Annotated in this window: 49 protein-coding genes and 1 pseudogene; 29 read left to right on the top strand and 21 right to left on the bottom strand. The window is 62.2% G+C overall.

Translation table 11 applies throughout. From position 1 onward, the window contains the following. The first annotated feature begins 672 nt into the window (after positions 1-672). Both AC0L18_RS28835 and AC0L18_RS28830 read left to right on the top strand, forming a co-directional pair. Positions 673-852: a hypothetical protein gene (locus tag AC0L18_RS28835; protein WP_473495208.1), complete on the top strand. Its 180-nt coding sequence runs from the start codon at positions 673-675 to the stop codon at positions 850-852. A 452-nt stretch (positions 853-1,304) separates the two neighbouring features. After that, positions 1,305-3,074, top strand: a complete 1,770-nt coding sequence (locus AC0L18_RS28830; protein WP_473495207.1) for a caspase family protein — start codon at positions 1,305-1,307, stop codon at positions 3,072-3,074. A 368-nt stretch (positions 3,075-3,442) separates the two neighbouring features. Here the strand turns inward: AC0L18_RS28830 and AC0L18_RS28825 are convergent, their stop codons facing one another. Beyond that, positions 3,443-3,736 (bottom strand): hypothetical protein, encoded by a 294-nt coding sequence (locus AC0L18_RS28825; protein ID WP_473495206.1) that lies wholly within the window; start codon positions 3,734-3,736, stop codon positions 3,443-3,445. Between the two features lie 176 nt (positions 3,737-3,912). Between AC0L18_RS28825 and ade the strand changes: the two genes are divergently transcribed. Next, complete coding sequence (gene ade, locus AC0L18_RS28820; protein WP_473495205.1) at positions 3,913-5,724, top strand: adenine deaminase; 1,812 nt, start codon at positions 3,913-3,915, stop codon at positions 5,722-5,724. A 24-nt stretch (positions 5,725-5,748) separates the two neighbouring features. Here ade and AC0L18_RS28815 read toward each other — a convergent pair whose 3' ends face one another. After that, positions 5,749-6,909, bottom strand: a complete 1,161-nt coding sequence (locus AC0L18_RS28815) for an alpha/beta hydrolase (RefSeq protein WP_473495204.1) — start codon at positions 6,907-6,909, stop codon at positions 5,749-5,751. 1 nt (position 6,910) lies between these two features. Next, positions 6,911-7,978, bottom strand: coding sequence for an alpha/beta hydrolase (locus AC0L18_RS28810; RefSeq protein ID WP_473495203.1), 1,068 nt, complete (start codon positions 7,976-7,978; stop codon positions 6,911-6,913). A gap of 222 nt (positions 7,979-8,200) precedes the next feature. On the opposite strand from AC0L18_RS28810, the gene ilvA reads away from it, so the two are divergent. After that, complete coding sequence (ilvA, locus tag AC0L18_RS28805; protein WP_473495201.1) at positions 8,201-9,457, top strand: threonine ammonia-lyase IlvA; 1,257 nt, start codon at positions 8,201-8,203, stop codon at positions 9,455-9,457. Beyond that, entirely contained in the window at positions 9,454-10,011 is a 558-nt protein-coding gene (locus AC0L18_RS28800) for a DUF1697 domain-containing protein (RefSeq protein WP_473495199.1), read from the top strand. Before ilvA ends, AC0L18_RS28800 begins: the two co-directional genes overlap by 4 nt. Before the next feature lie 216 nt (positions 10,012-10,227). Here AC0L18_RS28800 and AC0L18_RS28795 read toward each other — a convergent pair whose 3' ends face one another. Together AC0L18_RS28795 and gloA are read right to left on the bottom strand one after the other, a co-directional pair. Next, positions 10,228-10,521, bottom strand: coding sequence for a DUF2218 domain-containing protein (locus AC0L18_RS28795; RefSeq protein ID WP_473495198.1), 294 nt, complete (start codon positions 10,519-10,521; stop codon positions 10,228-10,230). A gap of 27 nt (positions 10,522-10,548) precedes the next feature. After that, complete coding sequence (gene gloA / locus AC0L18_RS28790) at positions 10,549-10,989, bottom strand: lactoylglutathione lyase (protein WP_473495197.1); 441 nt, start codon at positions 10,987-10,989, stop codon at positions 10,549-10,551. Positions 10,990-11,228: 239 nt separating this feature from the next. Here gloA and AC0L18_RS28785 point away from each other — a divergent pair, with 239 nt between their 5' ends. The 3 genes from AC0L18_RS28785 to AC0L18_RS28775 all read left to right on the top strand — a co-directional run bounded on the left by AC0L18_RS28785 (position 11,229) and on the right by AC0L18_RS28775 (position 13,267). After that, positions 11,229-11,804 carry a cold-shock protein gene (locus tag AC0L18_RS28785; protein WP_473495196.1) on the top strand — a complete coding sequence of 192 codons (576 nt, stop codon included), beginning with the start codon at positions 11,229-11,231 and terminating at the stop codon, positions 11,802-11,804. A gap of 163 nt (positions 11,805-11,967) precedes the next feature. Further along, the gene (locus AC0L18_RS28780) at positions 11,968-12,480 is read left to right on the top strand and encodes a DUF192 domain-containing protein (protein WP_473495195.1); all 513 of its coding nucleotides are present in this window, start codon (positions 11,968-11,970) and stop codon (positions 12,478-12,480) included. Positions 12,481-12,499: 19 nt separating this feature from the next. Then, positions 12,500-13,267, top strand: coding sequence for an alpha/beta fold hydrolase (locus AC0L18_RS28775; RefSeq protein WP_473495193.1), 768 nt, complete (start codon positions 12,500-12,502; stop codon positions 13,265-13,267). 118 nt (positions 13,268-13,385) lie between these two features. Here the strand turns inward: AC0L18_RS28775 and AC0L18_RS28770 are convergent, their stop codons facing one another. Beyond that, positions 13,386-13,985, bottom strand: a complete 600-nt coding sequence (locus AC0L18_RS28770; RefSeq protein ID WP_473495192.1) for an HD domain-containing protein — start codon at positions 13,983-13,985, stop codon at positions 13,386-13,388. Between the two features lie 152 nt (positions 13,986-14,137). On the opposite strand from AC0L18_RS28770, the gene cysE reads away from it, so the two are divergent. Together cysE and AC0L18_RS28760 are read left to right on the top strand one after the other, a co-directional pair. Further along, positions 14,138-14,986 carry a serine O-acetyltransferase gene (gene cysE / locus AC0L18_RS28765; RefSeq protein ID WP_473495190.1) on the top strand — a complete coding sequence of 283 codons (849 nt, stop codon included), beginning with the start codon at positions 14,138-14,140 and terminating at the stop codon, positions 14,984-14,986. A gap of 196 nt (positions 14,987-15,182) precedes the next feature. Further along, positions 15,183-15,386 carry a DUF3126 family protein gene (locus tag AC0L18_RS28760; protein ID WP_013531334.1) on the top strand — a complete coding sequence of 68 codons (204 nt, stop codon included), beginning with the start codon at positions 15,183-15,185 and terminating at the stop codon, positions 15,384-15,386. A 230-nt stretch (positions 15,387-15,616) separates the two neighbouring features. Here AC0L18_RS28760 and AC0L18_RS28755 read toward each other — a convergent pair whose 3' ends face one another. Further along, positions 15,617-16,348, bottom strand: coding sequence for a hypothetical protein (locus AC0L18_RS28755; protein WP_473495189.1), 732 nt, complete (start codon positions 16,346-16,348; stop codon positions 15,617-15,619). A 320-nt stretch (positions 16,349-16,668) separates the two neighbouring features. On the opposite strand from AC0L18_RS28755, the gene AC0L18_RS28750 reads away from it, so the two are divergent. Then, the gene (locus tag AC0L18_RS28750; RefSeq protein ID WP_128246578.1) at positions 16,669-17,196 is read left to right on the top strand and encodes a gamma carbonic anhydrase family protein; all 528 of its coding nucleotides are present in this window, start codon (positions 16,669-16,671) and stop codon (positions 17,194-17,196) included. Between the two features lie 54 nt (positions 17,197-17,250). On the opposite strand, the gene AC0L18_RS28745 is transcribed toward AC0L18_RS28750, so the two are convergent. After that, positions 17,251-17,811, bottom strand: a complete 561-nt coding sequence (locus AC0L18_RS28745; RefSeq protein WP_473495188.1) for an ankyrin repeat domain-containing protein — start codon at positions 17,809-17,811, stop codon at positions 17,251-17,253. Between the two features lie 909 nt (positions 17,812-18,720). Here AC0L18_RS28745 and AC0L18_RS28740 point away from each other — a divergent pair. Next, entirely contained in the window at positions 18,721-19,671 is a 951-nt protein-coding gene (locus tag AC0L18_RS28740) for an ABC transporter substrate-binding protein (RefSeq protein WP_473495187.1), read from the top strand. A 7-nt stretch (positions 19,672-19,678) separates the two neighbouring features. Continuing rightward, positions 19,679-21,466, top strand: a complete 1,788-nt coding sequence (locus tag AC0L18_RS28735; RefSeq protein WP_473495185.1) for an adenylate/guanylate cyclase domain-containing protein — start codon at positions 19,679-19,681, stop codon at positions 21,464-21,466. 542 nt (positions 21,467-22,008) lie between these two features. On the opposite strand, the gene AC0L18_RS28730 is transcribed toward AC0L18_RS28735, so the two are convergent. The 3 genes from AC0L18_RS28730 to AC0L18_RS28720 all read right to left on the bottom strand — a co-directional run bounded on the left by AC0L18_RS28730 (position 22,009) and on the right by AC0L18_RS28720 (position 24,258). Then, the gene (locus tag AC0L18_RS28730; RefSeq protein ID WP_473495183.1) at positions 22,009-22,617 is read right to left on the bottom strand and encodes a transglutaminase-like cysteine peptidase; all 609 of its coding nucleotides are present in this window, start codon (positions 22,615-22,617) and stop codon (positions 22,009-22,011) included. 267 nt (positions 22,618-22,884) lie between these two features. After that, positions 22,885-23,502 (bottom strand): PilZ domain-containing protein, encoded by a 618-nt coding sequence (locus AC0L18_RS28725; RefSeq protein ID WP_027154470.1) that lies wholly within the window; start codon positions 23,500-23,502, stop codon positions 22,885-22,887. Positions 23,503-23,619: 117 nt separating this feature from the next. Continuing rightward, entirely contained in the window at positions 23,620-24,258 is a 639-nt protein-coding gene (locus AC0L18_RS28720; RefSeq protein ID WP_473495181.1) for a PAS domain-containing protein, read from the bottom strand. Between the two features lie 420 nt (positions 24,259-24,678). Between AC0L18_RS28720 and AC0L18_RS28715 the strand changes: the two genes are divergently transcribed. The 5 genes from AC0L18_RS28715 (at position 24,679) to AC0L18_RS28695 (ending at position 28,973) form a co-directional block, all read left to right on the top strand. Next, complete coding sequence (locus AC0L18_RS28715) at positions 24,679-25,437, top strand: rhomboid family intramembrane serine protease (RefSeq protein WP_473495180.1); 759 nt, start codon at positions 24,679-24,681, stop codon at positions 25,435-25,437. Between the two features lie 102 nt (positions 25,438-25,539). Then, on the top strand, positions 25,540-25,971 hold the full coding sequence (locus tag AC0L18_RS28710; RefSeq protein WP_023798170.1) for a CBS domain-containing protein: 432 nt from the start codon (positions 25,540-25,542) through the stop codon (positions 25,969-25,971). Positions 25,972-26,272: 301 nt separating this feature from the next. Next, positions 26,273-27,772 carry an Asp-tRNA(Asn)/Glu-tRNA(Gln) amidotransferase subunit GatB gene (gene gatB / locus AC0L18_RS28705; protein WP_254025183.1) on the top strand — a complete coding sequence of 500 codons (1,500 nt, stop codon included), beginning with the start codon at positions 26,273-26,275 and terminating at the stop codon, positions 27,770-27,772. Between the two features lie 4 nt (positions 27,773-27,776). Next, positions 27,777-28,265 carry a GNAT family N-acetyltransferase gene (locus tag AC0L18_RS28700; RefSeq protein WP_128168559.1) on the top strand — a complete coding sequence of 163 codons (489 nt, stop codon included), beginning with the start codon at positions 27,777-27,779 and terminating at the stop codon, positions 28,263-28,265. A gap of 255 nt (positions 28,266-28,520) precedes the next feature. Continuing rightward, complete coding sequence (locus AC0L18_RS28695; protein WP_473495178.1) at positions 28,521-28,973, top strand: phasin; 453 nt, start codon at positions 28,521-28,523, stop codon at positions 28,971-28,973. Between the two features lie 152 nt (positions 28,974-29,125). Here AC0L18_RS28695 and panC read toward each other — a convergent pair whose 3' ends face one another. Together panC and panB are read right to left on the bottom strand one after the other, a co-directional pair. Beyond that, entirely contained in the window at positions 29,126-29,977 is an 852-nt protein-coding gene (gene panC, locus AC0L18_RS28690) for a pantoate--beta-alanine ligase (protein WP_473495177.1), read from the bottom strand. 30 nt (positions 29,978-30,007) lie between these two features. Further along, a complete protein-coding gene (panB, locus tag AC0L18_RS28685; protein ID WP_473495176.1) occupies positions 30,008-30,850 on the bottom strand; it encodes a 3-methyl-2-oxobutanoate hydroxymethyltransferase in 843 nt (280 codons plus the stop codon). Positions 30,851-31,098: 248 nt separating this feature from the next. Here panB and AC0L18_RS28680 point away from each other — a divergent pair, with 248 nt between their 5' ends. The 3 genes from AC0L18_RS28680 to AC0L18_RS28670 all read left to right on the top strand — a co-directional run bounded on the left by AC0L18_RS28680 (position 31,099) and on the right by AC0L18_RS28670 (position 32,871). Further along, positions 31,099-31,497 carry an NADH:ubiquinone oxidoreductase subunit NDUFA12 gene (locus AC0L18_RS28680; RefSeq protein WP_419696923.1) on the top strand — a complete coding sequence of 133 codons (399 nt, stop codon included), beginning with the start codon at positions 31,099-31,101 and terminating at the stop codon, positions 31,495-31,497. A gap of 293 nt (positions 31,498-31,790) precedes the next feature. Continuing rightward, positions 31,791-32,384 carry a DUF2155 domain-containing protein gene (locus tag AC0L18_RS28675; RefSeq protein ID WP_473495175.1) on the top strand — a complete coding sequence of 198 codons (594 nt, stop codon included), beginning with the start codon at positions 31,791-31,793 and terminating at the stop codon, positions 32,382-32,384. A gap of 118 nt (positions 32,385-32,502) precedes the next feature. Beyond that, the gene (locus tag AC0L18_RS28670; RefSeq protein WP_473495174.1) at positions 32,503-32,871 is read left to right on the top strand and encodes a hypothetical protein; all 369 of its coding nucleotides are present in this window, start codon (positions 32,503-32,505) and stop codon (positions 32,869-32,871) included. A gap of 25 nt (positions 32,872-32,896) precedes the next feature. On the opposite strand, the gene aat is transcribed toward AC0L18_RS28670, so the two are convergent. From aat to AC0L18_RS28640, 6 genes are all read right to left on the bottom strand, one after another. Then, positions 32,897-33,514: a leucyl/phenylalanyl-tRNA--protein transferase gene (gene aat / locus AC0L18_RS28665; protein WP_287329844.1), complete on the bottom strand. Its 618-nt coding sequence runs from the start codon at positions 33,512-33,514 to the stop codon at positions 32,897-32,899. Positions 33,515-33,543: 29 nt separating this feature from the next. Continuing rightward, a complete protein-coding gene (accC, locus tag AC0L18_RS28660; protein WP_027154457.1) occupies positions 33,544-34,887 on the bottom strand; it encodes an acetyl-CoA carboxylase biotin carboxylase subunit in 1,344 nt (447 codons plus the stop codon). A 19-nt stretch (positions 34,888-34,906) separates the two neighbouring features. Continuing rightward, entirely contained in the window at positions 34,907-35,365 is a 459-nt protein-coding gene (gene accB, locus AC0L18_RS28655) for an acetyl-CoA carboxylase biotin carboxyl carrier protein (protein ID WP_473495173.1), read from the bottom strand. Positions 35,366-35,391: 26 nt separating this feature from the next. After that, positions 35,392-35,826, bottom strand: a complete 435-nt coding sequence (aroQ, locus tag AC0L18_RS28650) for a type II 3-dehydroquinate dehydratase (protein WP_031254564.1) — start codon at positions 35,824-35,826, stop codon at positions 35,392-35,394. Positions 35,827-36,133: 307 nt separating this feature from the next. After that, a complete protein-coding gene (locus AC0L18_RS28645) occupies positions 36,134-36,937 on the bottom strand; it encodes a DsbA family protein (protein ID WP_128168521.1) in 804 nt (267 codons plus the stop codon). A gap of 119 nt (positions 36,938-37,056) precedes the next feature. Beyond that, positions 37,057-38,451 (bottom strand): M48 family metalloprotease, encoded by a 1,395-nt coding sequence (locus AC0L18_RS28640; RefSeq protein ID WP_473495172.1) that lies wholly within the window; start codon positions 38,449-38,451, stop codon positions 37,057-37,059. Positions 38,452-38,658: 207 nt separating this feature from the next. Between AC0L18_RS28640 and AC0L18_RS28635 the strand changes: the two genes are divergently transcribed. Both AC0L18_RS28635 and AC0L18_RS28630 read left to right on the top strand, forming a co-directional pair. After that, positions 38,659-39,807, top strand: coding sequence for a pyridoxal phosphate-dependent aminotransferase (locus tag AC0L18_RS28635; protein WP_473495170.1), 1,149 nt, complete (start codon positions 38,659-38,661; stop codon positions 39,805-39,807). Positions 39,808-39,811: 4 nt separating this feature from the next. Next, on the top strand, positions 39,812-40,741 hold the full coding sequence (locus AC0L18_RS28630; RefSeq protein WP_473495169.1) for a glutaminase: 930 nt from the start codon (positions 39,812-39,814) through the stop codon (positions 40,739-40,741). Between the two features lie 94 nt (positions 40,742-40,835). On the opposite strand, the gene AC0L18_RS28625 is transcribed toward AC0L18_RS28630, so the two are convergent. Beyond that, entirely contained in the window at positions 40,836-43,892 is a 3,057-nt protein-coding gene (locus tag AC0L18_RS28625; protein WP_473495168.1) for an Rne/Rng family ribonuclease, read from the bottom strand. Positions 43,893-44,579: 687 nt separating this feature from the next. Between AC0L18_RS28625 and AC0L18_RS28620 the strand changes: the two genes are divergently transcribed. The 6 genes from AC0L18_RS28620 to AC0L18_RS28595 all read left to right on the top strand — a co-directional run bounded on the left by AC0L18_RS28620 (position 44,580) and on the right by AC0L18_RS28595 (position 52,055). Further along, the gene (locus AC0L18_RS28620) at positions 44,580-45,857 is read left to right on the top strand and encodes an N-acetylmuramoyl-L-alanine amidase (RefSeq protein WP_473495166.1); all 1,278 of its coding nucleotides are present in this window, start codon (positions 44,580-44,582) and stop codon (positions 45,855-45,857) included. A gap of 212 nt (positions 45,858-46,069) precedes the next feature. Continuing rightward, the gene (locus AC0L18_RS28615) at positions 46,070-48,526 is read left to right on the top strand and encodes a penicillin-binding protein 1A (protein WP_473495165.1); all 2,457 of its coding nucleotides are present in this window, start codon (positions 46,070-46,072) and stop codon (positions 48,524-48,526) included. Between the two features lie 142 nt (positions 48,527-48,668). Then, a protein-coding gene (gene prfB, locus AC0L18_RS28610) for a peptide chain release factor 2 (RefSeq protein ID WP_128173254.1) occupies positions 48,669-49,800 on the top strand; the annotation gives its coding sequence in 2 pieces (ribosomal slippage) (positions 48,669-48,734 and positions 48,736-49,800; 1,131 coding nt in all). Positions 49,801-50,244: 444 nt separating this feature from the next. Beyond that, positions 50,245-50,631 carry a hypothetical protein gene (locus AC0L18_RS28605; protein WP_473495164.1) on the top strand — a complete coding sequence of 129 codons (387 nt, stop codon included), beginning with the start codon at positions 50,245-50,247 and terminating at the stop codon, positions 50,629-50,631. A gap of 204 nt (positions 50,632-50,835) precedes the next feature. Beyond that, positions 50,836-51,204, top strand: a complete 369-nt coding sequence (locus AC0L18_RS28600; RefSeq protein ID WP_128182295.1) for a GFA family protein — start codon at positions 50,836-50,838, stop codon at positions 51,202-51,204. Positions 51,205-51,404: 200 nt separating this feature from the next. Next, positions 51,405-52,055 carry a YiaD family glycine zipper/OmpA-like lipoprotein gene (locus AC0L18_RS28595; protein ID WP_031254560.1) on the top strand — a complete coding sequence of 217 codons (651 nt, stop codon included), beginning with the start codon at positions 51,405-51,407 and terminating at the stop codon, positions 52,053-52,055. Between the two features lie 101 nt (positions 52,056-52,156). Here AC0L18_RS28595 and AC0L18_RS28590 read toward each other — a convergent pair. Further along, positions 52,157-52,573: pseudogene (locus AC0L18_RS28590) on the bottom strand (DEAD/DEAH box helicase); the annotation flags it as partial. Positions 52,574-52,671: the final 98 nt, after the last annotated feature.

Raw genomic sequence — 52,671 nt, 5'->3', positions numbered from 1 at the left:
GATCAACTCTTCACCACCGAGAAGCTCAATCGTCTCGGCCCAGCCGTCATCTACAAGCGATTCGTGAGTCATCGCAGGGTAGAATCACAACCGATTCCCCGCTGCAACTCCTATCTTAGCGCATATGCCCTCGTGGGGGAGATGTCCGGCAGGACAGAGGGGGGGCGCGAAGGATCGCTACGGAGCGCGTTTATTCTGAGCCGTTGCATTCTTCGGCGGATGTCACGGAATGGATCCCTGGGTCTGCGCCGCGTCGCTAGGATGACGAAGGCGCGGCGGCTTTCGGCCAATCGCAGACGTTGGAGAATTGGCGGCTGCAGGCTGGTCAGCAGCGACGGGCCATCCACTGATTCAAACTTGATCAAAATCATCCCGGAACCATTTCGCAACGCCTGAGTTTCGGGCTAAAGCTACTGGAACCCCTGACATGGCAGAGTTTGACACAGGACAAGGGAAGTCTGTTGCCAACGCCGTACGGCAATTGCTGTCTTCCGAAGACTATCGCCGGCACTTGCACGGCGTGCTGAAACTTGCTGTCGACCCACTGCCCAGCACCTTTGTCCCATTGCTTGAGGCGCTTGATCAGGCCGGGCGAGAGCCGTTTCGGCGGAGCCCAAACGAGCGATAACCGAGAAAACGCGCTAATCTTCTCCTGCACTTCTCCTGCATCCCATGACTCAACGCTACGACATTGAGAAGACACCTGAAGGCACGTGGGACATCATCGATGTGTTCACGGGGCAGCCGGTTGTCGAGGTCGGCGTGCCGTTGATCGACATGCCGATCGAAGAGGCCGACGATCTGGTCGACCTTCTCAACTGCCGCGATAGGGAACAGCGGGAGGATACTTGACGGCAGCTTCCCTGATCGAAACTCCCGAACGTCATTTCAAGGAATGATCCGCTAGCGGAATCGCCTTCCGGTTGAGGCATTTTGTCGTGGATGGCGCCTGAATCAGAAACCCGCCTCGGCGGCGGGTCTTTGGGCCCAGTGGGAAGAATCGCCGCGATCAGCCATTCCTAACCGGGAATCAGCGTGAGAATGTGGCTGTAACTGGTTGACAGGTCGGCGGGACAGCATACCCCTGTGCCTTGCTAGGTATCTCCCCTGCAAGGGGATCCGACAGGAGAGAGGGGGCGACGTGGAGAGCCAGAATAATCCGGCCAAGGCAACTCGCGGTTTCTGTCTGACATAAGAGTTCGCTTCAGATTCCCTTCTTCTCGATGCCGCTCACCCGGACGCCCGATTGACCTCACGTCCTTCCGGGCACTAGATCGCGGAGTTAGGAGTATTTGGGGGATATCATGCTGCCGGTAGTGCCTCGCATCCTCGCCGTGACGCTGTTTTGCCTTTCGGTCGCTGCGGGATCCGCCTCTGCCGCCGGCGGAAAGCGGGTCGCACTGGTCATCGGCAATTCGTCCTATCTGTCCGTGACCCCACTGTCCAATGCCGAGAACGACGCAAGGGAGTTCGCCAAATTTCTGGCCGAAAACGGGTTCGAGGTCGACAATCTGGTGAATGTCGGCCGCGCGGAATTCGCCAAGGGGTTGTCCAACTTTTCAAAAAAGCTCAGCCCCGAGGACACGGCGCTCTTCTATTTTGCCGGACACGGCATGCAGTTGAAGGGCGAGAACTTCCTGCTCGGCCTGGATGCCGAGTTGGAGTCCGAATTCGACGTCGATGCCGAAACGGTCTCTCTCAATTCCATCATCGAGACGATGGAGAGAAAGGCGTCGCTGTCGTTGATCTTCATCGATGCCTGCCGAAACAATCCGATCGCGGATCGGCTGAACATCGCGGTGGAGGGCGCGACCCGCGGCGGAACCGTGAAAGGCCTGGCGCCGGTCAGTTCGACGGGATCAGGCACCATGATCGCCTTCGCGGCCTCGCCCGGTCAGGTTGCCTATGACGGCGGCGGCTCGAACTCGCCTTTCACCATGGCCCTGATCGAGCATCTGGCAAGTCCTTCGCTGGAGGTCGGAACGGCCTTCAAGCGGGTCATTCGGGATGTGCGCGTCAAGACCGGCAACGATCAGTCGCCGCAGATCGTCTCCAATCTGGCGGCCGAATTCTATTTCAACGAAAGCGCGCCCAGCGACGAAGCGGCTTCGCTCATGCTTGCCCAGATCGATTTCGAGAAGGCGGAGCGGATTTCGACCGCTCGCGGGTGGCAGCTATACCTGGCGAAATACCAGAGCGGCGCATTCGCCGACAGCGCGCGCGACGCCCTGCGGTTGCTTCAGGGAGGATCGGAGGAGCTGGTGTCGCCGAAGGAAGCGGAAGCGAAGCTGAAGCTCACTCAGGCACAACGCAAGGAAATCCAACTCGCGCTTGCCGACCTTGGCTACGACATCGGATCGGCCGACGGAACGATTGGCCTCAAGACACGGCGTGAGATCGCCCGGTACCAGAAGGCGATGGGTCTGTCGGAGACCGGCTACATCAACCGTGTGATGGCAAATCGCCTCGAACTCGTCGGCATTTCCTCCTCCGATTCCGTCATCTCGGCCGATGAAGCCAGATCATTCGATCCCAACGATCTGAAGGGTCTCGAAACGGATGAGCGGGTCATTCGCGCGGCGCAATGCCTGGCCGGAAAGGAAATCATCTATGGGGAATTCGAAGGACACCTCTACGTCGCAGCCTACACCCGCAGCATACGGATCGATGCCGCCAAGCAACTGGCAAAGGGGTGCGAGGCTTACCTCGTCGCGATCGGGTCCAAGGCTGAGAACGACTTCGTTTATGATCTGTTCGCCGCGGATGACCGGATGTTCATATCAGGCTTCGACACCAGGAGCGGCTACAGCTGGAAGATCGGCCCGTGGATAGGACTTGAGCAGGCTGAGGGAGCGCGCGAGCCCCGTGGCGGCTGGGGCTGGCAGAACGGCGAGAAACTGAAATTCACCAACTGGGGGGAGGGACAACCAGGCGAGTATACCCCACATAGACAGTGGGGTACGTACCTCGGGGATAAGCTGGGAAGGGTCGACATGTCGAAGGTGGACGCAAGGGAGTGGCATGACGTGACCGAGTTCGACGCCCCCCCCAGCATGGTGCTTGAGTTTGAGTAAGGATGCCTTCCTGAAAGGGCCTGCAACCTGTCGGGTTCATGCTCTGGGGATGTATAGGCACCATTCGCTTTTGCGAGCAAGACTCCAGGCCTCCTCAGTCCGCGTGCAGATTGCGGCTCGACGACCAGATCCTTGAACACCGCGCGAAAACCGGCGCGTTCCGGGGAACAGGCAATGACCTCGGCATCGTGGCCGGAAACGGGCGCAGCCGGGCGATCTGCCCGGCGCTTCCCCAACCGCAAACTGGACGTGGACCTCGTCGCCGTGGCGGGTAGGCGCACGGAAACCTCGCCGCTGGGTTTCGCATCGGGCAGCGGGATCACCGACCAGGTCCGACACGGCGCACGTGACGACCAAGCTGAAACGCATCAGGCCGTCGGTAAATTCCATCCCCGCCTTGCGACTTTCTGCCTTGTCCGCGCGAGCCGGGTTGTCTTTCCCCGCTCCTCGGACAGGACATGCTCGAATGCGTGTACCGTCTGCCAGCAATCATGTTTCACGGTGCCCGGCTTCTCTTTCGGTAGGACCGAAACCAGCTTGCGGAAAGCGGCGTCAGCAATTCGCGGCTCGCCTTTTTCTCTAGCATGCCTGATCCACGATCTCAGCCTTTCGGGATCCTTGCAGTTCTCAATCAGCCCCAGAGTCTTCGCCACGTCGCTCATGCTGCCCCCTTCAGTCTCTCCCCCCAAGCAAGGGGGGAGATTGGCAGCTTCGTCTGATGGCGCCTACTCCGGAGAGCCCGGCAACGAGACTGAGACCGAGTAGCCGCACATGACCCAGTTCCCCGCTGGTCAAAATCCGCGCGGCTTGGCACAGTCAGGAAAACAGGAGTCTCCTCATGGCGAAGACCGCACGTGCGACAAAACCAAAACCCTGGGTCGAGTCGGCCACGCATCTGGTCGACGTCGCCATGGGCAGGAGGCCCGCCGATCTCGTCATCCGCAACGGGCGCTGGGTCAACGTACATTCCGGCGAGATCATCGCCGGCACCGACATTGCCATTGCCGGCGGCCGTTTCGCCTATTGCGGGCCGAATGCCGGCCATGCCATCGGCCAGGGCACCAAGGTGGTCGATGCCGGCGGGCGCTATCTGGTGCCGGGCCTTTGCGACGCGCACATGCATGTCGAGAGCGGCATGGTGACGGTGACGGAGTTTTGCCGCGCCGTCATCCCGCATGGCACCACCTCGATGTTCATCGACCCGCACGAGATCGCCAATGTGCTCGGCCTGCCGGGTGTGCGGCTGATGCATGACGAGGCCGTCGCCATGCCGATCAACGTCCTTGTGCAGATGCCGTCCTGCGTGCCTTCCGCACCTGGGCTGGAGCATGCCGGAGCCGAGCTGACGGTTGCCGATGTGACCGAGGCGATGGGCTGGGAGAACATCGTCGGACTTGGCGAGGTGATGAACTTTCCAGGTGTCGCGGCCAACGATCCGGTGATGGCCGGCGAGATCGCCGCGACGGTGAAGGCGGGCAAGACCGTCGGCGGCCATTATGCCTCGCGCGATCTCGGCCTGCCGTTCCACGGCTATGTCGCCGGCGGCCCCGAGGACGACCACGAAGGCACGCGCGCCGAGGACGCCATCGCCCGCGTCCGCCAGGGCATGAAGGCAATGCTGAGGCTGGGCTCGGCATGGTACGACGTTGCCTCGCAGATCAAGGCGGTGACGGAGAGCGGGCTCGACCCGCGCAACTTCATCCTGTGCACCGACGACAGCCATTCCGGCACGCTCGTCCATGAAGGCCATATGGACAGGGTGGTCCGCCACGCCATCAGCCAGGGGTTGAAGCCGGTGACCGCGATCCAGATGGCGACGCTCAACACCGCCCAGCATTTCAGGCTGGAGCGCGAGCTGGGATCGATCGCGCCGGGGCGGCTCGCCGATCTGCTGATCGTCTCCGATCTGGCCGCGATGACCATCGACGAGGTCTATGGCCGCGGCGTCAGGCTGGCCAAGGGCGGCAAGCTCGACATCGACATCCCGGCCCATGACTATCCGAAGACGGCAAAGAACACCGTCAAGCTCGGCAAGAAGCTCAAACCGGGGGATTTCGACATCGTGGCGCCTGTCGGCGCCAACGAAATTCGGGTGCGGGTCATCGGCGTGATCGAGAACCAGGCGCCGACGCGGGCGCTCGAGGCCGACCTTCCGGTGGAGGACGGGCTGGTCGCCATGGACCGTCGCAACGACGTCTGCCAGATCGCGCTGGTCGAGCGCCACCGCGGCACGGGCGGCGTCACCAATGCCTTCGTCTCCGGCTTCGGCTATATGAGCGACTGCGCCATGGCCTCCAGCGTGGCGCATGATGCGCACCACATCATCGTCGTCGGCACCTCCAAGCAGGACATGGCATTGGCGGTCAACCGGCTGGGCGAGGTCGGCGGCGGCGTCGTGCTGTTCTCCAGGGGCAAGGAACTGGCGCTGGTCGAAATGCCGATCGCCGGCCTGATGTCGGACCAGCGCGCCGAAATCGTCGCCGCCAAGGCCGACAAGCTGACCGAGGCGATGCGCCAGATGGGCTGTTCGCTGAACAACGCCTACATGCAGCACTCGCTGCTGGCGCTGGTCGTCATCCCGGAACTGAGGATTTCCGATGTCGGCCTGATCGATGTGACGACGTTCCAGCAAGTCGAACTGTTCGTCTGACAACGACCAAGGGCGTGTCCGCTCTCATCCGCCGGTGGCGATGGTCAGCACCTTGAAGGGCGTGGTGATGACGATCTCGGCGACGGAGCCGACGGCCTTGCCGATGCCCTGGCCGAGATTGTTGATCGGCTGCGCCGGATCGACCTCGTCCGATGCCAGGCCGGCCGGCGCGCGCAGCCGGTCGCCGAGCAGTTGCACCAGGAATGGGTTGTCAGCGAATTTGGCGTGGTTCAGGCGGTCGCCGCCTTTCGTCTTGCTCAAGTCGACCACCGACACGCCATAGCTGGCGAGGTCGGCCGCGTCGCCATAGTCGCCGACGCGCGGCTTGTCGCCCGAGATCAGCGAGGACAGTCTGAGGGCGCGATCGTCGCCCGAAAGCAGGATGGCGAAAGGCTTGTCGGGCTTGCCGTAACGGATCATCTGCTTCTTGAATACATCGACATCGATGTCGGGCGAGGCCAGGATGACATAGCCGAGCTTGTCGCCAAGATCACGGTCGCCGGTGATGGCAAGCTGGCGCAGCGCCTCCATCGTCACCCAGGTGCCCATCGAATGAGCGATGATGTCGATGCTCTTGGCCTTGGTCTTGGCCAGCATCCGCAACGTCTCTTCGAGATCGTCGCGCGCCGCGTTGGCGCTTTCCTTGTCGTAGATATAGCCCGTGGTCTTGCCGCTCGACGCCCATGAGAACAGCACCGGCGTGCCGGAGTATTTGGTGTCGTGCGCGATCTGCGTCAGCCGGTAGATGCCGTCGTCGAAACCGTTGTTGAAGCCGTGCACGAAAACCAGAGCGCGGTCGCCGCGCATGGCGATGTCGGCGCCGACCGCCTTGGCGAATTGCGGGGCGCCTTCGTAGAATTCGACCTCGGTTGCCGTGAAGTCCTTCGCCGGGTTGCTGTTGGCGGAACCCCTGACCCGCTCGATGGCGCCGACCTGATGGGTTTTAGGCACGGTGACTTCGACACTGGCAAAACTGGTGGTCGGTGAACGGTCACCGTCGAACACCTGCCGCGGGTCCTTCGTCGCCTTTTTTCGGGTGGTGGCGACGAAGATCTCATGCGTGGCGGCGATGTCGGAGGCAGGCACCGTCACGGTCGTCGTGTTGAGAAGGTCGTGGGTCTTGCGGCCGGCGCAGCCGGTCACCGCGAGCGCAAACGCTACGACGAGAAAAGTCTTCGAACGCACCTCACTGCCCAAGCAGGCTGATGCGGTCGGTCACCTCGCGGTCGCTGGCAAATCCGTCATCCTCGCGCAGCCGCTGGCCGAGCATCTTCACCAGCTCGGGATTGTTGGCGAATTTGGTGTGGTTGAGGCGATCCGATCCCTCGACGCTTGAAAGATCGACGACGTTCACGCCATAGTCGGCTAGGTCGGCGGCGTCCTTGTAATCGCCGACGCGCGGCCGCGAGCCGGCGAGCAGACCGGAGAGCCGCAGCGCCCGGTCGTCGTCGGACAGCAGCAGGATGAAGGGATTGGTCGGTTTGCCGTAGCGGCGCATCTGGCTCTTGAACACGTCGACATCGATGTCGGGCGAGGCCAGCACCACGTCGCCGAGCTTGCCGCCGAGATCGCGGTCGCCATTGATGGCGAGCTGGCGCAGCGCTTCCATGGTGACCCAGGTCCCAAGCGAATGGGCGACGATGTCGATGCGCCGCGCGCCGGTCTGCGCGAGCATTCTCAGCGTCACTTCCAGCTGGTCGCGGGCAGCACTGGCGCTTTCCCTGTCGTAGACATAGTCCCGGGTCTTGGCGCCCGACGCCCAGGAAAACAGCACCGGCGTGCCCGGGTAGCCGGAATCATGGGCGATCTGGGTGACGCGGTAGACGGCGTCGTCGAAGCCGGTGTTGTAGCCATGGACGAAAAGCATGACGCGGCCGCCGCGCGCGGCGATGTCGGCGCTGAGCGCGCTGGAGAATTTCGGCCCGGTGTCATAGCCGACGACGTCGGAGGCCATGAAATATTTGGTCGGGTCGTTCGACCTGCCGCGCGAGCGCCGCTCGATCCGACCGGTTTCGTGGGTCCCCGGCACGGTGACGTTGACGCGGGCATAGTTCAGCGTGGCCGAGCGCTCGCGGTTGAAAACCTTGCTGGGATCGTCGGCGCGCTTGCGCGTCGTGGCGATGAAGATCGAGTGGTTGCCGGCGATTTCCGTCACCGGCGCCGACACCATGGCGCTGCCGAGCAGTTCCTCGGTCTGCCGGCCGCCACAGCCGGCAACGAGCAAGGCAAGGGCAAGGATACAAATCTTCTTCAACTCTAGAATTCCACTCCGGCCGAAAGGCTTGATCCAACCTCCGCGACCCCTCCCGGACAGCCGAAGTGCGGCAGAAGTAAGTCGTTTCCTGCCGAAATGCGCTCAGCGGCTTGCGACAGTCATCGCACTGTTGCGCGAAAGCCAGAACGATTGCCCTGATCAAACACGTACGGCGTGTGCTAGCTTCGCGAACACCACAGACGATCCGGGGTAATTTTTTCGATGACCAGTTTCTCTTCCCGCGTCGCGGTCGCCGCTGCCGCGATCCGCCAGATCTTCCCGGAAACACCGCTGCAGGAAAACGATTATCTGTCGAAGAAGACCGGCGCGCGCGTGCTGCTGAAGCGCGAGGATCTGTCGCCGGTGCGCTCCTACAAGATCAGGGGCGCCTTCAATTTCTTCCGCAAGTCGCTCGCCGCCGGCAACGATGCCGAGCTGTTCGTCTGCGCTTCCGCCGGCAACCATGCCCAGGGCTTTGCCTTCGTCTGCCGTCATTTCGGCAAGCGAGGCGTGGTGTTCATGCCGGTGACGACGCCGCAGCAGAAGATCGACAAGACGCGGCTGTTCGGCGGCGAATTTGTCGAGATCAGGCTGGTCGGCGACTTTTTCGACGACTGCTACCGCGCCGCCTCCGAATTCACCGAAAGCGCCGGCGCGCACATGGTGCCGCCGTTCGACCACAAGGACATCATCGAGGGGCAGGCGACGGTCGCCTACGAGATATCAGGCCAGATGCCGGGCGCGCGCATGCCCGACATCATCATGCTGCCGGTCGGCGGCGGTGGCCTGGCTGCGGGTGTGACGCATTATTTCGCCGACCAGCGCCGCGACACGCGCTTCGTCTTCTGCGAGCCGGCCGGCGCGCCAAGCCTGCGCGAGAGCCTCGCCACCGGCAAGCGCATCAAGCTTGCCAAGGTCGACAATTTCGTCGATGGCGCGGCGGTGGCCGAGATCGGCCGCGAGCCGTTGCGGCATCTCAGGGCGTTTGCCACCGAGGCGGTGCGGCTGATCCCGGAAAACCGGCTCTGCGCGACAATGATCGAGATGCTGAACGTCGAAGGCGTGGTGCTGGAGCCGGCCGGCGCACTGGCGATTGACGCGCTGAAGGATTTTTCGAAGAAGGAAATCAGGGGCAAGGCCATCGTCGCGGTGGTTTCGGGCGGCAATTTCGATTTTGAGCGGCTGCCGGACGTGAAGGAAAGGGCGCTGCGTTTCGAGGGGCTAAAAAAGTATTTCATCATCCGCTTTCCGCAGCGGCCGGGCGCGCTGCGCGACTTCCTCGAATTGCTCGGTCCCGACGACGACATTGCCCGCTTCGAATATCTGAAGAAATCGGCGCGCAATTTCGGCTCGGTGCTGATCGGCATCGAAACCAAGGACCGCCGCAATTTCGAGCTGCTCAACGCCAATTTCGAGGCCGAGGGCGTTCAGTATCAGGACATCACCGACAACGAGACGCTGGCCGGGTTCATCATATGAGCGCCCAGGCGAAGATTTTCGTTGCGTTGTTTTCCGGCATCAATGTCGGCGGCAACCGCATCGTCAAGATGGCCGAACTCCGGTCGTTCTTCGAGCAGCTCGGCTTTGGCGACGTCGCCAGCTATGTGCAGAGCGGCAACATCGTGTTCCGTTCGGCAAAGGGCGATGCGGCCACGCTGACCAAACAGATGGAAACGGCCTTCGAGAAGAAATGGGGATTTCACTCGCGCATCATGGTGCGCGATCTCGGCTGGTTCGAGCGGCTGGTGGCGGAAAATCCCTATCCGGAAGTCGCCGGGGAGCCGACGAAGCTTCACGCCTATGTGCTGGAGCGCCCGCCGACCGCCGACGAGGTCGCGCGGCTGGCCGAAAAATGCACCGGTCCCGAACGGTTCGAGGTCAGGGGCGACGTGCTTTACCTGCACGCACCGGAAGGCCTCGGCAAATCGGTATTTGCCAACCTCATCCCGCGCACGCTGAAAGTGCCCTGCACCGCGCGCAACTGGCGCACGGTGCTGATGCTGCTGGCGATGACCGGCCACGGGGGTGGCTGACTCAGGGCCGCTGCACTCCTCGGTCACTGTAACGGTATGGATCCTGGGGTCGACGAAGGCATGGTAGCGTAAGGCCAATCGCGAATGTTGGAGATTGGCTGAACCTCTTTCCGTTCGTCATCTTAGGGCGGAGCAGGAGCGAAGCGACGTCGCGGAGACCCTAGGATGCATGCCGTTACCTCTTAGCATCGCAGCGCCGACCGGCAGGGCAGCACCTCATGACGATGGAGCGTGCTTCCAGTCGAAGGTCAGCTCTTCGCGAAAAGCGAAGCGTTCGACGTGGTCGGCGACGACCGTCTCCAGGCGCTCCAGCGAGCCGGCTTCGTCGGCGGTCACCGCGATATTCAGCGCTGCCGGGTCGGCATCGAGAACCGTGCGGCCCAGTGAGAGATCGATCGTGCCGTGGCTCGGATCGAACGCGACGGGAAACTTGTGCGCCCAGTGCTTGCAGAGCTGCTGCAGATAGCGGCTCGCATGTTCAGTGACGGCAGTGGCATGGCTGGTCGGCATGAATGGATTCTTCCCTAATGTCGCTGGTTACCAGCTTCCAGTGTTCGGCATCGACGCCCAGGGCTCGGCCTTGGCCTTGGCCGGGCCTTTCTGCAAAAGCTCGATCGAGATGCCGTCCGGCGATTTGACGAAGGCCATGTTGCCGTCGCGCGGCGGCCGGTTGATGGTGACGCCCTTGTCCATCAGCTGCTGGCAGGTGGCGTAGATGTCGTCGACCTCGTAGGCGAGGTGGCCGAAATTGCGGCCGCCCTTGTAGTCTTCCGGATCCCAATTGTAGGTGAGCTCGATCAGCGGCGCCTTGTCGGTGATGCCGCTTTCCTCGTCTTCGTCCGCTGCGAGGAAGATCAGCGTGTAGCGCCCCTGTTCGTTTTCGTGGCGGCGCACTTCCTTGAGGCCAAGCTTGTTGCAGTAGAAATCGAGCGAGGCATCGATGTCGGCGACACGGACCATGGTGTGGAGGTAGCGCATGTGATTTTCCTCGAAATGTTGCTTTGCGGCGGAACATAGGGGCCACCCGGCCAAAGGGCAATTCCCGATAGCCGCTCCTGCCGGCAAACAACAAATCCGGTATTCCCGCAATGAACCGTGAAAAAACGCAGCTCAGGTCTTGCACACACCGGAAACGGAAGTGTTAATCTAACGTCAAGAATCAGTTGCGGTATTCTTGGAAAAAGGGGGGCGTTGTTATGGGGGAAAAAGCCTCTTTCATGGGGCGGGACGGAACCGGTCACGACGCCTTGCAAAGAGACGAGAGCGGCGACACGGCCGGTCTTGTCGAGATTGCTGGCGCTATCAAATGGTTCGACGTGGCCAAGGGTTACGGTTTCATTCTTCCTGATGACGGCTCTTCCGGCGATATTCTCCTCCATGTGACATGCCTTCGAAAAGACGGTTTCCAGACCGCCTTGGAAGGTGCGCGCGTTGTCTGCCTGGTCAAGCAAGGTGAGCGCGGATTGCAGGCGTTCCGCGTGCTCTCCATGGATCTCACCACGGCGACCCATCCGGCGGAGATGCAGGAGCAGCGCACACACGTCTCGGTGACGCCGGAAAGCGGCCTCGAACGGGCGCTGGTGAAATGGTTCAACCGCACCAAGGGCTTCGGTTTCCTGACCCGGGGCGAGGGCACCGAGGACATTTTCGTCCACATGGAGACGCTGCGCCGTTACGGTATTACCGAGCTCAGGCCGGGGCAGGTCGTGCTGGTCCGCTTCGGGCGCGGCGACAAAGGCCTTATGGCTGCCGAAATTGACCCGGATATGGGTACCTTGCCCGTCTCGCACTAAAGTCCCACCTCGATCGAATCGGGACGCGACCTGGTGCTTTCCGCTTGACCGTGATGTTTTTCGAACCGTAGGTTCGGGATCATGGTCCAGGTGGTTTGAGATTCAGGTCAGGCCGACCTTACCTGAATTTCAACATACCTAGGACGACGGCCGAGGATTCTGAATGACTTACAGGAACTGGCTGACAACGGGCGTAGTCTGCGCCGCGATCGCCTTCGTCATCGCCGCAGGCGCTTACTTCCATTCGCAGCGACCGGCTTCGGCAGACAGCCGGGCGATGATCCTTGCCGTCGACCCGCAGCCGCTGGTCGCGGTGACGAAAGGCGGCGAACGCTCATTCTCCGTCGAAATCGCCGACACCTCGGCCGAGCGCGAGGCTGGCCTGATGTTTCGCCAGGAGATGGCCGACGATCATGGCATGCTGTTCGCGTTCGAGGAGGCTCGGGATGTCAGCTTCTGGATGAAGAACACGCCGATGCCGCTCGACCTGATCTTTGTCGGTCAGGACGGCAGGATCCGGGCGATCAAGCAAGGCGAGCCGCAATCCGAGGCGATGATCTCGCCCGGCGAGCCGGTTCGCTTCGTGCTCGAGCTCAAGGCAGGCACGGCCGCCAGGAGCGGCATCGAGGACGGCGACCTGTTGCGTCACCCGGCAATCGGCACTGCGCGCAACTGAACGCGCAGGACCATCGCAGATGCAGTTTTTCTCCCATGACGGTTTTGACCTTGCCTTCCTCGACCGCCAGCCGGCATCGGGGCAGGGCGATCCGGTGCTCATGATCCATGGCTTTGCCTCGACCCATTACGTCAACTGGGTGTCGCCCGGCTGGTTCAAGGCGCTGAACGATGCCGGCTACCGCGCCATCGCCTTCGACAATCGCGGCCACGGCGCCTCGTCGAAGAGCTATCAGGAGGCCGATTATACGCCGGCAAGAATGGCTTCCGACGGGGCAGCGTTGCTGAACCATCTCGGCATCGAACGCGCCCATGTCATGGGCTATTCGATGGGCGCGCGGATTTCCGCGTTCCTGGCGCTTTCCGACCCGGATAAGGTGGCGACGCTGGTCTTCGGCGGTCTCGGCGTCGGCATGATCGACGGCGTCGGCGACTGGGATCCGATCGCCGCCGCCCTTCTGGCCGACGATCCAGATAGCACCAGCCATCCACGCGGCCGCTCGTTTCGCGCCTTCGCCGACCAGACCCGCAGCGACCGCCGGGCGCTGGCCGCCTGCATTGCCACCTCACGGGAATTGCTGGCCGAGGCCGACATTGCGCGCATTGCCCAGCCGACGTTGATTGCCGTCGGCACCAGGGACGATATCGGCGGTTCGCCCGACGAACTGGCCGCCTTGATGCCGAACGCCAGGGCTTTCCACATCGAGGGCCGCGACCACATGCTGGCCGTCGGCGACAAGACCTTCAAGCAGCGGGTGCTGGAGTTTTATGCCGATAATCCGCTGTGAGTACATCGGTGGTTGAGTTGGGGTGACCCAAGGCCTGAAGAATGCAGCGGCTCAGGATAAAGCCGATCCGTAGCGATCCTTCCCGCCGGCATCAAAGGTGCTGCACCCGCAGCAGCGCTCACGCCTCAAGCGCTTTGAGCGAGCGCGCCATGTTTTGCCGGGCCTGAGCCTCGAACCGCTGCCGGAATTCCTCGGTGTGGAAGATGTGCGGGCGGGCGAGGAAGCCCTTCAGGACAGCACTGCGGCCGGCACGCCACATCGGCTCTTCCACCCAGCCATATTCGCGGCGAACCGCCTGTTCATAGGCGTCGAACGCATCAGGCGGCGCCCCCAGGATCGCCAGGTCCATGTCGAGGAACAGCGCTGCATCGCGGGCGGCATTTTCGTCGTCAAACTGCGGTAACTCATGCGTGGCGGTGGCTGATATCATCGCGGTGATGCGGCCAAGGCGCTGCGCATCGGTGCGGCCGGCGAGCTTTTTCTCGGCAAGGACGGCGCTCCTCGCCTCGTTGTCCTTGGCCCGGCTGTCATAGATGGCGTCGTGGAACCAGATCGCCGCCTCGACCGCCTCGGGGTCGTGCAACGATGCCCGATAGTGGCCGGCCAGCGCCAGCATCGCCTCGATATGGCCGAGGTTGTGATAGTGACGACCCTCCGCCTCACAGAGCGCGTAAAGTTCGCGCTTCAGCGGCTCGTCGATCAAGGCTTGGTTTTCCATGGCCGCTTGGATTTCCGTGAACCAAATCCATTTGACAAAGCACTAAGGAAAATTGAGTTCAACCGTGCTATGATCTGGCTTATAGAGCATGTCGCGCAAAAGTGCGCAGCGGTTTTGGTGCCAAGCCGAAGACATTAGGCCGGAGACCATTGATGAACAGCGTTACGATTGCCCGCCCGACCATGGTGAAGCCGATCGACCCGATCTGGCGCTCGATCCGCGACGAAGCGATGGACGCGGTCAACCGCGATCCGCTGCTGGCGGCGTTCCTCTATTCGACCATCCTCAACCAGGAAAGCCTGGAGGAAGCGGTCATCCATCGGCTGGCCGAGCGGCTCGCCCATCAGGATATTGGTTCCGATCTCATCCGCCAGACATTCAAGGCGATGGCAGCCGACGACAACGACTGGTCGTCGACGGTGCGTGTCGACATCCAGGCCTATTACGACCGCGATCCGGCCTGCGACCGCTTCATCATGCCGGTACTTTATTTCAAGGGTTTTCATGCCATCCAGACGCACCGGCTGGCGCATTGGCTGTGGAACCAGGGCCGCCAGGATTTCGCGCTCTACCTGCAGAGCCGGTCGTCCTCGGTGTTCCAGACCGACATCAACCCGGCCGCCCGCATCGGCAAGGGCATCTTCCTCGACCACGCCACCGGCCTCGTCGTCGGCCAGACGGCGGTGATCGAGGACGACGTGTCGATCCTGCACGGCGTGACGCTGGGCGGCACCGGCAAGGCCGGCGGCGACCGCCATCCAAAAATCCGCTACGGCGTGCTGATCGGCGCCGGCGCCAAGATCCTCGGCAACATCGAAGTCGGCCATTGCTCCAAGATCGCGGCAGGGTCGGTAGTGCTGTCGCCAGTGCCGCACAACAAGACGGTTGCCGGCGTGCCGGCCCGCGTCGTCGGTGAGACCGGCTGCGACCGGCCCTCGCGGCAGATGGACCAGCTTTTGCCGTCGCAATCGATGGACCACGTCGTCAGCTTCGACATCTGAACGCTCGGGCAGGGCCCGTTGCAAAGGCGTCTTTCTCCCCGTCACTATACGGGCAGAAATGCCCGGCAGGGCAATGAGGGGCAGCGCAAACCTCTAGCGATTGCCCCGGTTCTCTCGCCGGCTTGCCTTTACATCGCCATTGTCGACGTGCCAGAAGCGCGCTCAAACGAGCAAGACCGACGATCGGAGAAGACTTTTGAAGCCGGACGAAATCAGAAAGCTGGACGCCTATTTCAAGCGCGTCTTCCAGAACCCCAAGCTTGAAGTGAAGGCGCGGCCGCGCAAGGATGATTCGGCCGAGGTCTACGTCGGCGACGAATTCCTCGGCATCGTCTTCAAGGACGAGGACGACGGCGACTATAATTTCTCGATGGCGATCCTCGACATCGACCTCGCCTGAGCCGGGAGGCGATCGGTGCCGGCCGACCTTGAGCCAGCTTGCTCGCCGCACCCTCTTCTTCAACGTTGGCGATTGGCGAAAGAAGAACGAATAGCCAATCTCCCCCCTTGAGGGGAGATGCCCGGTAGGGCAGAGGGGGGTGCTGTCCCGCCGACGTCGCGCAAATTTCTGCACTGCTGCGCGATCAAAGTCACTGAGCAGATTCTCGCGCGGTTCGCTTCATCATCATCCTAATGCCCGGCCTTCAGCATACGCGCAGCCTTGGTGGCGATGGCTGCGTCGAGCGCCTGCCAGTCGCCCAGAAATTCCATGGGAAAGCGGTAGGTGAGGCTGAGATTGTCGCCGACCAGAATGTCGCGTTCGCAGGGCGCCAGCGATTGCGCAGCACTTGGGCCGCTCAGGCAGCGGGCCACGAACGGGTCCTTGCCCCGGCGATTGCCGACCGCCAGCACCTCGTTGAAATAGCCCGATTTTTCATTGAAGCCGTAAAGCGTCGTGCCGCCCGGACCGGGCGTGCCGGGCTCGACGATCAGGGCGCTGTAGATCGGCGCGAAGCGGCCGCTCATGTCACGCGACATGACCTGTCGTTCGAACGACAGAAAAATGATGCTCTTGGCTGATCCAGTGTGGTTGAAATCGTCGCGGGCGGCCTCACTGTAGCCGTCCATTTCGGGATAACGCAGATAGAGGTCGAGGCGCGAGGCGATGCCGTCGCGCCGCGCCTGGTCGAAGCGGATGACATTGGCCGGCACGGCGATGACGTTGTTGCCGATCACCACCTCGTGGACTGTCGTGTCGTCGGTATATCCGGCCATGGCGATCGAGCGGCCCAACCATTTGCCGCCAAGGCTGATCGTCATCGAAAGCACTGCCAGCGCAGCGAACACGTAGAACACCCGCTTCATCAGCTTGGAATCGACGATGGTGAGTTGCGGCCCGTTGGCGGCGGCTGCCTGCTTCATCGCGATCCCCGATTATCGGCAGCCTGTCTCAATGTGTCTGTTCCCTTGGGCTGTCCTTGAGCGACCCATGTGCGTGGCACGGCTCTTGCGGCACGCCTGTCGAAACACGACTGTGCGATTTCATGGTAAATGGAAGGTGAAGATGGGTCCGGTTGGACACACACTCGTTGCTTTTAGTGTTGCCTGACGGCACTGATCTCTTGCGGTTGCACGGCGACGATCTTTGGCGTTGGGCGTTGTGCTGATCGACATTGCATCCCAGGCAGGCACTCTCCTAGGGTCGACCGATCTTTCAGCCTGAGACGATTCGGAGGAGAAAAATGCCGCTCTATGCGATCGATGGAAAAGCCCCCGGTTTCGAGGACGCCGACAGCAACTGGATCGCGCCCGACGCTACCCTGATCGGCGACATACAGATCGGCCGCAACGCGGGCTTCTGGTTCGGTGTCGTCATCCGCGGCGACGACGAGCCGATCATCATCGGCGCCGATACCAATGTGCAGGAACACACGGTCATGCATACCGATGTCGGTTTTCCCTTGACCATCGGGCAAGGCTGCACGATCGGCCATCGCGCCTTGCTGCATGGCTGCACGATCGGCGACAACAGCCTGATCGGCATGGGCGCCATCGTGCTGAACGGCGCGAAGATCGGCAGGAATTCGCTGGTCGGCGCCGGCGCCCTGGTCACCGAAGGCAAGGAATTCCCCGACAATTCGCTGATCATCGGCTCGCCCGCCCGTTTGGTGCGAACACTGGACGATGCCGCGGTGGCAAGCCTGCGCGCTTCGGCTGCCCACTACGTCGCCAACGGCAAGCGCTTCAAGGCGGGGCTGACGAAGACCTGAGGCCAGCCTTGGTCAAATCTTCTGCTATATGGTTCACCGGCATCGTCGCCCAACTCACCGTCCATTGGAGCCGCGCCTGGTCATTGCATCGCGCAGCAACGAAGCACCGGCTTCAAAGCCGGCATTGTCGGCGTCCTCGAGGGCTGTCGTATAGTCGTCGATGCGGGTTTCGAGCGATGGGTCGGCGCCCGCCGCCAACAGCAGGCGGATGGCATCGACGCTACGGATGGCGACCGCATAGTGAAGCGGCGTCCAGTCGTTTACGCCCCGCATGTTCAGGTCTGCGCTCCCATCGATCAGGGTTCGGACTATTTCCAGTCTGTCAGCCCGGTCGGCGGAGAGTGCCGCAATGATTGCCGGAAAACCGCCGTGGTGGTGATAGTTCGGGTCCGAGCCCGCATCCAGTAAGTTCGAGATGAAAGCGGCGGGGCTCCAATAGATCGCATACTCCAGTGGATGCCCAAGGCCGAGTTCAAAGGGCATCTGCTCGTCGAACCAGCCGGGTGAGCCGCCGAGAGCCACACCGAGGCCCTCGAAGTCGCCCGCCTTGAACGCGTCGTCGATGGCCTCGAACAGGCGGTGGCGCTCGCATCGATCTTTCGGGATTTCCAACATCGCAGCGATCCGGAGGTTGAATTGGCCGCCATATTGCTCCCATCCGCCGCTGCCTGAAAGCCTCATGGCGGGCTGCGATTGGAGAGCAGGTCGATAGCTTTGCGCAGCCGTACGCCGGACCTATCGCATCGACATCAAGTTCGTGATCAGACCTGCCTTGATGTCGAGTGCGGGTCGATGGGCCTCCGGATGACCGATGTCGTTCAGCGTGTTGCAGCCGCAGGTCATGCGCTGGCGGGGCGGGTTTTGGAAACGCGGCAAACAAGGCCCGGCTATGCGCGTTCGATCCCTTGTTGCGGCTTTCGAATCTCGCTGAGGTGCTGCCGCCGTTTTAGCGACCGGACGATCGCAGCAGATATATCGAAGGCCTTCGCAAAGCGGGCCTGCCGGCCTAACGCCGTGTCAGCGCCAAGAGGAGGCTGGCGTACGTCGGCTTCGGCACTAAATCCCGTCGCTCGGTGTCGCTTAACGCCAAAGTCGGGAAATGGCGCTGCCGAGCCGGCCGGCGCATCGGCTTGGACTACACCGCGATGCAGTGTTCGACGTTTCAATCGGGTGGATTCTTGCCGCCTGAGCTGAGTACCGGAATGTGAAGCTAGCGCCAACAGCAGCTGTTCGAGACGACAACAGCGAATGGTATAGATCAAAGTGGTCGTTCCCCGGGAACGCGCTACAAGGCAAACTGGTCCCAAGCCGCCTGAGAGGGCGCAGAACGTCCTTACCCATACCAATCCGCGGCAGTATCGGTTATGTTTGCCGGACCTGAAAAGTCCGGCTCATTTGTGCGCCGCTTCTTCGGGTTGCGCTTAGCCATCTCACGGTCCCACCCACTATGTGCCGGGGGTCTGCGAGGGTGCCCGGATGAAACCGAAACGACGACACTACCTCAATCTCGCCGGCGCGCTGGCGATGAGCTTTCCCGCTGTTGCGGCTGCGCAGCAGTCGCCAGCTCAGATGCCACGGATCGGGCTTATCGCTTGGTGGCCTTGCGACATGCCGTATACGGGCGAGTCTAGTGAATTCGGATCGTTTATGCGAGGGCTTCGCGAACTCGGCCACACGCTGAGCGAACTCAGCTTCGAGTGCCGAAGCGCGAGCAAGCACGACAGTGGCTTGGCTGCAGCGGCGGCAGACCTGGTGCAACTCCCGGTCGACGTGATCGTCACGACATCGCAGCCGGCGGCGCATGCTGCCCACGAAGCGACCGATGTGATTCCGATCGTGACCATCATAAGCGGTAATCCGGTCGCGGCGGGTCTGGCGAGCAGCCTCGCAAAGCCGGGTGGCAATCTCACCGGTGTCAGCTACTACGCCACCGAACTCGCCGCCAAACGGCTGGAGCTTTTGGTGGAGGCAATACCAGAGCTGACCACGGTCGGCGTGCTGGCGAACCCGGTGGTCAACTATCTGCCCTTCGAGGAGGACGCAAAGAGTGCGGCCCACCAGCTCGGAGTTGCCTTGAATATCCAGCAGGTCAGCGTTCCGTACGAACTCGATGCTGCATTCTCGCGCATGGAGGCCGCGGGCGCGCAGGCGGTCTTCGTGCTGCCCGACCTCATGCTGTCCTCGCTGTCGCCGCAAATTGCCGCCCTAGCGATCGAGCATCGCCTGCCGACCATGAGCTGGGGGCCATGGTTCACCGAAGCCGGCTGCCTGATGGCCTATTCCGCGGACTATAGCGGAATGGGACATCGGCTCGCCTTCTATGTCGACCACATTTTGAAGGGCTCCGCGGCAGGCGACCTGCCGATCGAGCAGCCAACGAAGTTCGAACTGTCAATCAATCTGAAAATGGCCAATGCCCTGGGCATCGATCTGCCGCAGACCGTATTGGTCATGGCTGACGAAGTCATCGAATGAGGATGATGTGCGGGATTCGATCCATCTCGAAGCCGCTCCCGTGCGCCGATCACTGTTTCGGAAATACTTCATCGCGTTGTTCGCCGCCGTCATTGTCCCGATAGCTGCCAGCGGCATCAGCGACGCCTGGTTCGGCTATCGCGACCAGCGTGCCATGCTCAGTGCTCTCTTGCGGGTCGAGACCAGATCGGCAGCCGGCAGGATGCAGAGCTTTCTCGACGGCATCAGGGATCAGCTCCGCTGGATGGTCCAAAGGACCTTGACCGCCGACAACCTGGGACAGCATCGGCTCGAGGCCCTGCGGGCGATGCGCCGCGCCCCTGCAATCGTCAGCGTAAGTCTTATCGACCGTACCGGCGTGGAGCGGCTGCACGTCTCCCGCATTGGCCTGAACAGGGTTGAAGGAGGATTGGATCGCTCAGGTGATCCTGCCGTAGTGGGAGCCCTGTCGACGGGCATATGGTATGGCCCGGTCACCTATCGCGATGGCTCCGAACCGTTCATGACCATGGCACTGTGGGGACTGAGTTCCGTCGTCGTCGTCGTCGAGATCAACCTGAAGCTCATTTGGGTAGTCATTTCGGAAATTCGTGTGGGGCGCAGCGGCCACGCATTTGTTCTCGACCAGACCGGCCGGATCATCGCTCACCCAGACATCAGCAAGGTGTTGCGGGGCACCGACGAGAACACGGCGGCGGCCCTGCTCAGATTGCGGGACGAGATCGCCACGGCAGGTGGCGAGGCGACGAGAGCCCGCAACGCCGAGGATGAACGCGTCGTGACTGCGATGGCACTGATCCCCAGTGTTGACTGGACTGTGTTCGTCGAGCAGCCGCAGGCAGAGGCGTTTGCACCGCTCTATGCTTCTTTGTGGCGGACTGGCGGCCTGTTGCTTGCGGCAATCGCCTTAGCGGCGGCACTCGCCTACTGGCTTGCCAAGCGCATGACCGGCCCGATCCGCCTGCTGGAGGAGGGCACCGAAAAAATCGGGGCCGGACAGTTCGATCACCGGATCGACATCGCCACCGGAGATGAACTTGAACGGCTGGCGGTCCGGTTCAATCAGATGGCGCAGGAACTCGCCATATCGCGGGATCGTTCGGAGCGGATTGCACGGCTGAAACGCTTTCTCGCACCGCAGGTCGCGGAACTTGTGGAAAAGTCCGGTGACGAGAGCGTGCTCGCAGGCCAGCGGGCGGAAGTGGTCGCTGTTTTCTGCGATTTACGCGGCTTTACCGCGTTCTCGGTCCACGCCGAACCCGATGACGTCATGCAGGTGTTGCGCGACTACTACGAGGGTCTCGGCGCGATCATCACACGCTACGAGGCGACGCTGACCAACTTCTCGGCGGACGGGTTGATGGTGCTTGTCAACGCCCCTGTGCCGTGCGCGGAGCCGGCGCTTCGCGCAGTCGAGATGGCAATCGACATGCAGGACGCCGTTCAGCGCCTGATCGCCGCGTGGCGTCTGCGGGGCCATGCAGTCGGTTTCGGCATAGGGCTCGCGATGGGATGGGCAACGGTCGGTCGGATTGGCTATGAAGCCCGCGTTGACTACACCGCGATCGGCAATGTCGTAAACTTGGCGTCTAGACTGTGTTCGTCGGCTGATGATCGGCAAATCCTTATCGATCATTCCGTGGCGCGGGCGGTGGGTGGGAAGATTCCGGTAGCCGCGCTTGGCATGCGCCCGCTCAAGGGCTTCGACGAGCAAGTAGCCGTATATGATGTCGCAACGCGAAGCATGACGCCAGATTTCGCTCCTGATGCGAATGAAAACAGCGCGAAAAGCTAGGTCGGCTGAAAACCGAACTTGGGCATGCGGCTGGACCGAATGGAAGCTCGTCACGTCGAGACCGGACCATCGAGATGGTGCAATTGGACAGCAGCGACGGGGTCAAATTTTCCGGTACTCGAACAGAAAGGGGTGCGCCAATTCCGGACCGTGGCGACTAACGTCACGAGGTCTTGTTTGAATCGTCCGCTTCGTCCTCACGTGGTCTACCAAAAGAACCTGAAGTTGTGAAATGCCGACGCACGGGCGGGCGCTAAGAGGAGAGCGCGTTGAACGGCGGCATCCCCAGCCGTAAGGCGACCATTGTAGCGTCTTGTATAATGGTCAGCACCGGGTCATGGGCGTGAATTCGGCCGAGCGCGAAACGAGCTTCCGCTTCGGGGCTCGACTCCCGCCATTCTCAACGCGCAAGTAGGATTTGTCACCACCAGGATGCCAGTACCGCTTGAAAAAGTGGAGCCGGCCCGGGGACGGGGCCGGCTCCTAAACCCGGTCGTTGGGGACGGGGAGGTGGGGCTCGACCGGGCTTTTGCGTCGCGTCCTTAGCGGACGCTGGCAACCGCGCCGGAGCGGCCGTCGTTGATCGTTACCCAGGCGCCCGAATTCTGGCTCGATTGGCGCTTCAGATAGGTGTAGTCGGTGTTGGTCCAGGACAGCACCCTGGTTTCGAGATTGTCGAGGATGAACTCTCCGAGGCTGGTGCGCACGGTCAGCACCGCGTGGCCGTCTCCGTTCGGCTGGCGCGCAACCGTCATCAGTAGGTCGCCGGCCGGAACGCCGATGTTCATCAACGCGCGGCGCTTTTCCAGCGCATAATCCTCGCAGTCGCCGAATTCGCTGTTGGAATAGGACCAGACCTCTTCCTTGCCCCACAGTTCCATATCGGTGCGCGGCGCGATCCTGCCGTTGACCGAATTGTTGATGCTGACGATCTTCGCCCACAGCTTGCGGGTCAGCTCGATCGGCGCCTGCTTCGGCGTCCGTTGAGTGCATTCCTGCGGGATCTTCTGGCAGAACTCGTAATGGCCGACCGGCTGTGTGGTGCGGCTGCCGGTGTGCATGAAGGCAGGTCCCGCTGCATTCGCTGTCCCCCAGGCGGTAAGCTGCGTCGCCATTGCCAAGAGCAACAGCTTGCCCCTCGTCTTCTTCATCGTCCAGTCTCCCCGTTTGAGGAGACAATGACACGATTGGATTTATTCGACGCAAAGGCTCGAAGTAGACATTAAGTAAAACGCCCATAGAATAAACATAAAATTTGAATCATTTCAGTATAAAATTGTTGAGGTGGTTTTCGCCGGGATCACATCGGCGCGGCGCGGCGCCTTGGCGCGGCATCGGTGGCAGGCTGCGTTGACCGGCGTTCTAACAAAAAAACCGGCCGAAATGGGCCGGTCGATTGCGGGAATGTGCGCTGTTTGTCAGGTGCCGGATGCGTTGAATTCGGAATCGAGCGTTTCCGGCCGCTGGATGACCGCGAACTCGATGGCGATGCCGTCCTCGAAATGGCGCACCACCTGGCCGCGCATGGTGCCCAGCATGACCTGGATGCCGATTGCCGGCTTGACGTCGATCTCGACCGCGGCGCCCGAAAGCGACAGGTCGATGATGCGGCACTGGTACTGGCGCCCGTCGCCGAGCTGAAGCACGCTGGTCGGATTGCGCGGCGCCACGCGTTCGTGGCGGCGGTCTTCCGGCAGATCGAGCTCGTGCTTGTTGGCAAGCCAGGTCAATTGCGCTGCAAGCTTGTCCTTCTTGCGTTCCGACGCGATGACCGTCATCGCGAAGCCGTCCTGCAGGATGCGGGTGACGACGCCTTCGATGCGGCCGATGTGATCGATATAGGCGATGACTTTCTCGCCCGGCATGCCGATGCGCTCGGTGCGAAGCGCTACATTGCCCGGCGACATGTCGACCACCTGGCACGGATGTTCGGTGCGATCCTCCAGCATGAAGCGTCCATAGATCTTCACGCGGACGCGCTGAAAGTTGCGCCTTTCAGCTTGGGACGGCGCGGTGTCGACCGCCGCTGACCTCATGACTGCCTACACCCCGTTTGGCATTCCGCGCGTTGATGCGAGGAACTTCGCCGGAAAGCTACAGCGAAGCGGGTTAACAAAGGGGAAAGCCTGACGCCGCTACTTTAGGATTTTGGATTATTCCCCGCGCCCGCCGTCGAATACGACCAGATGACGGATGCGGCGCGCCTGGCCGAGCGCCGAAATCGTCTGGGACGGATCGAGTTCCGACGGGACAAGCGAAGGAACGTCGATGGCCGGCCGGTTCTTGAGGAATAACGGTTCCTTCTCCGGATCGACGAGACGGATCGAATCGATCAGGGCGTCGGCGATCGGATCCGCGCCCAGCCAGAAGGGTTTTTCAGCGGCGCTTATCACGCCGAGGCAGCGCGGATTGTCGACGCCGCCGTCGAGCGGCAGGGCGAGCAGCTCGAACTTGCTGGAACGGTCGGTGCGGCTGAAACCTTCATAGCTGATGAGCACGACGGATTTCCGATCGAAGACGCCCTGGATAAGTTTCGAGATAAGCCGCTGGTCCTTCTCGCGCCACAGCGAGGGAAAGGAAAACCCCTTGAGTTCACGGCCGTAGACCGCGCAAAGCCTGGTGCCGGCGAGCCGGAATACCGCTTCGCCGCGCGTATCTTTTTCCAGGATGAATGTGTCGGCCAGCAGCGACTTGATATCGGCCGGCTCGACTTCCGAACGCTTCGGGGCAGGGCGCCCGTCACGCAGCCGGTTCCAATAATGGAACAGCGTGATCGATCCGTTCTGGTTCATGTTATGCTGCTCCGCGCAATCTGTCGTCTGATGTCCCATCGGTGAACAGAAGGGCGCCCTCCGAGGACCTACATGCGTTGCGGAGCAGGATGCGTGCCAGCATCGTTAACACTTGTTCACGGGTCGGGGCCGTTAAGGTTAACAAGTGGTTTACGTTGCGCTCCGCCCAGGCCCGTGGCACGTTAAAACCACTCCAGAAGCGGTCGTTTCGCAGCGATCGGCAGCATTTCAGTCAAGAGTTTGGGGGAGCATGGGGGCTCGACCAGCCGTTCAAGGGCAACCTTGGACGGCTTCTTTTTGATTCGCGCCAATTTTGATTCGCGCCGTTTTGATTTGCGTGGGGCGATTCGCCCTTTGTGAATCGGGTGACCGTGATCTACATGCTCGCGAAGTCGAAACCAGCGACTGAGTGCGAGCCATATGAGCGAACCAGCAAGCCCCTCGGAAATCGAACAGGGCGAGGGCGGACCTGTCGGCCATGAGCCGGAGCCGCGCCGCGAGCCGGTGTTCAACATGCCGCCCGTTGTGCTGGCGGTGATCGGCATCTGCGTCGTCCTCTATCTCATGCAGGAGTACGTGCTTAGCCAAAGCCAGCTGCTGACATTGTTGTACGATGCGGCCTTCATTCCAGTTCTTTATACTGGCCAATATGGCTTCGACTGGTTCCTGTTATCCCGGCCCTTCACCTATGCCTTCCTGCATGGTGGCTTTGCTCATCTGGCCGTCAACATGGTGTGGCTGGCGGCTTTCGGCTCACCACTGGCGAACCGCTTCGGCGCGCTTCGTTTCAGCCTGTTCTTCGCTGCGACGGGGCTGGCGGCGGTGGTGCTGTTCTGGGCCGTGCATCCGCTCGGCGAGGCGCCGCTGGTCGGCGCATCGGGGGCGATTTCCGGCATGATGGGGGCCGCCGCGCGCTTCGGCTTCCGCACCGACCGCTCGTCCGGCAAAGCCGCCTTCGCCGGCGCGCCGCTGCCGATGGCGGCGGTGTTCCGCTCGCGCGGCGTTGTGACTTTTCTTGCCATCTGGATGGTGATCAATCTCGCCACCGGCCTCGTTGCCTTCGCGCCCGGCATCGACAGCCAGATCGCCTGGGAGGCTCATATTGGCGGTTTCGTCGCCGGCTTCTTCGGCCTGCGGGCTTTCGATCGGCGCCAGCAAACGGACGAGTTCAGCGCCTGAGCCTCGCCGCACTTGAAAACCAATCGATCGCGGCGCACGATGCCTGGCACTAGGGAAAGCCGGTCAGGGCAGGAACCGGCAAGGTAAACTGAGGAGGACGCCATGACTGTTAAGGCAATTCTCGAGCAGAAGGGCCACGACGTGTTGACGCTCGGACCGAACGAAAAACTGAGCGAGGCCATTCGCATCCTGGCCGAGCACAGGATCGGTGCGCTGGTCATAACCAATGGTGATCACAAGATCGTCGGCATCCTTTCCGAGCGCGACGTCGTGCGGGTCCTCGCCCGGGAAGGGGCCGCCGCATTGGATATCGCGGTGCGTTCGGCGATGACTCCCAAGGTGAAGATCTGCAATGAGAACCACACCGTCAACGAGGTCATGGAGATCATGACCAGTGGCCGTTTCCGCCATCTGCCGGTGGAAAAGGACGGCCTGCTCGACGGCATCGTGTCGATCGGCGACGTGGTCAAGCGGCGCATCGAGGATGTCGAGCGCGAGGCCGCGGAGATCAGGGCCTATATCGCGACGGCGTGAGATCGCCAGCAAGTTTTGTCGAAGTCGGCGCCGCCCCTCATCGCCCTGCCGCAGCCTTGGCGGCTTTTCTTGCTACAATGGAGATTGGCGAAATCGTTGATGCGGGCGCCCCTCTCCCCGTCACTATACGGGGAGAGGATGCCGGCAGGCAGGTGAGGGGCAGCGCAAACGTTTCCAATAACGGTTGCCCCACCAGCCTGCGGCTTCACGCTTGTCTCCTTCTGCGGTTTGCATTAGCGGATGACTTCACTTTAAACGTCGAATTCACGTGAATTCCGTCACCGATAACGCGCAGGCCGCCATGACCCTCATCGACACCCGCACACCCGACGCCAAGCGCCTGATATCAGGCGCCACCGGCGACTGGGAGATCATCATCGGCCTCGAGGTCCATGCGCAGGTGACCTCGCAGGCAAAACTGTTCTCCGGCGCCTCGACGGCGTTCGGTGCGCCGCCAAACGCCAATGTCAGCCTCGTCGATGCGGCGATGCCGGGCATGCTGCCGGTCATCAACGAGGAATGCGTCAAGCAGGCGATCCGCACCGGCCTCGGGCTGAAGGCCGAGATCAATCACAAATCGGTCTTCGACCGGAAAAACTATTTTTATCCCGATCTGCCGCAGGGCTATCAGATCTCGCAGTTCAAGCAGCCGATCGTCGGCGAGGGCAAGGTGATCGTCTCCGTCGGTCCCGACCGGCAGGGCGAGTTCGAGGACATCGAGGTCGGCATCGAGCGCCTGCATCTGGAGCAGGATGCCGGCAAGTCGATGCACGACCAGCATGCGACGATGTCCTATGTCGACCTCAACCGCTCCGGCGTGGCGCTGATGGAGATCGTCTCCAAGCCCGACATGCGATCCGCCGACGAGGCCAAGGCCTATGTCACCAAGCTGCGCACCATCGTGCGATACCTCGGCACTTGCGACGGCAATATGGACGAAGGCTCGCTGCGCGCCGATGTCAACGTCTCGGTGCGCCGGCCCGGCGGCGAATTCGGCACGCGCTGCGAGATCAAGAACGTCAACTCGATCCGCTTCATCGGCCAGGCCATCGACTACGAGGCGCGCCGCCAGATCGCCATCCTCGAGGACGGTGGCAAGATCGACCAGGAAACGCGGCTGTTCGATCCCAACAAGGGCGAGACGCGCTCGATGCGTTCCAAGGAAGAAGCGCACGACTACCGCTATTTCCCGGATCCAGACCTTCTGCCGCTGGAATTCGACCAGGCCTATGTCGATGCGCTGGCAAAGGATCTGCCTGAACTGCCCGACGCCAAGAAGGCGCGGCTGATCTCCTCGCTCGGCCTGTCGACCTACGACGCTTCGATCCTGGTGTCGGAAAAGGCGGTCGCCGACTATTTCGAGAAGGTGGCCGCCGGTCGCGACGGCAAGCTTGCCGCCAACTGGGTCATCAACGATCTGCTCGGTGCGTTGAACAGAGCCGGCAAGGGTATTGAAAATGCTCCGGTTTCGCCCGATCAGCTCGGCGCGGTCATTGACCTGATAAAAGAGGGCATCATCTCCGGCAAGATCGCCAAGGATCTGTTCGAGATCGTCTGGAACGAAGGCGGCGATCCGCGCCAGCTGGTCGAAAGCCGCGGCATGAAACAGGTCACCGACACCGGTGCCATCGAAAAGGCGGTCGACGAGGTGATTTCAGCCAATCCGGACAAGGTCGAGCAGGCGCGCGCCAAGCCGAGCATGGCCGGCTGGTTCGTCGGCCAGGTGATGAAGGCGACTGGCGGCAAGGCCAACCCGCAGGCCGTCAACGACCTCGTCAAGGCCAAGCTCGGGATCGAATAGGATGATGTTCGTTCGCACCGCCGGCGAGCGCGATCTTGCCGCGGTCCGGGCGCTGCTGGTCGAAACGTGGCACGCCACCTACGACGCCATCTACGGTGCTGCCAAAGTCGCTGAGATAACAGATGAATGGCATTCGATCGCCTCGCTCAAGGCGCGGCTGACGCGGCCGAACTCCGAATTCCTGGTCGCAGACGATGGCAACCGCATTGGCGGGATGGCGTTCGCCGCAGCCACCACGGATGCGAGGATCGTCATGCTGAACCAGCTCTACGTGCATCCGGCCTGCCAGAGGCAAGGGATCGGCCAGGCGCTGCTGGAAGAGGTCGAGGCCAGCTTTCCCGAGGCGCGGACGCTGCGTGTCGAAGTGGAAGAGGCAAATGCTCCCGCCGTCGCCTTCTATCGCTCGAAAGGGTTTTTGCCGGCCGGGAACACTGCTGACTGTGGCGGTGGCTCAGGCCTGCCGGCGCTGATTTTGGAAAAGGCGATCGAATAGATTTGCCTGGCCTGACAGGTCGCAGTCAGTTGCGTTTTTACGGGGCTGCGCCGTCGGTTGCGGGCTGAATTGCGGAATCGCGGTCCGCAAAAAACACGCCCGCAGGTCGAAATTCACCAGTGGCTAACGCTGAGGCAAAAAAGCATGGTGCGACGCACAAAAATATTGCAATGCACTGCAGATGCCGTAACGTCAGGTTCTAGATGAACGAGACGGCCATTCTACAAAGGCCGCCCACCGCAAAGGATGGAAACCATGACCAAGACCGCTGATAAAACTGCTGAAAACGTTGAGAATGCAGAAGTCCAGACCGAGGTAACCGATCAGTTCGGCGCTGTCGCCGAAAAAGGCGTCGAGCAATCGAAAGAAGCCTTATCGAAATTGGCGACCGGCGCCGAGGCGACCCAGAAGGCTCTTGAGTCATCCTTCGAAACAGCCAAGACCGCCAGCAATGAGCTGTCGCTGAAGACGATCGCCGCTTTGCGCGCAAATGTTGAGGCCAGCTTTTCTCACCTCGAAGCCCTGGTTACCGTGAAATCGCCCTCCGAGTTCGTCGAGCTGCAGACAGACTTCTTGCGCAAGCAGGTGGAAAAGACGGTCGAGCAGAGCAAGGAGCTTCAGGCGGCGGCGACGAAAGCCGCTGAAGACGTATCCAAGCCAATCAAGGATGTCTACGAGAAGGCGATGAAGGATCTCAAGGTCGCCTGATTGGCCCTGATGCCTGATTGGCCCTAAGGCATGTCGCGCAAAAGCACGCCCTCGGGCTTGAACCGAGGGTGCGAAGCGGTTTTGCAATAACGACATGCATCAAAGCAACAACTTGAAGCGCGTCGCATGAATCCATCCAAACGGCACGCGCTTCAGGCGGAGGGAACTTCCACATTGTCGATCAGCCGGGTCTTGCCCAGCCAGGCGGCTGCGAGCAGGCGTCCGTCGCGGTTTGGCCGCCACGGGGCGAGCGTCAGGCTCTCGCGCGCCGCGACATAATCGACTTTTTCGAAGCCGGCCTCGACCAGCGCGCGGCTGGCCTCGGCGGTCGCGCTGCCTTCATCCGCGCCTGCCGCGAGTGCCGCCGCCGTTCGGCGCAAAATGGCGTTGAGCTGGCGCGCCACCGCGAGTTCGGTTTCGCCGAGATAGGCGTTGCGTGACGACATGGCGAGGCCATGCGCGTCGCGTATTGTTGGCGCGCCGATGATGTCCACCGGCAGATCAAGATCGCTGCAGAGCTGCCTGACGACGCAAAGCTGCTGATAATCCTTTTCGCCAAAGACCGCGCAGTCGGGCGACGCCTGCAGGAAGAGCTTTGCCACGACGGTTGCGACGCCGTCGAAGAAGCTCGGCCGGAAATCCGATTCCAGCCCGGCGGCTGGCCCGCCGACCGAGATTCTGGTGGCGAAGCCGGCCGGGTACATGTGCGCCCCACCAGGGGTGAAGGCAAGTTGTGCGCCGGCCTCGGCCAGCCGATCGAGGTCGCGGCCGAGCTGGCGCGGATATTTGTCGAGGTCTTCGCTCGGCGCGAACTGGGTCGGGTTGACGAAGATCGAGACGACGCAGCGATCGGCCCTCTCCAGCGCGATCCTGATCAGCGAGATATGGCCGTCATGCAGCGCACCCATTGTCGGCACCATGGCAAGGCTAAGGCCATCGCGACGCCAGTCGCGGATTTGCGCGCGAAGGGCGGCGACGCTGTCGACGACGAGAGGCCGGCTCATGCTTCGCCCCGGCTCATGCTTCGCCCCGGTTCATGCTTCGCCCTTGTCGGCTGCGGCCGAAAAAACGTGGCTCGAGCCGGGGAATGTCCGGCTGCGCACCTCCGCTGCATAGCTGGCTGCCGCTTGCGATATGACGCTGCGCAGGTCGGCATATTGCTTGACGAATTTCGGCACCCGGTCGACGGTCAGGCCGACCATGTCGTCGATGACCAGGATCTGGCCGTCACAGTCGCCGCTGGCGCCAATGCCGATGGTTGGAATGGAAATGTGCCGGGTGAGGTCGGCGGCGACGGTCTCGACGGTGCCTTCGATGACCACCGAAAACGCGCCGGCTTTTTCGACCGCTTCGGCGTCGCGATAAAGCGCAGCCACATTCTCGTCGGTCCGGCCCTTGATCCTGTAGCCGCCGTCGCTTTCCACCGATTGCGGCTGCAAGCCGATATGTCCCATGACCGGAATGCCGGCAGCGACAATCGCCGCAATCTGTCGGGCAACTGTGACGCCACCCTCCAGCTTGACGGCCTGGCAACCGGTTTCGCCGACAATCCGCCGCGCCGAGGCGACGGCTTGGCGCGCCGTTGCCTCATAGCTTCCGGCCGGCATGTCGACCACCACGCAGGCCCTGGCTGCCCCTCGCATCACCGCTTGTCCGTGGGCGATCATCATCTCCAGCGAGGCGCCCAGCGTGGTCTTGTGGCCATGGAGAACCATGGCCACGCTGTCGCCGACCAGAAGCAGGTCGACATGATCGTCGAGCAGGCGAGCGATGGGATAGGTATAGGCGGTGAGGCAGACGATCGGCTCGCCGCCCTTGCGCAGGCGAATGGAGCTGGCACTGATCCGCGGATCGGCGCCGGATGCGTCTGGGGCCATCATTCCCTCCCTCAACCGTCAATCAGGCTGGGTACCTGAATGCAGCGCGCTGAGCTTTAGAAAGACCAGGCAGCCTTGGCAAGGCATGCCTCGACAGGACGCGAAAGGCTTGCCACGGTGCGTCGGTTTTCCGACGGCCATTTGCACGGCTCATTCGGCAAAACCCTTGCCTTGGCGATGGCCTGACGCCATAAGCAGGAAACAGGCGCCACCGCTGCCGCCACGAGGACTTGCCGCGAGGATTTTGGATGAAGACTTTCCTTCTGCAGTTTTTCACCTGGTGGAACAGCCAGACGCTGGGCACGCGCTTCCACACCTGGCGGCATGGCAAGAAAGTCGGGCAGGACGAGGCCGGCAACGTCTACTACGAGGGTGGTGTCGATTCGGAAGGCCGCACCCGCCGCTGGGTCATCTATCGCGACTATTCGGAAGCCTCGATGATTCCGCCCGGCTGGCATGGCTGGATGCATCACCGCGTCGATGTCCCGCCGACGAGCGACAACTACAAGCCACGCGACTGGCAGAAGCCGCATCAGCCGAACCTCACCGGAAGTGCCGCGGCCTATCGCCCCAAGGGCTCCATACTCAGCAATCAGCACCGCCCGCAGGTGACCGGCGATTACGACGCCTGGACGCCGGGGTCGTGAGAGACTGTTTCGAAATTCGCTCTGGCGAGTCATATGGTGGTGGTTTCGAGAACCGGCGCGGAGCGGACATTAGAGCGCCGCGCATCCAAAGGACGCGCGGCGCTGTAGGGAAGCGCAGAAAGCGCCGTCAGATGGCCGCCAGAGTAGAGTTTCCAAACGGTCTCTAACCGCTCGCCATGGGCGGATCGATCCTTTATCGCCACAATTGGCGTTTAGCAGCTTGTCGATCTGACAGCAGCGACTAGCCTTGGGCGCGACAGAATCACCCCGGGCGCAAACCACCGGATCCCTGCATGAGCATTTTCAGCCGAATTTCGATGGGCGGACTGACGACGGCCGCCGCTTTTGTCGCTTGCGCCATGGCCGCCGCTCAGACGCTGGAGGCGCCAGTGGACCCGGGGGCGCCGACGGAATTTGAGGCGCCAGTGGACCCGGGGGCGCCGACGGAATTTGAGGCGCCAGTGGACCCGGATGCGCCAATGGAACCGGATGCGACAGTGGAACCGGATGCGACAGTGGCGCCGGCGGCACCGGCCGCACCACAACGCATCACCAATCCTGTTGCCGAATTCGCCGGCATCGACAAGATCACCGGCCGCATCATCACCTTCGATGTCTATATCGACGAAACGGTGCAGTTCGGCGCTTTGCAGGTGACGCCGCGCATCTGCTATTCGCAGCCGCAAACCGAAGAGCCGAAGACCGATTCTTTCGTCGAGGTCGACGAGATCACGCTGGATCGCAAGATCCGCCGTATCTTCACCGGCTGGATGTTTGCCGAAAGCCCCGGCCTCAACGCCGTCGAGCACGCCGTCTACGACGTCTGGCTGAAGGGCTGCAAGCAGAAGTCGGAAGTGCCGGCACCCGACGCGGCCAAAACCAATTAGCCAAGACCAGTTATAATCCCTGGCGTGCGGGATCGCCTCTTCGGGATCCCTACTGAGCCTTCCGGAACCGCCTTATTCTCCGTGCGTTGGTCATGGCTGGCGTTACGGAGATGTTCCCATGATGGCCAACAAGAACGAACTCCTCGATCTCGAAAAAGGGTTCTGGACCGGCGACGCAGCCTATTTCAAAGCCAATGCCGACACCAAATGCCTGGTGGCTTTCCCACAGATGGCGCAAACGATGAGCAACGCCGATCTGGCCGAAACCGCGACGGGCCTAAATCGCTGGCGCGATCTCGACATCGACCTCAAGGGCATCATCGAGCCGGGCAGCGACATTGTCATGCTGACTTATGAGGCCCATGCCACGCGCGAGAATGGCGAGCCTTATGCGGCGCTGGTCAGCACCGGCTATGTCCATCGCGTCAATGGCTGGAAGATGATGTTCCACGCGCAGACGCCGCTTGAGCCTGCCGCAAAAAGCTGACCAAAAACCCGACCTTTGGCGCAGATCATGGGAAAAACACCGCCTCGCCCTTCAGCGCGTCGGCCAGCATCTTTTCGTATTTGCCCCTTGGCACGTCGACCGCGCCGAAGCGTTTGAGGTGCTCGGTGGTGAACTGCGTGTCGAGCAAGGCGAAGCGCCGTTCCTTCAGGCGTTCGACCAGGTGCACCAGGCAGACCTTCGACGCGTCCGTTTCCCTGGCGAACATGCTTTCGCCGAAGAACACCCGGCCAAGAGACACGCCGTAGAGGCCGCCAACCAGCCGACCCTCGCGCCAGGCTTCGACCGAATGGCAATGGCCCATCCGATGCAGTTCGACATAGGCCTCGCGGATCGGCGCGTTGATCCAGGTCGACCGGCGTTCCTCGCGCCTCTCGGCGCAGCCGTCGATGGTCGCCTCGAAATCAAAATCGAAACGGATATCGAACAGGTTTTTCCGGATCGACTTCCTCAGGCTTTTGGGCGTGTGAAAACCATCCAGCGGGATGATGCCGCGCGTCTCCGGCCGCACCCAGAACACTTCCGGATCGGTGGCGCTTTCGGCCATCGGAAAGACGCCCGAGGCGTAGGCCTTGAGCAACAGGTCGGTCGGGATGCGATAGCCTGGCGCGTAGGGACGGGTCATCGCGTCATTATATTCTATAAGTTCACGTCCTAATCCTCATCGGCCAGATATTTTTCCAGCCAGTGGATGTCATACTCGCCATTGGCGATATCGGCATTGCCGACGAGATCGCGAAACAGCGGCAGCGTCGTCTTGATGCCGTCGACGACGAATTCGTCGAGCGCCCGCCGCAGCCGCATCATGCATTCGACGCGATTGCGGCCGTGCACGATCAGCTTGCCGATCAAACTGTCGTAGTAGGGCGGGATCTTGTAGCCGGAATAGACGCCGGAATCGACACGGATGCCGAGGCCGCCCGGCGTGTGGAAGTGGGTGATCGTGCCGGGCGAGGGGGTGAAGGTGCGCGGATCCTCGGCATTGATGCGGCATTCGATGGCGTGGCCCTGAAAGCGGATCTCTTCCTGGCGCATGGAAAGCCCGCCGCCCGAGGCGACGCGGATCTGCTCGTGCACGAGGTCGATGCCGGTGATTGCCTCCGTCACCGGATGCTCGACCTGCAGGCGCGTGTTCATCTCGATGAAATAGAACTCGCCGTTCTCATAGAGGAATTCGATGGTGCCGGCGCCGGAGTAGCCGAGATCGGCAATCGCCCTGGCACAGACGCCGCCGATATGTGCGCGCTCCTCGGCATTGAGCGCCGGCGAGGGCGCCTCTTCCCAGACTTTCTGGTGGCGGCGCTGCAGCGAACAGTCGCGTTCGCCGAAATGCACGCCGCGGCCGGCACCGTCGCCGAACACCTGGACCTCGATGTGGCGCGGCTTTTCGAGATACTTCTCGATATAGACGGCGTCGTCGCCGAAAGCGGCACCGGCTTCCGAGCGCGCCGTCTGCAGTGCGACCACAAGATCGGCTTCGCTGCGCGCCACCTTCATGCCGCGTCCGCCGCCGCCGGCCGACGCCTTGATGATCACGGGGTAGCCGATCTCGGCGGCGATGCGTCTGGCTTCCTTTTCCTCAGTGACCGCCCCGTCGGAGCCGGGCACCACCGGAATGCCAAGGCGCTTTGCGGTGCGCTTGGCCTCGATCTTGTCGCCCATGATGCGGATGTGATCGCCGGACGGGCCGATGAAGGTGATGTTGTGCGCGGCGAGGATATCGGCGAATTTGGCATTCTCCGACAGGAATCCGTAGCCCGGATGCACCGCGTCGGCGCCGGTGATCTCGCACGCCGCGACGATCTGGTGGATGTTGAGATAGCTGTCGCGCGACGGCGGTGGGCCGATGCAGACGCTCTCGTCGGCGAGCCGCACATGCATGGCGTCGGCGTCGGCGGTGGAATGCACCACCACCGTCTGGATGCCGAGCTCCTTGCAGGCGCGCAGCACCCTCAGAGCGATTTCGCCGCGATTGGCGATGAGGATTTTCTGGAACATTTTTCGGCTGTTCCCGGCTCTACTCGATCACGACGAGCGGCATGCCGTATTCGACCGGCTGGGCATCCTCGAACAGGATCGCCGTCACCGTTCCGGCACGCGGCGAGGGGATCTGGTTCATCGTCTTCATCGCCTCGATGATCAGCAGCGTCTGGCCTTCCTTGACCTGTTGGCCGACTTCGATGAACGCCTTGGCGTCGGGCGATGGCGCCAGGTAGGCGGTGCCGACCATGGGCGAGGCCACTGCGTTCTTGGACACGTCGGCCGCTGCCGGGGCGGCTGCGCCAGCCGGCTGCGCTGCCGGCGGCGCATAGGCGGGCTGCGTTGCGGCGACCGCATGGACGGCCGGCGCCTGTCGCGACACACGCACCTTCAAGTCGCCCAGCTCGACCTCGATCTCGGTGAGGTTGGTGTCGTTCAGTATGCCCGCCAGATCGCGGATAAGCTGCTGGTCAACACCATTCTTTTTTATCGACATTTTCGAGCCTTCTGTTTGTTGGCCGGTCATAGGCGTGCGGCCAGCGCCTGCAGCGCCAGTGTGTAGCCGAGCGGCCCGAACCCGCAGATCACGCCGACGGCGACCGGCGAGACCATGGAGACGTGGCGGAATGATTCCCGCGCATGGATGTTGGAAAGATGAACTTCGGCGACGGGCAATGGCGCGACGGAGCGGATGGCGTCGTGAATGGCGATCGAGGTGTGGCTGTAGGCGCCCGGATTGATGACGATGCCGACAGCCTTGTCGGCGGCTTCCTGTATCCAGTCGACGAGGTCGCCCTCATGGTTCGACTGACGGAAATCGATCTCGAGCCCAAGTGCCGCACCTGCCTGCTTGCAATCGTCGGCGATCGCGGCCAGCGTCTTGCCGCCATAGATGCCCGGCTCGCGCTTGCCGAGCGCGTTGAGGTTGGGACCGTTCAGGACGAAAACCGTTTTCAAAATGCCGACCTTTTCCCGGTGTGGTTTCGAATCCGAAATTCGCAATACCTTGGAGCAGCGCTTTGAACGAATTTCGGCTTCAAAGCCACACTGGCAATTTATACATTTCTGATGTGGTGGATTTAAAGTTCCTGAACACTGACGCCACCAAAGCAGCAGGAACTTCAAATCCACCACATCAGCGCCGGCATCAGTCGGCGCACCGGGCCTCTATAATGGGCTTAGACGCCTGCGAAAAGAGCGCAAGTGGGTTCTTTCGCTGTCCACAACAGGCGGAAAATGGCTTGCGCCGAAAGCCAGCCGCCGATCAGAGTGCGGCCTTGGCCGCTTCGATCTTCTCCGCCAGCACGTCCTGGCCGAGCGCACCGAACACCACCTCGTTGCCGACCACATAGGAGGGCGTTCCGGTGATGGCCAGCTTGTTGGCAAGATCATAAGTCTTGGAGAGGGCCTCGGCGATCGACGGATCCTTCATCTTCTCGCGCAGCGTCGCTTCGTCGGCGCCGAGCGAAAGCGCTACCTTGATGGCCGCCGCTTCGGTGGCGCGTCCCTGGGCGCCGAGCAACGCGTTGTGGAACTCGCCGTATTTCTCCGGCATCATCAGGTGGAAGGCCATCGAGACGACGCTTGCCTTCTGCGAATCCGGGCCGAGGATCGGGAACTCCTTGAGCACGAAGCGCAGATCCGGATCGGCTGTCGTCAGCGTCTGCATGTCCTCCATGGCGCGTTTGCAGTAGCCGCAATTGTAGTCGTAGAATTCGACGATGGTGACCTTGCCGTTCGGATTGCCGACGACGCCGTCGAAGGCCGAGTTGAAGATCTGGTCCTTGGCATCCTTGATGACGTCGAGACTGGCGACGCGCTGCGCCTCCTTCTGCTTGGCCTCGAGCGCCTCCTGAGCTTCCAGCAGCACTTCCGGGTTCTTCAGCAGATAGTCGCGGATGATGCCTTCGACTTCAGCCCGGTCGATCTTGGTGTCGGCGGAGGCTGCCTGGGCGATTTGCGCGGCATCGGCCTTTGCCGTCTGCGGACTTCCGGTCACGAACCCGAAACCCAGCATGGCGAGAGCGACCGCCACGCCCGTGGTGCCCAGCAGAATTGCCTTCTTCATCATCCTGATCCTCTTGCCTGGTTTCCGGCCGGGTTGTCCGACCCGATTGGCCCGACTACCCGATTGGTTCGACTACCCGATTGGTCCAACTACTTGTCGCCGCGCACGGCCGGGAAGGTTCACTTTTTCTTGCCTGATGGTGCGTAGTTTATGATGTCCTGCGCGCGGATCCAGCCCGGCTCGCCACGCTTCATTTTCATCTGCGCGCGCATTGCGAAGATCTTGGCATCCTTGTAGGCGCCAGAATAGAAATGGCCTTCGGCGGTCGCAAGGTCGGCGGCCGGAATGTTGCCAAGCTCGCCATACGCCTGCGCAAGATGGCGGTAACCGACGGCGTTTTCTCGGTCGCGCGCGAGACCCTTGTTGATCTGCACCACCGCTTTCTCCAGGGAATCGGGCGTGCCGACTGCCATCAGCGCCTGGCCGTAGGAAACCGGCAGCAGCCCGGATCGCGCTGGGTCGAGGCTGACCGCCTTGGCATAGGCTTCCGCGGCAGCCTTCGGTTTGTTCGCCTTCATCAGGATGTCGCCGCGCAATTCCTGGAAATAGGGGTTCTTCGGCTGTGCCTTGATCAGCGCGTTGGTCTTGGCAAGCGCCCCGGCCAGATTGCCGAAAAGGAAGCTCGTCTGCGCGTCGCCATATTGCGAGGCGAGGCTTCCCGGCATCTTGCGCATCAGCCGCGATGCGGCGGCCTGACCTCCCATATAGGCAGCGATCTTGATGCGCATCATGTCGTGCCGCTGCTGCAGCGCCGGCGGATCGACCTTTTCGACGTAGGGGCTTTTTTTGACCAGGACTTCGAGGTTGGCAATGCGTTCGCGCGGCAGCGGATGGCTGATCCGGTAGGGGTCGACCTGCGCCCCCGACAGCGAAAGTGCGCTCTGAAAGCGGCCGAAGGTCTTCAGCATGCCCAGGCCGGACTGGCCGGTGGCATTGAGATAGGTTATCGCCGAGCGGTCGGCGGTCATCTCTTCGGTGCGCTGATAAGCGAGGATGCTGCGCTGCGCCATCTCGCCGCCGCCAGCTGCAACCCCCATGCCGGCGCCGGCCAGGCCCCGGCTTTTGCTGGTGGCGCCGGCAACCATGGCACCGGCGCCAAGCAGCGTCGCGATGATGGCCATCGTCTTGGCGCGTTCGAGCTGGTTGCGCAATTTTTGCTGGTGGCCACCGGCGATATGGCCGGCTTCATGGGCGATGACGCCAATGATCTCGTTGGGCGTCTCCGCCGACATCAGGGCGCCGGTGTTGATGAACAGGCGGGACCCGGCAACGAAGGCGTTGAAACTCTGGTCGTTGACCAGCACGATGTCGACGCCGTCTTCCGGCAGGCCCGCGGCCCTGAAGATCGGCCGCGCATAGGCGCGCACCAGCGCCTCGATCTCGGCATCGCGCACCACCGGCACATTTTGCGCAAAAGCGCTGACGGTGCCGGTCACAGCGACCGTCGCGGCAAGCGAAAGCGTCGCGAAGGCGCGCGCTGCCCTGGCTATCGTCGATTTGGGTCGGCTCAACATGGCAGGTCCACTGGTAGACGAGCGGGTGAAGGATGAAAAGTCGGCACTGAAACTTTACTGAACTTGTGAACCTCACATCAATCGGGCATTTGTGCGGCGCGGGACGCCAAAGCTCGGCGCCGGCAGCCGGCAAGCGCCGGCCCATGGGCGATCTCAAAGGGCTGACCCAAAGGGCGGACCCAAGGGCGAACAAGGAAATGAGGTCAAATGGTTATATCGCTTTCGCGTCGCGGCGACGTCGAGCCGTTCCACGCCATGGACGTTCTGGCGGAAGCGAATCGGCTGAAGGCCACGGGCGTGCCGGTCGTTTCCATGGCCGTTGGCCAGCCGTCCGATCCGGCGCCGGCCGGAGTCAGGCAAGCGGCGACGAACGCATTGAAGATGGGGCGCATCGGCTACACCGACGCATTGGGTCTTGCGGGCCTGCGCGAGGCTATCGCGCAGCATTATGCCGACCACTACGGGCTGGCCGTTTCACCCGGCCGGATCGCCGTCACCACCGGATCGTCGGCCGCCTTCAACCTGGCATTTCTGGCGATGTTCGATCCAGGCGACCGTGTCGCCATCGCCGCACCCGGTTATCCGGCCTATCGCAACATCATGGCCGCGCTCGGCATCGAGATCGTCGAGATCGAGCTCGACGGTGATGCCTATCTCCACGCCGAGCATCTGAAGGCTGCGCATCGCGAAAAGACGCTGAAGGGCGTGTTGTTTGCCAGCCCGGCCAATCCGACCGGGGCGATTATCCCCGCCGACGAGCTGTCGGCGCTGGTGACGACGGCACAAGAGCTCGGCATCGCCGTGATCTCCGACGAGATCTACCATCGGCTGGCTTACGCTGCGCCGGACAGCACAGCACTTGCCTGCGGCCCTGACGTGACGGTGATCAATTCCTTCTCGAAATACTACTGCATGACCGGTTGGCGCATCGGCTGGATGGTGCTGCCGGAACCCTTGGTGCGGCCGGTCGAGCGCATCGCCCAGAGTCTCTACATCTCACCGCCCGAACTGTCCCAGATCGCCGCGATCGAGGCGTTCAAGGCAACCGCGGAATTGGAGGCGGTGAAGGCGCGCTACGCGGGCAATCGCGAGCTTTTGATGCAACGCCTGCCCGAACTCGGCTTTACCCTGGCGGCACCGATGGACGGGGCGTTCTACGCCTTCTGCGATGTCACCAGGCACACCAACGACAGCATGGTCTTCGCGCGCAAGATGCTGGCCGAGGCGCATGTGGCGGCGACGCCCGGTCGCGACTTCGATCCGCTTCAAGGCCATCGAGCCATGCGCTTTTCCTACGCCGGCAGCCACGACGAGATGGTCGAGGCGATGATGCGCATCGAGCGCTGGCTGAGATAGCGCGATGCCGGACCTCGAGCAGGCTTTGACCGAGATTGCCGCCGAAATGGCCGAGCGCACCGATCGCGGCGACGTCGCGACCTACATACCGCAGCTCGGCAAGGTCGATCCGAAAAAGTTCGGCATTGCCGCGGTGACCAATGACGGTCGCGTGCTGATGGCGGGCGACGCCGATGAGCCGTTTTCGATCCAGAGCATTTCGAAGGTGTTCACGCTGACACTGGCGCTTGGCAATGTCGGCGACGCGTTGTGGCAGCGTGTCGGGCGCGAGCCTTCGGGCAACCCGTTCAACTCGATCGTCCAGCTCGAGCACGAGAACGGCATTCCGCGCAATCCGTTCATCAATGCCGGCGCCATCGTCATTTCCGACATTCTGCTCGCCGGCCACCAGCCGCGCGAGGCGATCGGCGAGATCCTGCGCTTCATCCAGTTCCTGGCCGACGACGAGACCATCATCATCGACCACGAGGTCGCGGCTTCGGAACGAGCCACCGGTTTTCGCAACTTGGCGCTCGCCAACTACATGAAGTCCTTCGGCAATCTCAGCCACGCGCCGGATCTGGCGCTGGGCGTCTATTTCCACCATTGCGCCATCGCGATGAGCTGCCGGCAACTGGCTCTGGCCGGCCGCTTCCTCGCCAGTGGCGGCAAGAACCCGGCGACTGGCCATTCCGTGGTGTCGGCCGAGCGCGCGCGCCGCATCGGCGCGATGATGCTGACCTGCGGCCACTATGACGGCTCAGGCGATTTCGCCTTCCGCGTCGGCATCCCCGGCAAGAGCGGCGTCGGCGGCGGCATTTTAGCGATCGTGCCGGGCGTGGCCTCGCTCGCCGTCTGGTCGCCCGGCCTCAACGCCAACGGCAATTCCAGGCTGGGGTCGATTGCGCTGGAAAGGCTGGCGAAGATGATGAACTGGTCGGTTTTCGCGCCATAGAGATTTGCCCGCTTCAGACAAGAAAATCCCACGCTGTCGATGGGACAGCGCGGGATTTTTTTGTTCAAAAGATCAGGCTAAACTACCGAAAAGCTTAGAAAAAGCCTTTCCGCTGCCACCAGCCGGCACGCTTCGGCTTCTCCTCGGTCTTTTCCTCTTCGGCAACAGTCGAGGACACGATCGGCTCAACCGGAGCATCGACCGGTATGGGCTTGCGTCGCGATGGGCGGACCTTCGGTTTCTCGTCGACGGCGGCCACGGCTGTTTCCTCCGAAACAGCTGCGGGAGCCTCGGCAGAAATTTCCGGCTCGGCTACCGGCGTCTCGGCAACGACGTCCGCCGCGGCCTTCTTCGGCTTGGCGGCGCGGCTTCGCTTCTTCGGCTTTTCGGCGCTTGGCATGTCGTCATTGGCCGGAGCAAGGTCGACAGGCTCTTCGACCGGCGTGGCTTCGACCGGCGTTGCTGCTGCCGGTTCGCCGGAGACGGCCTCCAAGACCTCGGGACGGTCAGCCGACTCGGCAGTGCCTGCATCGACCTCGCCTTCGCCGTCTTCACGGCGATTGCGCTTGCCGCCGCGCTTGCCGCGCCGACGCTTCTTGCCCAGACCTTCGTCAGGCTCCAGACCTTCATCAGGCTCCCGACCTTCAGGCTCTTGCCCGTCATCCGACGCTTCCACCGCCTCGGTGACGCCGACCTGGTCCTCGTGGTCTGCTTCGGCGCCTTCATCGCTTGCGGCCTCGGAGACGCCATCGGCAGTGGCCGAGATGGACGCACCTTCCACGGGGGCGCCATGCTCGCGGTCGCGATCCTTGCCGCCGCGCCGTCTGCGGCGCTTGCGGCGCTTGCGGTCGCGGCCTTCGCCATCCTCGCTGGGCCTTGGCTGCTGCGGCTGCTGCGCCTGGCGCGGTTGTTCCGCCGGTGCAACGACCGCGTCTTCCTCCTCCTCGATGACGATTTCGTCGGCGGGCTCTTCCGGCTCGACATAGGCAGGCAAGGTCCGCACCTCGACGAAGCCTTCAGGCTTTTCGGCCAGCGCGCCGCGGAAGATCGCATAGTGCTGGGCGCCGACCGTATCGTCGGCCTCGACGGTGATGGTCAGGCCGAAGCGGTTTTCGAGCTCCACCAGCGTGCCGCGCTTGTGGTTGAGCACATAGAGCGCGGTCGCCGCCGGCGTCCGCACCGTGATGTGGCTGCGCGAATCCTTGAGCAGGAATTCCTCGATCGCCCGCACCACCATCAGCGCGACGGACGAATCGGACCGCACATGGCCGGTGCCGCCGCAATGCGGGCAAGGCTTCATCGTCGATTCCAGCACGCTGGCACGGATGCGCTGGCGCGACATCTCCATCAGGCCGAAATGCGAGATGCGGCCGACCTGGATGCGGGCGCGATCGTTCTTGAGGTGATCCTTCAGCCGCTTCTCGACGGAGCGGTTGTTGCGGTTCTCCTCCATGTCGATGAAGTCGATGACGATCAGGCCGGCGAGATCGCGCAGCCTCAGCTGGCGTGCGACCTCCTCGGCCGCTTCCAGATTGGTGTGAAGCGCTGTGTCCTCGATCGAGTGCTCCTTGGTGGAGCGGCCCGAATTGACGTCGATGGCGACCAGCGCTTCGGTCTGGTTGATGATGATGTAGCCGCCGCTCTTCAGCGTCACCTGCGGCTGCAGCATGCGGTCGAGCTGCGCCTCGATGCCGCTGCGCACGAAGATCGGCGTCGTGTCGCGGAACGGCTGCACGACCTTGGCGTGGCTGGGCATCAGCATGCGCATGAAATCCTTGGCCTCGCGATAGCCCTCTTCGCCGGAGACCAGGATCTCGTCGATGTCCTTGTTGTAGAGGTCGCGCACCGAGCGCTTGATCAGGCTGCCTTCCTCGTAGACGAGGGCAGGGGCCGTCGACTGCAGCGTCAGGTTGCGGACGTTTTCCCAAAGCCGCATCAGATATTCGTAGTCGCGCTTGATCTCGGCCTTGGTGCGGCTTTCGCCGGCCGTGCGCAGGATGACGCCCATGCCCTGCGGCACTTCGAGATCGGCGACGACCTCCTTCAGCCGCTTGCGGTCCTGCGCGTTGGTGATCTTGCGCGAGATCCCGCCGCCGCGCGCCGTGTTCGGCATCAGCACCGAATAGCGGCCGGCAAGCGACAGGTAGGTGGTGAGCGCCGCGCCCTTGTTGCCGCGCTCTTCCTTGACGACCTGCACCAGAAGGATCTGCCGGCGCTTGATCACTTCCTGGATCTTGTACTGGCGGCGCACCGGCTTGCGGCGGTTGCGCGCTTCTTCCAGCGCATCCTCGGCGCCGACCGATTCGACCTCATGGTCATCCGGATGCGATGACTGCACCTCTTCCAGCATGCCGCGATCATTGTCGGTGGAGGTGGCTTCGCCGGCCGCATCAGCCTGCGGCACGGCTTCGGAAATCACATCCGATTCGATGCTGGCGGCGATGGAGTTCGGACCGCCTTCGGAAGGCCCAGTTTCGTCACCGCCAATTTCGTCACGGCCATGGCCAGTCTCGTCACGGCTCGTCTCATCAGGACTTGCCTCGCTATGACTGGCGACATCCTCGCCATGTTCCGAAGCAGCGGACGGCGTGTCGACTTTTTCTGAGGCATCGACGTTCTGCGCGACCGCATCCTCGCCGTGTTCGCCGCCCTCATTGGAACGGCTGTCATTGGACTCATTGGAGACGCTGTCGTTGGACCCGCTGTCGCTGGCATCGACAGAATCGTCCGAATCGGCCGCACCTGCATCACGCTTGTGCTCGCCTCGGTCGCGGCTCTTGCCGCCGCGGCGGCGTCCGCGCCGGCCGCGATCACGGTTCTGGCGATCGTCGCCATCGCCGTCCTCATCGTCCTCGTCTTCAGCCTCCTGCGCTTCCGCGCGCAGCAGCGCCTGACGGTCGGCGACCGGAATCTGGTAGTAGTCGGGATGAATTTCACTGAAGGCGAGGAAACCGTGACGGTTGCCGCCATATTCGACAAAGGCTGCCTGAAGCGAGGGTTCGACGCGGGTTACGCGGGCGAGGTAGATATTTCCTTTGAGCTGCTTCTTGTCCTGGGATTCAAAGTCGAATTCTTCAATACGGTTACCGCGAACGACGACAACTCGTGTTTCCTCCGGGTGGGAGGCGTCTATCAGCATTTTGTTGGGCATTATTTCGTTTCCCCCCGGCAGCCGTCAGCCGCAGCTTGCGGGGCAAAGCCCGCCGCTGTGAATGTGGATGAACATGGGTGCCGGGCAATTGAATGTCCGCCGGCCGCTGCCTGAGCGCCATGGCGGTGCCGCCCGCAGCCATAATGGCGCGGTTTGCTGCGGACCTTTCCATGATTGCGCTTGAAGCCATCGTAACCAGCAGAACCTTTTTGAACCAAAGCCCGGGAAAACCGGACCAGCTTGTTTGCTCGTACAGAGCCGGCGCGGGACAATCCCGGCCGTTTTCCTCACGCAGGCGCTTCCCCCGCCACGGGCTTACACCTGCGAAATTCGTCGCGATCACCTGTTGCCTTTTCGCCAGACGCGAAAGGAGCCGTCGTTCATCTCACCTGTAGCAGGAAGCTGCGGAGAAGGACGGTTCCAGGATTGCAGTGATCCACCATCGCTTTTATGATTTGGCGGGTTGGAAGGCAACCCCGATTTCCGATGCCGGCAAAATGCAGTTCCGCAACGGAAGCACGGCTTTAAGCGTTGCGTGAAAAGGCTTGGTTAACCTTCTCTGGTTACCAACCGTTAATCGAGTTCGCGGCCTGACCGGCGTTTCGACAAGACGACGACACTCCGACAAGCAAGATTGGCCGACAACAGGATCGGGCGCCTCACGCCAAACCGGAGCGACTGGAAGAGATGGGACTGGCAGTCTTCACCCACATGAGTGGTCGCGCCGGAGGCATTTTTTTCTACGCCGCCCGCTTCCACGCCGCTTGCCTGCTGTTGCTGGTTGTCGCTTGCCTGGCTCTTTCGCCAGTCTCCTTTGCCGCCGACGCGCCGCTGGCAGTGACGAGCTACAAAATGGCCGGTGACGCCACCAAGATGCGCATCGTCATGAATTTCGATCGTGAGCCCGACGTCAAATGGTTCCTGCTGCGCGGCCCCCACCGTCTGGTCGTCGACCTGCCAAGCACGAGATTCGCCATCAATGCCAAGGAGGTGAAGGCGCGCGGCCTGGTCAGGAGCGTGCGCTACGGCGATCTCGGCGAGGGAGTGTCGCGGCTGATTCTCACCGGCAAGGGTCCGTTCGCCGTGGACAGGTTCGACGTGCTCAAGAACGATGACGGCAACGGCTACCGCATCGCCATCGACATGTCGGCGGCGTCCGTGCGGGAGTTCGACGCCGCTCTTGCCAATCAGGCGTTGACCACCGGCTCGACGGTCTCCTCCGACAAGGGCGGCAGGGTCGGCACCGGCCCTGTCTCCAATCCAGGCCATCGCTTCACCGTCGTCATCGATCCAGGCCATGGCGGCATCGACGGCGGCGCCGAGGGCATGAACGGCACCGTCGAGAAGAACGTCACGCTCGCTTTCGCCACCGAATTGCGGGACAAACTCGCCGCAGTCGGCAAATACGACGTGTTCATGACGCGCGAAACGGACCAATTCCTGCGGCTGGACGACCGCGTGCGCATTGCCCGCCAGCACGAGGCCGATCTGCTCATTTCGATCCACGCCGACACCATCAGGGTCAAGGGCCTTCGCGGCGCGACCGTCTACACCGTCTCCGACAAGGCTTCCGATCCCGAAGCTCAGGCGCTCGCCGACCGTGAAAACCTTTCCGACCAATTCGCCGGTATGGAAATCAAGGACGACAACAAGGAAGTAACCGACATCTTGATCGACCTGATTCGCCGCGAGACGCACAGTTTCTCGATGAGTTTTGCCCAAACGCTGGTCGGCCAGCTTTCCACCAGCGTCGGCCTCATCAACAATCCGCAGCGTTCGGCCAGCTTCAAGGTGTTGAAGGCGCCGGATGTCCCCTCCGTGCTGGTCGAACTCGGCTATCTGTCGAACGCCAAGGACGAGGCGCAACTGCTCAGCGCCGATTGGCGCAGCAAGGCGGCCCAGAGCATAACCAATGCCATCGCCCTGTTCGCTTCAGCCAAGGCCGGAGCCGGAACCGGAGGCTGAGATGCCAGTCCTCGCCACAACCAGAGGCAGCGTTGCACGACGACAACACTTTGCACTTATATTTTCGCCATTCGAAGCCGAAATTCCAGGCTGCCGCATTTTGCCCACATGGTGGCGACATGGATTTTCGATTACCGGTCGGGATCGTCTCGAAAGCTTGCGCGAAAGGCGGCTTCGTTTAGGCAATTCCCGAACCAAGGACTGGAGCGGGCATGATACGTCTTTTTGGCTATTTCTTCGGCATCGGCACCGCGCTGGCCCTTTTGGTCGCGGCCGGCGTGGCGATCTATATCAGCCATTTGTCGAAGGATTTGCCCGACTACGAGGTCCTGGCCAAGTATGAACCGCCGGTGACGACCCGCATCCATGCGTCCGACGGTGCGCTGATGGCCGAATATGCGCGCGAGCGGCGCCTATATCTGCCGATCCAGGCGGTGCCGGATCGTGTCAAGGCGGCCTTCCTGTCTGCCGAGGACAAAAACTTTTACAATCACCCCGGCATCGATATGACCGGCCTTGGCCGCGCAGTCATGGTCAATCTGCAGAATGCTGGCTCGGGCAAGCGCCAGGTCGGCGCCTCGACGATCACCCAGCAGGTGGCGAAAAACTTCCTGTTGTCCTCGGACCAGACCTACGAGCGCAAGATCAAGGAGATGATCCTCGCCTTCCGCATCGAGCAGGCCTATTCGAAGGACCGCATCCTCGAGCTCTACCTTAACGAGATTTTCTTCGGGCTCGGCGCTTATGGCGTCGCCGGCGCAGCGCTCACCTATTTCGACAAGGCGGTGAATGAACTCACCGTGGCGGAGACGGCCTATCTGGCGGCTTTGCCAAAGGGCCCCTCCAACTATCACCCCTTCAAATATGCCGACCGCGCCATCGAGCGCCGCAACTGGGTGATCGACCAGATGGTCGGCAACGGCTACGTTACGCAAGAGGAAGGTGCCAAGGCCAAGGCCGAGCCGCTCGGCGTCAAGCCACGCCGCTCCGGCACCTATCTGTTCGCCGGCGAATATTTCACCGAGGAGGTGCGTCGCCAGATCAGCGCGCGCTACGGCGAGAATGCGCTCTACGAGGGCGGCCTGTCCGTCCGTACGACGCTCGATCCCAAGATGCAGCTCATCGCCCGCAAAGCCATGCAGAACGGCCTGATGAAGTTCGATACGCTGCGCGGCTATCGCGGGCCGGTGAAGACCATCGACGTATCCGGCGACTGGGGCGTGCCTTTGAGCGAAGTCAAGGGACTGGACGACGTGCCCGAATGGTCGCTCGCCGTCGTGCTCGACAGCTCCGAGAGCGGCCTGTCGATCGGCCTTCGGCCGACCCGGCAGATCTCGGGCGAACTTGTCAAGGATCGCATCGAAGGCACCGTCAGCCGCGAGGACATGAGTTTCGCCATGCGTCATGTGGTCGGCGGCAAGACCGTCAAGGCCAAATCGCCGGCGGACGTGCTGAAGCCTGGCGACGTCATCTTCGTGCAGAAGAAAGAAGATACGGATGGGGCCTATATCTTGCGCCAGGCCCCCGAAGTGGAGGGCGGCCTGATCGCCATGGATCCGCATACCGGGCGCGTTCTGGCCATGGTCGGCGGGTTCTCCTATTCGCTATCCGAATTCAACCGTACCACGCAGGCCATGCGGCAGCCGGGTTCGTCGTTCAAGCCGATCGTCTATGCGGCCGCTCTCGACAATGGCTATACGCCGGCTTCGGTGATCATGGATGGCCCGATCACCATCAAGAGCGGCAACACGACCTGGACGCCGAAAAATTACGATGGAAGGACTGCGGGCCCGGCGACCTTGCGGTCCGGCATCGAGAGGTCGCGCAATCTGATGACTGTGCGCCTGGCCAACGACATGGGCATGAAGCTGGTCGCCGAATATGCCGAGCGCTTCGGCGTCTATGATCGACTGGCGCCGTATCTGCCGATGGCGCTGGGGTCGGGCGAGACGACCGTGATGCGCATGGTATCGGCTTATTCGATCATGGCCAACGGCGGCAAGTCGATCAAGCCGACGCTGATCGACCGGATCCAGGACCGCTACGGCAAGACGGTCTACAGGCAGGACGAACGCGGCTGCAAAAATTGCAATGCGGCTGAATGGCAGAACCAGCCTGAGCCGGAACTGGTCGACAATTCCGAGCAGGTGCTCGATCCGATGACCGCCTATCAGATCACTTCGATGATGGAGGGCGTCGTCGAGCGCGGTACCGGCGCTACCGTTGCCGAACTCGGCCGCCACATCGCCGGCAAGACTGGAACGACAAACGACGAGAAGGATACCTGGTTCATCGGCTATACGCCCAACCTCGTTGTCGGCCTTTATATGGGCTATGATCAGCCGAAAGGTCTTGGCAAGGGCGCGACCGGCGGCGGCCTTGCTGCGCCGATCTTCAAGGACTTCATGCGCGTGGCGCTGGACGGCACGCCCAATGTCGATTTCCAGGTTCCCGAAGGCATGAAACTGATCGCCATCAATCGCAAAACCGGCATGCGGGCCAACCCGGACGACGCCGGCGCCTTTATCGAAGCCTTCAAGCCGGGCACCGGCCCCGCCGACAGCTATTGGGTGATCGGCATGGGTGAGGACGGCTCCAACGCCTCCGGCGGCGCGCTGTCGCCACAGGCCAACCAAGCCATCCAGTCCGGCGGCGGCGGGCTTTACTGACATAGGTCTAAGGTGTTTGGGCCGGCTTTCGAGCCGGCCCATTTCGCTTTACAGGCGGCGGTGCCGTCCCTATGTATCGCGCCAACCCAAGCTCTGCTTAAGCGACAGGGCACCATTTCAGCACAGGACAGAACGGCCAGCCATGCGCGCGGAAACGCAGAATATTGTCGACGAAATCAGGCAGGCGATAACCCTGCTGAGGAGGCATCTTTGACTGGGATCAAGCCATAAAGCGGCTTGAATACCTGAATGTGCGTGCCGAGGATTCGAGCCTCTGGAACGAACCGCTGGAGGCGCAGAAGCTGATGCGTGAGCGCCAGGGCCTCGAGGAAGGCATCGCCGCAGTCAAAGGCCTCACCCAGGCGCTGGAAGACAATATCGGCTTGATCGAGCTCGGCGAGGAGGAGGGCGATGAGGGCGTCGTCGCCGAGGCGGAAGCCGCGATCCGCTCGATGCGCGGCGAAGCAAAGGCCCGCCAGATCGAGACGCTGCTTTCCGGCGAGGCCGACGCCAACGACAGCTATCTCGAAATCCATGCCGGCGCCGGCGGCACCGAAAGCCAGGACTGGGCCTCGATGCTCCTGCGCATGTACACGCGTTGGGCCGAGCGGCGCCGCTTCAAGGTCGAGGTGCTGGAGGTGCATGACGGCGAAGAGGCCGGCATCAAGTCCGCCACGCTGCTGATCAAAGGCCATAACGCCTATGGTTGGCTGAAGACGGAATCCGGCGTTCACCGTCTGGTGCGTATTTCGCCCTATGACAGCAATGCGCGCCGTCACACCTCCTTCGCCAGCGTCTGGGTCTATCCCGTGATCGACGATACGATCGAGATCGACGTTTCCGAATCGGATGTCCGCATCGACACCTATCGTTCGTCAGGATCGGGCGGCCAGCACGTCAACACCACCGATTCAGCGGTCCGCATCACCCATCTCGCCACCGGCATCGCGGTCGCCTGCCAGGCTGAGCGCTCCCAGCACAAGAACAAGGCGAAGGCCTGGGAGATGCTGCGTTCGCGGCTCTACGAGGAAGAACTGAAGAAGCGCGAGGCGGTGGCCAACGCCACCGAAGCGTCGAAGAGCGATATCGGCTGGGGCCATCAGATCCGCTCCTACGTTCTGCAGCCCTATCAGCTGGTGAAGGATCTGCGCACGGGCGTCGAGAGCACAAGCCCGTCGAGCGTGCTGGACGGCGACCTCGACGATTTCATGGAGGCCTCGCTGTCGCAGCGCATCGAGGGCGGCGCCGGCGAAGTGGTGGCCGACATCGACTGAAGCTCCTATGCCCCAAGCAGCAGGAACATCACGCTAGAGTAACAGGCTCTTCACTGTAATTGAGCGGGTGCTTTATGGCTTTGTTTTTTCATCGAATTTTCGACAATTACTTCTACCTCCGGGTTCATTGTTGCAGGCCTGCCGTCGCCTGGCCCGGAACCACTGCGAGTTCAATCTCGTTATCCGCGCGATCCCACTGCCGGGGTTGATGAAGTCACTCTCGTCAGCCCCGGCAGGCTGGTTCCGGCTGCAGATGTCGGCGCACGATTGCACAGCAATTTCTTGCGCCAGCAAAGGAATCAGGCCAGCATCCGAACGTTGGGGGAAAAAGCATTTATGGCCGGACGCGGCGTATCTGCGACCTGACGAGCCGGCCACTGGGAAGATACGTTCCAAGAACGGGCAAGCGAAACGCTTGATAACTCGGTGATAGGAATTGCGCCCATGCCTGCTTCCACAACCCGACTGGCCTCTGCCGTCAGGACGGCGCGCCGCCTCCTGAATTCGATCATTGCGGTGGTGGTTCTGACGGCCGCCACCATTGTATTTGCAGCGCCGGCTTTGGCGCACGACGCCACGCCGACTGCAGCGAAGCCGCAAGGCTGGAGTTACCCATTCTCCTGTTGTTCCGGCTACGATTGCCGCGCGGTCTCGCAGACGTCGATCAGCGAGCGTCCGGAGGGCTATGTCATCAAGGGAACAGGCGAGGTCGTGGGCTACAGCGATGCACGGATCAAGAATTCGCCCGACGGCGAATATCACTGGTGTTCGGTCGCCGGCGCCAATGACGGAAAGACCATCTGCCTGTTCGTGCCACCGTCGTCGTTTTGATGCATGTCGCCCAAAAGCTTGCTCCGAGGGCCATGGCCTGACCCGAGGGTGCGCAGCGGTTTTGGGATACGACATGCATCAAAAAGAGTGAAGCGCGCCACGCGTCCGACGCAGGCAAGCCGAGTCTGCTGACAGACGGTTGTCAACGGCGCCTCTTTATGTTGCCTTACCGCGCTGGCGCGAAGCAATCGCGAGGGAGGCGTCATGACCATAAAGGCAAGCTGCCACTGCAGGGCGACGACGTTCGAGGTTTCGGAAGCGCCGCTAACCGTGACGCAATGCACCTGCTCCTTCTGCTCGAAACGCGGCTCGTTGTGGGCCTATTACGTCCCGTCGCAATTCAAGCTCACCAGCCCGCTCAAGAATGTCTCTTTCTATCAATGGGGCTCGAAAACGGTAAAACATGGTTTCTGCGCCACCTGCGGCTGCGGCACCTTCACCGAAACGCCGGACTGGTCGACCGGCAAGCCGGATTTCGACAATCCGAAAATCAGCGTGAATTCGCGCCTGTTCGACGATTTCGACCTCGATCAGGTCGAAGTCGTCGTCATCGACGGCAAGAATCTCTGGTAGCCGACAGTCTCTGCCAGCCGATCGGAATTGCGCAAATAGCGGCGGTTGAATTGACTGGGAAAAGCCTTGGCCAGCCGCTTTTCCCCTTCCATTTTTCGCCGCATTTCATGTTACAAGCATAGAGTGACGTGCGTCCACTTGGACGCACAAGGGATGCGGCGCGCCACTGGTGGGACCGCGGACTGGAGAGGGACTACCTGATGAAAAAGACTGTGCTCGTCGCAGTGGCGACGGCTGTGCTCGTGAGTGCCTGCACCACCACCGATCCGTATACCGGACAACAGAAAGTTTCCAACACTGCAGCCGGCGCCGGCATCGGCGCGCTGGCGGGTGCGGGGCTCGGCCTGCTCGCCGGCGGCAACGATCGCCGCAATGCGCTGATCGGCGCTGGCGTCGGCGCGCTCGCTGGCGGCGCCATCGGCGCCACAATGGACCAGAACGAGGCCGAACTGCGCCGGCAGCTTCAGGGTTCCGGCGTCAGCGTCACCCGCAGCGGCGACCAGATCATCCTCAACATGCCGTCCGACATCACCTTCAACGTCGACCAGGACGCGGTGAAGCCCGGCTTCTATCAAGTGCTGAATTCGGTCGCACTCGTGCTGAACAAGTTCCGCCAGACCACCGTCGACGTGTTCGGCCACACCGACTCGACCGGTGGCGACGAACACAATTTCGACTTGTCGCAGCGCCGCGCGCTGGCGGTCGCCAATTATCTGTCCGGGCAGGGCGTCGATACCCGCCGCTTCGCCGTCACCGGCTTCGGCAAGACGCGTCCGATCGCCTCCAACGCGTCGGCCGCCGGCCGCGCCCAGAACCGCCGCGTCGAGATCCAGCTCTCACCGCTCACCTGAGCAAGACAAACAAGAAGACCGCATTGCACATGAAAACGGCCCCGCAAGGGGCCGTTTTTCTTTGAGGATTTCTGCTGTGATCAGCCCAATTTCTGCTGTGATCAGCCCTTGGCGACGATGCGCATGAACGCGGGCATGTCGTCACCGAATCCGACGGTCCCATCGTTGTCTTCCTGGCGATGGCGGGCCGGGCGATTGCCGTCGCGCTGCGGCCTGGTGTCGCCACGTTCCGGCGCGCGCTGTTCGTTGCGATGGCGATCGGGCGAAGCCTTGCGATCGGGGGAAGACTGGCGTTCGGGTGAAGCTTGGCGCTCGGTGTTTTCCGAGCGGATCGCTTCCTTGCGCGCGCGCCGCTCACCGGCATCGGCGACTGCGGTCTCGGCCGCCACCGGCTGTTCCTCGCGCGCCGCATCCGGTGCTGCAGCTTCGCTTTGCTTGGCGTGGCGTTCGCGTGGCCTGCGTTCGCCCCTCTCCTTGCCATCGTCCTTGCGGCCGGGGGGGGGCGGGGGCCCCCCCCCCCCCCCCCGGGCCCCCCCCCCCCCCCCCCCCCCCCCCCCCCCCCCCCCCCCCCACCCCCCCCCCCCCCCCCCAAAAATTTGAGAAAACCCCACGCGAA

It is taken from the genome of Mesorhizobium sp. WSM4819, from assembly GCF_055811215.1.
The sequence above is the reverse complement of the archived record's forward strand: the minus strand, read 5'-3'. Positions and strand labels throughout refer to the sequence as shown.

Bases quoted from the DNA above. Each gene is read 5' to 3' on its own strand.
- AC0L18_RS28795 (WP_473495198.1), bottom strand. From the start codon at position 10,521: ATGCCGACCAGCCATGCCACTGCCGTCACTGAACATGCGAGCCGCTAT.
- AC0L18_RS28750 (WP_128246578.1), top strand. From the start codon at position 16,669: ATGCCGCTCTATGCGATCGATGGAAAAGCCCCCGGTTTCGAGGACGCC.
- AC0L18_RS28745 (WP_473495188.1), bottom strand. From the start codon at position 17,811: ATGTTGGAAATCCCGAAAGATCGATGCGAGCGCCACCGCCTGTTCGAG.
- AC0L18_RS28825 (WP_473495206.1), bottom strand. From the start codon at position 3,736: ATGAGCGACGTGGCGAAGACTCTGGGGCTGATTGAGAACTGCAAGGAT.
- AC0L18_RS28625 (WP_473495168.1), bottom strand. From the start codon at position 43,892: ATGCCCAACAAAATGCTGATAGACGCCTCCCACCCGGAGGAAACACGA.
- AC0L18_RS28595 (WP_031254560.1), top strand. From the start codon at position 51,405: ATGAAAAAGACTGTGCTCGTCGCAGTGGCGACGGCTGTGCTCGTGAGT.
- gloA (WP_473495197.1), bottom strand. From the start codon at position 10,989: ATGCGCTACCTCCACACCATGGTCCGTGTCGCCGACATCGATGCCTCG.
- AC0L18_RS28605 (WP_473495164.1), top strand. From the start codon at position 50,245: ATGCCTGCTTCCACAACCCGACTGGCCTCTGCCGTCAGGACGGCGCGC.
- AC0L18_RS28600 (WP_128182295.1), top strand. From the start codon at position 50,836: ATGACCATAAAGGCAAGCTGCCACTGCAGGGCGACGACGTTCGAGGTT.
- AC0L18_RS28675 (WP_473495175.1), top strand. From the start codon at position 31,791: ATGAGCATTTTCAGCCGAATTTCGATGGGCGGACTGACGACGGCCGCC.
- AC0L18_RS28615 (WP_473495165.1), top strand. From the start codon at position 46,070: ATGATACGTCTTTTTGGCTATTTCTTCGGCATCGGCACCGCGCTGGCC.
- AC0L18_RS28700 (WP_128168559.1), top strand. From the start codon at position 27,777: ATGTTCGTTCGCACCGCCGGCGAGCGCGATCTTGCCGCGGTCCGGGCG.
- AC0L18_RS28830 (WP_473495207.1), top strand. From the start codon at position 1,305: ATGCTGCCGGTAGTGCCTCGCATCCTCGCCGTGACGCTGTTTTGCCTT.
- panC (WP_473495177.1), bottom strand. From the start codon at position 29,977: ATGAGCCGGCCTCTCGTCGTCGACAGCGTCGCCGCCCTTCGCGCGCAA.
- AC0L18_RS28800 (WP_473495199.1), top strand. From the start codon at position 9,454: ATGAGCGCCCAGGCGAAGATTTTCGTTGCGTTGTTTTCCGGCATCAAT.
- accC (WP_027154457.1), bottom strand. From the start codon at position 34,887: ATGTTCCAGAAAATCCTCATCGCCAATCGCGGCGAAATCGCTCTGAGG.
- ade (WP_473495205.1), top strand. From the start codon at position 3,913: ATGGCGAAGACCGCACGTGCGACAAAACCAAAACCCTGGGTCGAGTCG.
- aat (WP_287329844.1), bottom strand. From the start codon at position 33,514: ATGACCCGTCCCTACGCGCCAGGCTATCGCATCCCGACCGACCTGTTG.
- AC0L18_RS28770 (WP_473495192.1), bottom strand. From the start codon at position 13,985: ATGGAAAACCAAGCCTTGATCGACGAGCCGCTGAAGCGCGAACTTTAC.
- AC0L18_RS28780 (WP_473495195.1), top strand. From the start codon at position 11,968: ATGACTTACAGGAACTGGCTGACAACGGGCGTAGTCTGCGCCGCGATC.
- AC0L18_RS28755 (WP_473495189.1), bottom strand. From the start codon at position 16,348: ATGAAGCAGGCAGCCGCCGCCAACGGGCCGCAACTCACCATCGTCGAT.
- panB (WP_473495176.1), bottom strand. From the start codon at position 30,850: ATGGCCCCAGACGCATCCGGCGCCGATCCGCGGATCAGTGCCAGCTCC.
- AC0L18_RS28835 (WP_473495208.1), top strand. From the start codon at position 673: ATGACTCAACGCTACGACATTGAGAAGACACCTGAAGGCACGTGGGAC.
- AC0L18_RS28680 (WP_419696923.1), top strand. From the start codon at position 31,099: ATGAAGACTTTCCTTCTGCAGTTTTTCACCTGGTGGAACAGCCAGACG.
- AC0L18_RS28785 (WP_473495196.1), top strand. From the start codon at position 11,229: ATGGGGCGGGACGGAACCGGTCACGACGCCTTGCAAAGAGACGAGAGC.
- ilvA (WP_473495201.1), top strand. From the start codon at position 8,201: ATGACCAGTTTCTCTTCCCGCGTCGCGGTCGCCGCTGCCGCGATCCGC.
- accB (WP_473495173.1), bottom strand. From the start codon at position 35,365: ATGTCGATAAAAAAGAATGGTGTTGACCAGCAGCTTATCCGCGATCTG.
- AC0L18_RS28710 (WP_023798170.1), top strand. From the start codon at position 25,540: ATGACTGTTAAGGCAATTCTCGAGCAGAAGGGCCACGACGTGTTGACG.
- AC0L18_RS28620 (WP_473495166.1), top strand. From the start codon at position 44,580: ATGGGACTGGCAGTCTTCACCCACATGAGTGGTCGCGCCGGAGGCATT.
- AC0L18_RS28775 (WP_473495193.1), top strand. From the start codon at position 12,500: ATGCAGTTTTTCTCCCATGACGGTTTTGACCTTGCCTTCCTCGACCGC.
- AC0L18_RS28645 (WP_128168521.1), bottom strand. From the start codon at position 36,937: ATGAAGAAGGCAATTCTGCTGGGCACCACGGGCGTGGCGGTCGCTCTC.
- AC0L18_RS28670 (WP_473495174.1), top strand. From the start codon at position 32,503: ATGATGGCCAACAAGAACGAACTCCTCGATCTCGAAAAAGGGTTCTGG.
- AC0L18_RS28635 (WP_473495170.1), top strand. From the start codon at position 38,659: ATGGTTATATCGCTTTCGCGTCGCGGCGACGTCGAGCCGTTCCACGCC.
- AC0L18_RS28630 (WP_473495169.1), top strand. From the start codon at position 39,812: ATGCCGGACCTCGAGCAGGCTTTGACCGAGATTGCCGCCGAAATGGCC.
- AC0L18_RS28730 (WP_473495183.1), bottom strand. From the start codon at position 22,617: ATGAAGAAGACGAGGGGCAAGCTGTTGCTCTTGGCAATGGCGACGCAG.
- AC0L18_RS28695 (WP_473495178.1), top strand. From the start codon at position 28,521: ATGACCAAGACCGCTGATAAAACTGCTGAAAACGTTGAGAATGCAGAA.
- AC0L18_RS28720 (WP_473495181.1), bottom strand. From the start codon at position 24,258: ATGAACCAGAACGGATCGATCACGCTGTTCCATTATTGGAACCGGCTG.
- cysE (WP_473495190.1), top strand. From the start codon at position 14,138: ATGAACAGCGTTACGATTGCCCGCCCGACCATGGTGAAGCCGATCGAC.
- AC0L18_RS28725 (WP_027154470.1), bottom strand. From the start codon at position 23,502: ATGAGGTCAGCGGCGGTCGACACCGCGCCGTCCCAAGCTGAAAGGCGC.
- AC0L18_RS28715 (WP_473495180.1), top strand. From the start codon at position 24,679: ATGAGCGAACCAGCAAGCCCCTCGGAAATCGAACAGGGCGAGGGCGGA.
- gatB (WP_254025183.1), top strand. From the start codon at position 26,273: ATGACCCTCATCGACACCCGCACACCCGACGCCAAGCGCCTGATATCA.
- AC0L18_RS28740 (WP_473495187.1), top strand. From the start codon at position 18,721: ATGAGCTTTCCCGCTGTTGCGGCTGCGCAGCAGTCGCCAGCTCAGATG.
- AC0L18_RS28640 (WP_473495172.1), bottom strand. From the start codon at position 38,451: ATGTTGAGCCGACCCAAATCGACGATAGCCAGGGCAGCGCGCGCCTTC.